The 54,347-nt window shown below is 73.7% G+C and carries 45 protein-coding genes, 1 tRNA gene and 2 pseudogenes (1 of these 48 cut by a window edge); 28 read left to right on the top strand and 20 right to left on the bottom strand.

What is annotated here, in order from left to right; all coding sequences use genetic code 11:
- Positions 1–595: 595 nt before the first annotated feature.
- Together ACFYSC_RS33980 and ACFYSC_RS33975 are read right to left on the bottom strand one after the other, a co-directional pair.
- A complete protein-coding gene (locus ACFYSC_RS33980) occupies positions 596–2,002 on the bottom strand; it encodes a hypothetical protein (protein ID WP_389969751.1) in 1,407 nt (468 codons plus the stop codon).
- Positions 2,003–2,198: 196 nt separating this feature from the next.
- Complete coding sequence (locus tag ACFYSC_RS33975) at positions 2,199–2,750, bottom strand: gamma carbonic anhydrase family protein (RefSeq protein ID WP_389969749.1); 552 nt, start codon at positions 2,748–2,750, stop codon at positions 2,199–2,201.
- A 138-nt stretch (positions 2,751–2,888) separates the two neighbouring features.
- Between ACFYSC_RS33975 and ACFYSC_RS33970 the strand changes: the two genes are divergently transcribed.
- Positions 2,889–4,322 (top strand): hypothetical protein, encoded by a 1,434-nt coding sequence (locus ACFYSC_RS33970; RefSeq protein WP_389969747.1) that lies wholly within the window; start codon positions 2,889–2,891, stop codon positions 4,320–4,322.
- 214 nt (positions 4,323–4,536) lie between these two features.
- Here ACFYSC_RS33970 and ACFYSC_RS33965 read toward each other — a convergent pair whose 3' ends face one another.
- The 4 genes from ACFYSC_RS33965 to ACFYSC_RS33950 form a co-directional block, all read right to left on the bottom strand.
- On the bottom strand, positions 4,537–4,755 hold the full coding sequence (locus ACFYSC_RS33965) for a hypothetical protein (protein ID WP_389969745.1): 219 nt from the start codon (positions 4,753–4,755) through the stop codon (positions 4,537–4,539).
- A 126-nt stretch (positions 4,756–4,881) separates the two neighbouring features.
- The gene (locus ACFYSC_RS33960; protein ID WP_389969743.1) at positions 4,882–5,634 is read right to left on the bottom strand and encodes a GntR family transcriptional regulator; all 753 of its coding nucleotides are present in this window, start codon (positions 5,632–5,634) and stop codon (positions 4,882–4,884) included.
- 150 nt (positions 5,635–5,784) lie between these two features.
- A complete protein-coding gene (locus tag ACFYSC_RS33955) occupies positions 5,785–6,279 on the bottom strand; it encodes a VanZ family protein (RefSeq protein ID WP_389969741.1) in 495 nt (164 codons plus the stop codon).
- Positions 6,280–6,545: 266 nt separating this feature from the next.
- Positions 6,546–7,244: a dienelactone hydrolase family protein gene (locus ACFYSC_RS33950; RefSeq protein ID WP_362933619.1), complete on the bottom strand. Its 699-nt coding sequence runs from the start codon at positions 7,242–7,244 to the stop codon at positions 6,546–6,548.
- Positions 7,245–7,661: 417 nt separating this feature from the next.
- Between ACFYSC_RS33950 and ACFYSC_RS33945 the strand changes: the two genes are divergently transcribed.
- Together ACFYSC_RS33945 and ACFYSC_RS33940 are read left to right on the top strand one after the other, a co-directional pair.
- Entirely contained in the window at positions 7,662–7,892 is a 231-nt protein-coding gene (locus tag ACFYSC_RS33945) for a hypothetical protein (protein WP_389969739.1), read from the top strand.
- Positions 7,880–7,939: pseudogene (locus tag ACFYSC_RS33940) on the top strand (hypothetical protein); the annotation flags it as partial. The gene ACFYSC_RS33945 and the pseudogene ACFYSC_RS33940, both read left to right, overlap by 13 nt.
- 126 nt (positions 7,940–8,065) lie before the next feature.
- Here the strand turns inward: ACFYSC_RS33940 and ACFYSC_RS33935 are convergent.
- The 3 genes from ACFYSC_RS33935 to ACFYSC_RS33925 form a co-directional block, all read right to left on the bottom strand.
- Positions 8,066–8,878 carry a hypothetical protein gene (locus ACFYSC_RS33935; RefSeq protein WP_389969737.1) on the bottom strand — a complete coding sequence of 271 codons (813 nt, stop codon included), beginning with the start codon at positions 8,876–8,878 and terminating at the stop codon, positions 8,066–8,068.
- 923 nt (positions 8,879–9,801) lie between these two features.
- Entirely contained in the window at positions 9,802–10,179 is a 378-nt protein-coding gene (locus tag ACFYSC_RS33930; protein ID WP_362933628.1) for an MmcQ/YjbR family DNA-binding protein, read from the bottom strand.
- 247 nt (positions 10,180–10,426) lie between these two features.
- Positions 10,427–12,160: a pyruvate dehydrogenase gene (locus tag ACFYSC_RS33925; protein ID WP_389969735.1), complete on the bottom strand. Its 1,734-nt coding sequence runs from the start codon at positions 12,158–12,160 to the stop codon at positions 10,427–10,429.
- Positions 12,161–12,498: 338 nt separating this feature from the next.
- Between ACFYSC_RS33925 and ACFYSC_RS33920 the strand changes: the two genes are divergently transcribed.
- Both ACFYSC_RS33920 and ACFYSC_RS33915 read left to right on the top strand, forming a co-directional pair.
- On the top strand, positions 12,499–12,846 hold the full coding sequence (locus tag ACFYSC_RS33920) for an STAS domain-containing protein (RefSeq protein WP_389969733.1): 348 nt from the start codon (positions 12,499–12,501) through the stop codon (positions 12,844–12,846).
- Positions 12,847–12,955: 109 nt separating this feature from the next.
- Positions 12,956–13,384, top strand: a pseudogene (locus ACFYSC_RS33915) (SDR family oxidoreductase); the annotation flags it as partial.
- A 61-nt stretch (positions 13,385–13,445) separates the two neighbouring features.
- Here the strand turns inward: ACFYSC_RS33915 and ACFYSC_RS33910 are convergent.
- Positions 13,446–14,387, bottom strand: coding sequence for a glycosyltransferase family 2 protein (locus ACFYSC_RS33910; RefSeq protein ID WP_389969731.1), 942 nt, complete (start codon positions 14,385–14,387; stop codon positions 13,446–13,448).
- A gap of 174 nt (positions 14,388–14,561) precedes the next feature.
- Here ACFYSC_RS33910 and ACFYSC_RS33905 point away from each other — a divergent pair.
- Positions 14,562–14,655: transfer RNA gene (locus ACFYSC_RS33905), tRNA-Sec, on the top strand.
- Positions 14,656–14,850: 195 nt separating this feature from the next.
- Positions 14,851–15,345 carry a GNAT family N-acetyltransferase gene (locus tag ACFYSC_RS33900; RefSeq protein WP_389969729.1) on the top strand — a complete coding sequence of 165 codons (495 nt, stop codon included), beginning with the start codon at positions 14,851–14,853 and terminating at the stop codon, positions 15,343–15,345.
- Between the two features lie 9 nt (positions 15,346–15,354).
- Here the strand turns inward: ACFYSC_RS33900 and ACFYSC_RS33895 are convergent, their stop codons facing one another.
- The 3 genes from ACFYSC_RS33895 to ACFYSC_RS33885 form a co-directional block, all read right to left on the bottom strand.
- Entirely contained in the window at positions 15,355–15,759 is a 405-nt protein-coding gene (locus ACFYSC_RS33895; protein ID WP_389969727.1) for a YbaB/EbfC family nucleoid-associated protein, read from the bottom strand.
- 65 nt (positions 15,760–15,824) lie between these two features.
- Positions 15,825–16,823: a hypothetical protein gene (locus tag ACFYSC_RS33890; protein ID WP_389969725.1), complete on the bottom strand. Its 999-nt coding sequence runs from the start codon at positions 16,821–16,823 to the stop codon at positions 15,825–15,827.
- A complete protein-coding gene (locus ACFYSC_RS33885; RefSeq protein ID WP_389969723.1) occupies positions 16,820–17,335 on the bottom strand; it encodes a hypothetical protein in 516 nt (171 codons plus the stop codon). Before ACFYSC_RS33885 ends, ACFYSC_RS33890 begins: the two co-directional genes overlap by 4 nt.
- A gap of 256 nt (positions 17,336–17,591) precedes the next feature.
- On the opposite strand from ACFYSC_RS33885, the gene ACFYSC_RS33880 reads away from it, so the two are divergent.
- The 9 genes from ACFYSC_RS33880 (at position 17,592) to nrfD (ending at position 36,251) form a co-directional block, all read left to right on the top strand.
- Positions 17,592–18,521 (top strand): SseB family protein, encoded by a 930-nt coding sequence (locus ACFYSC_RS33880; RefSeq protein WP_389969721.1) that lies wholly within the window; start codon positions 17,592–17,594, stop codon positions 18,519–18,521.
- Positions 18,521–18,907, top strand: a complete 387-nt coding sequence (locus ACFYSC_RS33875) for a hypothetical protein (protein WP_389969719.1) — start codon at positions 18,521–18,523, stop codon at positions 18,905–18,907. The genes ACFYSC_RS33880 and ACFYSC_RS33875 overlap by 1 nt, the downstream gene beginning before the upstream one ends.
- Before the next feature lie 443 nt (positions 18,908–19,350).
- A complete protein-coding gene (locus tag ACFYSC_RS33870) occupies positions 19,351–19,758 on the top strand; it encodes a YbaB/EbfC family nucleoid-associated protein (protein WP_389969717.1) in 408 nt (135 codons plus the stop codon).
- A 4-nt stretch (positions 19,759–19,762) separates the two neighbouring features.
- Positions 19,763–20,116: a hypothetical protein gene (locus ACFYSC_RS33865; RefSeq protein WP_389969715.1), complete on the top strand. Its 354-nt coding sequence runs from the start codon at positions 19,763–19,765 to the stop codon at positions 20,114–20,116.
- Between the two features lie 101 nt (positions 20,117–20,217).
- Complete coding sequence (locus tag ACFYSC_RS33860; protein WP_389969713.1) at positions 20,218–30,306, top strand: hypothetical protein; 10,089 nt, start codon at positions 20,218–20,220, stop codon at positions 30,304–30,306.
- Between the two features lie 101 nt (positions 30,307–30,407).
- Positions 30,408–30,932, top strand: a complete 525-nt coding sequence (locus ACFYSC_RS33855; RefSeq protein WP_389969711.1) for a hypothetical protein — start codon at positions 30,408–30,410, stop codon at positions 30,930–30,932.
- A 64-nt stretch (positions 30,933–30,996) separates the two neighbouring features.
- The gene (gene fdh / locus ACFYSC_RS33850; RefSeq protein ID WP_389969709.1) at positions 30,997–34,185 is read left to right on the top strand and encodes a formate dehydrogenase; all 3,189 of its coding nucleotides are present in this window, start codon (positions 30,997–30,999) and stop codon (positions 34,183–34,185) included.
- Complete coding sequence (locus tag ACFYSC_RS33845; protein ID WP_389969707.1) at positions 34,178–35,107, top strand: 4Fe-4S dicluster domain-containing protein; 930 nt, start codon at positions 34,178–34,180, stop codon at positions 35,105–35,107. Before fdh ends, ACFYSC_RS33845 begins: the two co-directional genes overlap by 8 nt.
- Before the next feature lie 142 nt (positions 35,108–35,249).
- A complete protein-coding gene (nrfD, locus tag ACFYSC_RS33840; protein ID WP_389969705.1) occupies positions 35,250–36,251 on the top strand; it encodes an NrfD/PsrC family molybdoenzyme membrane anchor subunit in 1,002 nt (333 codons plus the stop codon).
- Between the two features lie 17 nt (positions 36,252–36,268).
- Here nrfD and selD read toward each other — a convergent pair whose 3' ends face one another.
- On the bottom strand, positions 36,269–37,336 hold the full coding sequence (gene selD, locus ACFYSC_RS33835; RefSeq protein ID WP_389969755.1) for a selenide, water dikinase SelD: 1,068 nt from the start codon (positions 37,334–37,336) through the stop codon (positions 36,269–36,271).
- 568 nt (positions 37,337–37,904) lie between these two features.
- Between selD and ACFYSC_RS33830 the strand changes: the two genes are divergently transcribed.
- Complete coding sequence (locus ACFYSC_RS33830) at positions 37,905–38,147, top strand: hypothetical protein (protein ID WP_204046931.1); 243 nt, start codon at positions 37,905–37,907, stop codon at positions 38,145–38,147.
- Positions 38,144–38,521 carry a hypothetical protein gene (locus ACFYSC_RS33825; protein WP_389969703.1) on the top strand — a complete coding sequence of 126 codons (378 nt, stop codon included), beginning with the start codon at positions 38,144–38,146 and terminating at the stop codon, positions 38,519–38,521. The genes ACFYSC_RS33830 and ACFYSC_RS33825 overlap by 4 nt, the downstream gene beginning before the upstream one ends.
- Before the next feature lie 152 nt (positions 38,522–38,673).
- Here ACFYSC_RS33825 and ACFYSC_RS33820 read toward each other — a convergent pair whose 3' ends face one another.
- From ACFYSC_RS33820 to ACFYSC_RS33810, 3 genes are read right to left on the bottom strand one after another with little or no spacing between them, the layout of a single operon-like run.
- A complete protein-coding gene (locus ACFYSC_RS33820) occupies positions 38,674–38,886 on the bottom strand; it encodes a DUF397 domain-containing protein (RefSeq protein WP_389969701.1) in 213 nt (70 codons plus the stop codon).
- Entirely contained in the window at positions 38,874–39,656 is a 783-nt protein-coding gene (locus tag ACFYSC_RS33815; RefSeq protein WP_389969699.1) for a DUF5753 domain-containing protein, read from the bottom strand. Before ACFYSC_RS33815 ends, ACFYSC_RS33820 begins: the two co-directional genes overlap by 13 nt.
- Positions 39,616–41,700, bottom strand: a complete 2,085-nt coding sequence (locus ACFYSC_RS33810) for a prolyl oligopeptidase family serine peptidase (RefSeq protein WP_389969697.1) — start codon at positions 41,698–41,700, stop codon at positions 39,616–39,618. Before ACFYSC_RS33810 ends, ACFYSC_RS33815 begins: the two co-directional genes overlap by 41 nt.
- Positions 41,701–41,908: 208 nt before the next feature.
- Here ACFYSC_RS33810 and ACFYSC_RS33805 point away from each other — a divergent pair, with 208 nt between their 5' ends.
- The 6 genes from ACFYSC_RS33805 (at position 41,909) to ACFYSC_RS33780 (ending at position 49,078) form a co-directional block, all read left to right on the top strand.
- Complete coding sequence (locus tag ACFYSC_RS33805) at positions 41,909–42,094, top strand: hypothetical protein (protein ID WP_389969695.1); 186 nt, start codon at positions 41,909–41,911, stop codon at positions 42,092–42,094.
- A gap of 128 nt (positions 42,095–42,222) precedes the next feature.
- Entirely contained in the window at positions 42,223–43,617 is a 1,395-nt protein-coding gene (selA, locus tag ACFYSC_RS33800; protein WP_389969693.1) for an L-seryl-tRNA(Sec) selenium transferase, read from the top strand.
- Positions 43,617–45,536: a SelB C-terminal domain-containing protein gene (locus tag ACFYSC_RS33795; RefSeq protein WP_389969691.1), complete on the top strand. Its 1,920-nt coding sequence runs from the start codon at positions 43,617–43,619 to the stop codon at positions 45,534–45,536. Before selA ends, ACFYSC_RS33795 begins: the two co-directional genes overlap by 1 nt.
- A 208-nt stretch (positions 45,537–45,744) precedes the next feature.
- Positions 45,745–46,965 (top strand): formaldehyde dehydrogenase, glutathione-independent, encoded by a 1,221-nt coding sequence (gene fdhA / locus ACFYSC_RS33790; RefSeq protein WP_389969689.1) that lies wholly within the window; start codon positions 45,745–45,747, stop codon positions 46,963–46,965.
- Positions 46,966–47,421: 456 nt separating this feature from the next.
- Positions 47,422–47,592 carry a DUF3073 domain-containing protein gene (locus tag ACFYSC_RS33785; RefSeq protein ID WP_362933728.1) on the top strand — a complete coding sequence of 57 codons (171 nt, stop codon included), beginning with the start codon at positions 47,422–47,424 and terminating at the stop codon, positions 47,590–47,592.
- A 643-nt stretch (positions 47,593–48,235) separates the two neighbouring features.
- The gene (locus tag ACFYSC_RS33780) at positions 48,236–49,078 is read left to right on the top strand and encodes an SDR family oxidoreductase (RefSeq protein ID WP_389969687.1); all 843 of its coding nucleotides are present in this window, start codon (positions 48,236–48,238) and stop codon (positions 49,076–49,078) included.
- A 177-nt stretch (positions 49,079–49,255) separates the two neighbouring features.
- On the opposite strand, the gene ACFYSC_RS33775 is transcribed toward ACFYSC_RS33780, so the two are convergent.
- On the bottom strand, positions 49,256–49,702 hold the full coding sequence (locus ACFYSC_RS33775) for a DUF4383 domain-containing protein (RefSeq protein WP_389969685.1): 447 nt from the start codon (positions 49,700–49,702) through the stop codon (positions 49,256–49,258).
- 212 nt (positions 49,703–49,914) lie between these two features.
- Complete coding sequence (locus ACFYSC_RS33770; protein WP_389969683.1) at positions 49,915–51,204, bottom strand: endonuclease Q family protein; 1,290 nt, start codon at positions 51,202–51,204, stop codon at positions 49,915–49,917.
- Positions 51,205–51,504: 300 nt separating this feature from the next.
- Between ACFYSC_RS33770 and ACFYSC_RS33765 the strand changes: the two genes are divergently transcribed.
- Positions 51,505–51,876, top strand: coding sequence for a sensory rhodopsin transducer (locus ACFYSC_RS33765; RefSeq protein ID WP_362933734.1), 372 nt, complete (start codon positions 51,505–51,507; stop codon positions 51,874–51,876).
- Here ACFYSC_RS33765 and ACFYSC_RS33760 read toward each other — a convergent pair.
- Positions 51,869–52,774, bottom strand: a complete 906-nt coding sequence (locus tag ACFYSC_RS33760) for an alpha/beta fold hydrolase (protein WP_389969681.1) — start codon at positions 52,772–52,774, stop codon at positions 51,869–51,871. The two genes, ACFYSC_RS33765 and ACFYSC_RS33760, sit on opposite strands and share 8 nt — an antisense overlap.
- Before the next feature lie 290 nt (positions 52,775–53,064).
- On the opposite strand from ACFYSC_RS33760, the gene ACFYSC_RS33755 reads away from it, so the two are divergent.
- The 3 genes in view from ACFYSC_RS33755 to ACFYSC_RS33745 are tightly spaced (at most 4 nt apart) and all read left to right on the top strand, a layout consistent with a single transcriptional unit that may run on beyond the window.
- Positions 53,065–53,787, top strand: a complete 723-nt coding sequence (locus ACFYSC_RS33755) for a CPBP family intramembrane glutamic endopeptidase (RefSeq protein ID WP_389969679.1) — start codon at positions 53,065–53,067, stop codon at positions 53,785–53,787.
- A gap of 4 nt (positions 53,788–53,791) precedes the next feature.
- Entirely contained in the window at positions 53,792–54,130 is a 339-nt protein-coding gene (locus tag ACFYSC_RS33750) for a PadR family transcriptional regulator (RefSeq protein ID WP_362933743.1), read from the top strand.
- On the top strand, positions 54,127–54,347 hold the 5' end (the start) of the coding sequence (locus tag ACFYSC_RS33745; RefSeq protein ID WP_389969676.1) for a hypothetical protein. The gene runs 508 nt beyond the window's last position; only the first 221 of its 729 coding nucleotides appear in the window; the start codon lies at positions 54,127–54,129; the stop codon falls past the right edge of the window. Before ACFYSC_RS33750 ends, ACFYSC_RS33745 begins: the two co-directional genes overlap by 4 nt.

The raw sequence follows: 54,347 nt of genomic DNA, 5'->3' as shown, positions 1-54,347 counted from the left end.
GATCCGCTGCCAGGCTTTGTCGGTCAGTTCACCTCGTCGCACCACGAGGCATCATCTAACCGCACCACCGAGATCATTTATCAGACACGCCTTAGTCACCCGGCGGCCCGGACGGTCATCCGGACGAGGGCGTCCCGGACCCCTCCGAGGGAGCCCGGGACGCTTTCCGGTCTTCCAGACGGTTGGTAAACCCAACGGCTTCAGCAGATCGCCGAAGCGCTCAATCCGAGCGCGTTGTCGAGCTCCGCCAAGGTAAGCGGCCGTTCGCTGATGGCGACGGCGGTAAGCACCTCGGCATAGAGCGCGATCTCGTCCAACGCGACACGGTCGTGGACCCTAGAGTCCAGGTCGTCGTGCCCCACCGCGTCGTCCTTCCTTCCGCAGCCCACACCCACTTCGAGGTTACGGCGGAGGGTCCCCGCGTTCCCATGGCCCATCGGGACCATTCCTGGCGTCCCCACCACACCCTCGGAGGGGTCATTTCCCGGCTGCGAGATCACAATTCAGCCAATCGGCGGTACCGGTCGTCTGAGAACGCTATAAGCGGAGTAAGCGAGGAATAACTCCATTCGTGGTTTAACCGAGTGGATCTTTGTCAGAAGTGACGGAACGGGGTTCCAGGGACGTTCGGGGCTCCCGGGCTCCTCGGGGTCTCCGGTCCCGTAGAGCCCGCCGGGCCGTCCTGGTCGTTCGGTTCGGGATCGTCGCGCTCGTGGATCAGCCGGTGCACGACCGCCGAAGCCGTCACGAACCCCCGTCCGGGAACCGGGGTCCCGGTGAGGCGGCACCACGCGAGCCCGGCGGCGTAGGCGGTGCCCAGCAGCGCCGCGGCCCCCGCCCGGTCCGGCGGGTGCAGGGCCGCGGGCAGCTCCCCGGCGCGGGGCCAGCACTTCCGCAGCGGGTGCGACGGGTCGTCCAGCGCCACCCGCAGCATGTGGCGCAGCTCCGGCTCCAGCCACGGATACAGCTCACCGGCCGCCCCGGGAGCGGCCTCGGACAGGTCGGCGGCGAGCAGAGAGGCCGCGACGGCCCGGGGGTCGGCCCCCTTGGCGGCGACGAACCCGAGCGCCACGACCAGGTCGTAGAGCACGTGCTGGAGGTGCTCGCCCGGCGAGGTCTCCGGCAGCATCACGTGGGGCGGGCAGCGCTCCAGCCACGCCCGCCGTACGGCGTGGTCGCCGGTCTGGGCGGCGGAGGGATCCACGCCCGTACGGCGGAGCACCGGCTCCAGCATGGCCAGCAGGGCGTCCGCCCGGGGCCGGAAACGGGGGTCGTCGCGGATCACCTCCGCGGTGTCCGCCATGAGCGCCACCAGGCGGCGCCCGGCCTCCGGATGGCCGGCCCTGACCCGCTCGCCGTACAGGGCGGCCAGGTCCTCCAGGGAGAAGGGGGACAGCCACCGGACCCACTCGTCGCCGGGCAGCGGCCGGGCCAGGAACTCGCCGAACATCGACAGCAGCACCTCGTTGCCGTCGAAGGCGGGGGCGTAGGCGCACCACATGAGCGTGCCCCAGACGGCGGCCACCGGGCTGGCCACCTCCTCGGCGAAGACCTCGGTGAACGGGCCGGTGAGGGGGAAGTCCTCGCGGCGCCTGCCGCGCTGGGCGGCCAGCAGCTCGCGTACCCGGCCAGTGATCCGGGGAGGAACGTCGGGGCCGACGAACCCCTGGACGGAGCCGCGGCCGACGGTGACGTCCGGGCCGTGCGGGACCACGTGCCGCGGGATCACCGACGTGTCGTGGGAGACCCGCGACGCGGCGCGGAACTCCGGGTCGACCGGCGGCGCGGCCGGGTGCCAGCGGCCTCCGGCCGGGTCATGGCGGTGCCACCGGGCCTGCGCGCCGAACAGCCAGCGCCCGCCGTCCGGGGCGGTCAGGACGCGCGACGCGATGGCCTGGGCCCGCGCGGGGCCCGGGAGCGCCGCCCACCGCGGATCGGCCACCATGGTGCGCACGTCGCCCTCGATGGCGTCGAAACAGTCCCAGCGCGACACGGCGGCCATGTTACCCGCGGCCTCCCCCGCCGTCCCGGGCCCCGGGGCGGCCGTTCCCGGCCGTGAGCGCCGTGGACGCCGTGAGCGCCATGGAGGCCATGGAAGACGCCGTGGACGCCGTGGACGCCGGACGCCGGCAACGCGGTACGGCGCCGCGCCTCCCGCGGGCCGGTGTCTCCGGCGGGACGGCGGCGCGGGGTGGTGGTCAGGGGAGCCGGCCGGGCGGGACGGGGACGGCGGCGCGGTGCCGGGCCGCCTTGGCCGCGTAGTTGTCCGGGGTGCGGGCGAAGGACGCGCGGTCGTCGTCGGTGAGCTCGCGGACGATCCTGCCGGGGACGCCCGCGACGAGCACCCCCGCCGGGATCTTCTTGCCGGGACCCACCAGCGCCCCCGCCGCGACCAGGGAGCCCGCGCCGATCCTGGCCCCGCCGAGCACGATGGCCCCGATGCCGACCAGCGCCCCGGTCTCCACGTGGGCGCCGTGCACCATGGCCTTGTGGCCCAGGCTGACCCGCGGTTCGAGCACCGTGGGCTCGCCGGGATCGGCGTGCAGGCAGCACAGGTCCTGGACGTTGCACTCCTCGCCGACCTCGATCCGCTCGTCGTCGCCGCGGAGGACCGATCCGTACCAGACGCTCGCCGCGCGGCCGAGCCGTACGCGGCCGACGACCACCGCGCCCGGGGCGACGTAGGCGTCCGGATGGATGCTGGGGGCCGCGTCGCCGTCGAGGGAGGCGATGTACGGGTCGGTAGTCACGCGTCCGATGTTACGCGCCGTGAAGCTGTCCGATATTTCCGCAAGCAGGTGAGGCGTTCCGGTTGCGGACTTGGCCGGTAAGCAGGAAAGTCGTCTACCGACGTCTCCTTTCCGCCACCAACCTCCACGGGTAGCAGCATGACAAACGAGCACGACAGCTTTCCCGATCTGATGCAGGAGAACCTGTTCGAGGTCGCGATGCGCGGTTACAGCCGTCGCCAGGTTCACGAGTACATGAACCGCACCCGGGCGCAGATCCGCGACCTCGAGGAGCGACTCGCCCGGGCGGCCGAGCAGGTAGAACGGAGCCGGATCGAGCTGGCCGACGCCCGGCGCAGGATCTCCGACGCCCCCCAGGACTACGACGAACTCGGCCAGCGGCTCAGCCAGATCCTGAAGCTGGGCGAGGAGGAGGCGGCCGCCAAGCGCGATACGGCCATCGCCGAGGCGAACAAGCTGCGTGACGACGCCGCGACGGAGGCGGAGCGGCTGGTGGGCTCGGCGCGGGAACGCGCGGAGGCGATCCTGACGGCGGCGCAGCAGGAGGCCGAGCGCAGGGTCGCCGACGCCACCGCCACGGCCGAGAAGAGGCTCACCCAGGCGGGGCAGGAGGCCGACGAGACCATCGGCGCGGCCCGCGCCGAGGCCGAGGAGGCCCTGCGCGGCGCGCACGCCGAGGCCGAGCGGATGCTCACCGCGGCGCGGAACGAGGCCGAGCGGATGGTCGAGGGCGCCCGCGCCGAGGCGGAGTCCACCCTGGGGCACGCCAGGGCCCAGGCCGAGGCGGCCGTGTCCTCCGCCAACGCCGAGGCGCACTCGACGCTCACCGCGGCCCAGCAGCGGGCCGCGGTCCTGGACGAGACGACCGGCCGCCGGGTGACCTACCTCACCGACACCCACCGGGAGGTGGTGCGCCGTCTCACCGAGATGGGCACCGTCCTGGGCGACCTGCTCCACCGGGAGGGCGCGGCCGGGTCCCTGATCGACGAGGACGCCGTCCTGCCGCCCGCGCCCGTGCGGCCCGCCCCGATCCCGGTCCCGGCGGACCAGGAGACGCAGGCGCTCCCCGGGGCGCCCGTCGCGGCGCCGGGGGCCGAGCCCCACCACGGAGCCGGGCCCGGCTCCGGTCCTGACGCCGGGGCCGGCCGTGACTCCGGGCCCGGTTCCGGCCGTGGCTCCGACCGTGACTCCGGCTCCGGTCCCGGTCCCGGTCCCGAGCTCGGCTCCGGCTCCGGTGACGAGGTCGTGGACATCGCCGGTCCGGATGCGGAGACCGGTGCCGACGGGGACGCGGGCATCGAGGCGGACGTCGAAGCCGTCCGGGTGATCGTGGCCGAGGACGACGAGGAGAACGAGGCGACCGGGGACGCCCGGGACGTCGGGGGCCGGGCCGGCGCGGGTGACGGGTTCGGTTCGGGCCGCGCAGACCGCGCAGACCGTCCGGACCGTGTGGACGCTTCGGATCGTGCGGACGGTTCGGACAGCGCGGACAGCATGAACGACGCGGACGACGCGGACGGCGGCCGTGCCGACGGTCACCGCGCCCCGGCCGCGCCGATCGCCCGGCTCTGACCCGGCGCCGGGCTCCGGTACGGCCTGCCTGTTCGTGAGGATCGATCGCATGCGATCCGGCCGCACCCGGACCGCGGATCGGTCCGGGCGGATCGGTCGGCGCGGAGCCGTCAGGGCGGAAGCCCCCGCCCCCGATAGGGCCCGGGGGCTTCCGCGATTGGGGGCCCGGTACCGGGACCGCGGAAATCGCTGGCCCCGGCACCGGGCGGCTCTCTCAGTGACCCGTTCCGCCGGAACGTTCCTGTTGGTCGAGTAGTTGTCCGCGTAGTCCCTCGGGCTCGTCGGCGTCGATCGTCATCGCGCAGCCGGCCTCGCGTTGCGCGGACGTCAGCGGGTGGTGGCGGGTGGCCCACCACCGCCCCGCGTCACTCCGCCAGATCGTCCAGTCGGGAAACTCCCGGGCGATTTCCGCTAGATGCCGGTCGAATGACATCCCCGCACCTTCCCCGCGCCCGGTCCCGACTGTGTGACGCTCCACCTCCGACGGTGCGGCACCTCTCTAGAGAAATCAATGATCGTGAGGGACAGGTCAACCTATCGGTTGACAGAACGGCTTGATCTATGCGTCGAAGTCGTACTGGAGTACATAGGAGGCGGCGTCGAGGATCATCTCGTTGACCTCCACGGGTCTTCCGTCCGCCGTGTAGGCGGTCCGGAAGATCACGATGATCGGGGTGCCGGCCGGCAGGTCGAGGAGGACGGTCTCGTGGGGGTGGGGCATCCGGGCCCGTACCTCCTCGCTGAAGTGCGCCGGGGCGTGGCCGAGGTCGCGGAGGCGCGCGTACACGCCGCCCTGTCCCGTGTCCTCCCGCGTGATCGCGGTGCCGTCCACCAGATCGGCGGGGAAGTGGGAGACCGACAACTGCACCGGCCTGCCGTCCACCGAGTAGCGTCGTCGCCGGACCCACACGTCCGCGCCGCCGAGCACGCGGGCCACGGCCTCCTCCGCGGTCTCCCGTTCGATGTTCATGTCGTCCACGGTGTAGGGACGGCCTCTGGCGTCGGATTCCCAGATGGCCCGCCCCCGTCCCCATTGTTCGTGGGAGAGCCGGCGGGAACCGTGCCGTCTGATCGGCCGGAACTGCCGGACGTACACCCCCGAGCCGCGTCTGGGCACGGCGAGTCCTTCGTTGATGAGCACGGACAATGCCTGTCTGGCGGTCGCACGGGCTATGCCGTGCCGCCCCATGAGGGCGTTCTCGCCCGGAAGCCGGTCCCCGTCTCGGAGTTCGCCGGACAAGATCGCTTCGCGAAGCTCGTCGGCGATACGCCGGTAGATCGGGGGCTCGGGAGGTACCGGGGATTGCTGCACGTTTGATCACCCTCTGTCACCAACCGGGTTTGGCGTCTCCAGAGAACTTGCCCCGTCTTGTCCACGATCGCACAGATACAGAGGTTGGTCGCGTGCTTCTTTTGAGAGGAACGTGCCCGTGTGGCGATCTCCGCGCGTTTCACCGGGCCGTTACCGAGGAACGGTTCCGCCCGCTATTCGGGAGGCCTGCCACCGGCGGGTGATCGCCGCCGCCAGTACGGCACCCGCCGTGTTCACCAGCACGTCGTCGACGGAGGTCACCCGGCCGAGGCGCAGGCCGTACTGGAGGAGTTCGACGGTGAGTGAGGAGGCGGCGGCCACGGCCGCGACCGCGGCGAGGGAGGAGAACCGCGCCGACCGCGCCGGGAGCAGGGCGCCGAGCGTGGCGAAGACCAGAAGGTTCCCTCCGACCTGCACGAACGCGGTCTGCGGCGGTCCGTGGAGCACGGCCGCGAGGTCCCGGAACGGGATGAGGCTGACGCCTCCCTCGCCGCCCGTGGGGGTGAGGATCATCCACGCCCAGGGGGCGGTCCCGGCGACCATGGCGACGTCGGCCAGGGCCGTGCGGACCGGATGGGGGCGTCCGGCCCGGGCGCGGCGGAGGGCCAGGAGGCGGGCGGCGACGAGGGCCGGTGGAATCGCCAAAAGCGCCGCGACGATGATATTTCCCCATTGCTCCCATGCCTGCCGCATGGGAGCAATGATGCCGGGTGCGGCCCCGGGCGGGCGGTCCCCCGGACAGGGGCCGGATAGGGAAAGGTGACCCTCCGGCCAGGTCCCCTTCCGCGACCCGCGCCCTGATCAGGAGCCGCCGGACGGGATCCGAGGCCGTACGGATCCTCCCCGCTCCACCGCGCCCGATCCGGGTGCCGAGGTCGTCTCGCGCGCGGTGCCCGATCCGGGCGCGGCGATCATCCCAGGTGGCGCCGGAGGAACTCCACGGCCCGCTCCCAGGCGACCGGTGCGGCCGCGGGGTCGTAGAACTGCGGGGCCTCGTGGTTGTGGAAGGCGTGTCCGGCCTCCTCCGCGACGTGCATCTCCACGTTCGGCCGAGCGGCGGCGGCCTGCTCCACCCTGGCGACCTGGTCGCGCGGGATGTAGGGGTCGGAGCCGCCGAACACGAACAGCAGCGGGGCGGTGATCTTCTCCATCATGCCGGTGGCGTCCGGCACGGCCGAGCCGTAGAACGACGCCACCGCGTCCACCTCGGCGGTCGCCGCCAGGAGATAGGCGATCGAGCCGCCCAGACAGAACCCGACCACCCCCGCCCGGCCCCGCGCCTCCGGCAGCGCCCGAAGGTGCGCCAGCGCGATCGCCGAGTCGGCCACGCCCTGCGGCAGGTCGAACCCGGAGGCCAGTTCGAGCGACGCCGCCGTTCCGGCCTCGTCGTGACCGGACACCCACCCGGGCCGCAGCCGCCAGAACAGGTCCGGCGCGCCGACGACGTACCCGAGCGCCGCCAGGTCCTCGGCGACCTTCCGGATGTACGGCCCGACACCGTAGATCTCCTGGATCAGCAGGACGACCGGGCCCGAACCCCCCTCCGGCAGCCACAGGTGCATGTCGAACGAGCCGTCGGCGACGGCGACCGTCTCGGTGCGGGTCTTCATGGGTCCTCCTGCTTGTCGTCCTGGTACGGCGGCATGCCGGCACGGCGTCCCCGATGCGGCGGCCCCGCCACAGAGGCGTCCTGCCACAGAGGTTTCCTGGGACAGAGGCGTCCTGGGACAGAGGCGTCCTGACGCAGCGGCCAGAGAACCGTATGCCCGCTGGAGCGCCCGACCCACGGCGGAGATGACCGCCGCGCCGCCGGGGACACCGGGGACCCCCGGACGAGGGCGGCCGATGCGCGGCACGGCCCGCGGCCGGGGCGCCCGGCCCGCGGCCGGGGTGGCCAGGGTAGCCGGTGTACCGGCGGGCGCCGAGCCCATGCTGACCGGCCGGCACGGGCACGCGGCGCCGTTCGTCTCCGAGCCCGCCCACCGTCCCGCCGAGGGCGTCCGGCGCTTCGCGGTGAGCACCCCCACATGCTGTCGTTCGCCCCGCTCAACGCGTCGCCGGACATCCGGGAACGGGTGGACACGGCGCGGGCCCGCGCCGAGAGCGTGGCGCTGACGTCGCTCTTCAGCGACCCGGTCGAGGAGCTGTGCGTGCCGTACGGCCTGGAGCTCGCCTCGCCCCGCGACCCGGAGCGGCGCGGCGCGGCAGCCAGGTCGGCTTCGGGCGCCCGGAGGGCCGTCCCGCGATGCGGGCGCTGATCGGCCGCGGCGTCCACGGCGATTTCCGCGCCCCCGACCCGCTGCGCTTCGGCTTCGCCCCGCTCGGCATCGGCTCCGCCGACGTCCACGACGCGGCCATGGCCCTGGCCGAGGTGCTCGGCCGGGAGCCGTGGCGCGACGAGCGTCACCGACGGCGGCCGGCCGTCACCCGATCAGGGGTCGATCCCGCGCCGGCAGCCCTTCGTGTGGCAGTCCCACAGCACGTGCCCGTGGAAGACCGGTCGCGTGGTCTCCCAGTACTTCCAGCCCTCCACCCTGGCGGGCACGTTGGCGATGCCCGCGACGACCTTGTGGAAGCCGCAGGTGCTGGTGCGGTACCACGCCGAGAACCCGACCCGGTAGCCGAAGACGCGATACCACAGGTGGCCGTACATGTCGTCGGAGATCTCGTGGGTGTACTCGTGCCCGGCCTCGACGATGTACTCCTCGGCGATCAGCGGGTTGAGGTTGTTGCGCAGCAGGCGGAGGATCTCGTCCCGGTCGATCCGCGGGCCCCTGGTGAACTCCAGCTCCCTGCGCTTGTGCTCGATCTTCTCCCGCTCGAACTCGACCTCGTAGTACACCCGGTGCTGCCGGGTCACCGTCGCGGTCACCGAGCCGCCCGGTCCGTCGATGAAGTGGGTCCGGGCCAGGAAGAAGTTCCTCGGGTGGAAGTTGTCGATCCTGAAGAGGAAGCGGGGCCGGCAGATGTCGTCCCAGCCCCGGCGCAGGCGGGGCCTCGGGGTCCGCCGGGGGTTCGGGCTCACCACGGACCTCGACAGGGCGAAGGAGGTGGCGGTGGCGCTCGCGCTGGGAGTGGCCTCCGCGGTCTCGGAGACCGAGGGGACGGGCGTGGCCGTGGCCGTCGCGGTCGGCGTGGGCGTCGGCTGCCGGAGCGCGGCGGGACGGGCGAAGCCCAGCTTGATGAAGCCGCCGCGCCTGCCGGGTGCGACGAACCGCTTGGTGGGACTGACCGGCTTGTTCATCGGGCCGAGGGCGGATCCGCCGTTCCCGCCCCTGCCGCCCCCGCGGGCGTCACCCTCGCGGGCGTCGTCTCCGTGAGCACCGTTTCCGTGAGCACCGTTTCCACGGGTGTCGTTTCCGAGTGCGCCGTTTCCACGGAGGTCGCCGCGGTCGCCGTTTCCACGGTCGTTCCCGCGGGTGTCGTGCCGGCGGGCCTCGTTTCGGCGGGCGTCGCCTCCTCGGGCGTTCTCTTCCCGGGTGTCGTTCCCCCGGGCGCCGTTCCCGCGGACGCCACTTCCCCGGGCGCCGTTCTCACGGGCGCCGTTCCCGCGGGCGTCGTCTCCGCGGTCGGGGCCGCGCTCCGGCCGCCGGTCGTTCCTGAGCCCGCGTGCCGTGCCGGAGTCGTCCGCCCTGGCCCCCCGGTGCGGGGCCTGCCCGGACGCCCAGGGGCCGGGCGAAACGGCGGGCCGTGGATAGGTGGCGGAGACCGGGGACGCGCCGGAGGAGGGCTGGGCGATCGCGGCGACCGCCGCGACGAGCGACCCGGCCACCCCCAGCGCCGCCACACCCTTCACCGGGCGCTGTCCCTTCGGCCGGGCGGGCCGGCCCGTGGCGTCTTCGGAGTTGGGCGTGACCATGGAGATACCGTTCCTTCTGGAACGCGGCACTGCGGCCGCGACTGACCCGCCGGCCGGAACGGTGGTTCCTGCTCGCACAGATCGCTCAGCGTTACAGGAAAGATACTTACAGTCGCCTTATGTCGTTGTGTGGAGGCACGCCGACAGAGTGGGGATCCGGTCAGCCGGGTGGCGTATCGACCGGATTTCCGTGGTCGTCCTCCGCCGCGCACGCGACATCCCGGCCGGCTGCGACCGGCCGGGGGCGTCGGGCGAGGTCACCGGCCGGGGACGTCGGGCGAGGTCACCGGCCGGGGGGTCGGGCGCGGCTACGGGCCGGGGGCGTCGAGCGCGGCCACGAGCCTCTTGGGGGCGACGGCGCGGTAGCTCTCCTCGACCCAGTCGAGCAGCACCTCGGTCTCCGGCGGCGCGCCGCCGTCCAGCGGGATCGTCACCCAGTGCGCCCGGCCGAGGCCGTACCGCGACGGCTCGGCGCCCGCCACGCTGAGCGCGTGGCCGTGTGACTCCGGCAGCTTCAGCCAGACGGCGGGCCGCCGGCTCTCGCCCGGATCCTCCGCGCCGAGGAACGCGAAAATCTTCTTGTTGACCTTGACGACGGTGTCGCCCCATGGGTGGTCCTCGTACGCCTCGGGCAGGCCGAGGGCGAACTCACGCAGTGTCCGGCGGGTCTCGCGCCACTCATCCATGGCGGTCATCATGGCCGGGACCGCCGACAGTTCCGCACCGGCGGTTCCGCACCGACCACTGACCGCCGACCACTGACCGCCGACCACTGACCACTGACCACTGACCGCCGACCGCCGACCGCCGACCGCCGACGACCGACGCCCGACCGCCGGGCGCCCGGCCGCCACCCCACCGCCACCCCACGGCCCCGCCGAACCGCCACCCCACCGCCCCGCGGCCCGGAGCCGGCGGGGCCGACCGGTGAGGTCAGGGGCGCGGGATGTTCCGCAGGTTGGCCCTGGCCAGATTGATCATGCGGCCGACCCCGCCGTTGAGCACCACCTTGCCCGCGGCCAGCGCGAACCCCTTCACCTGTTCCTGGGTGACGCGCGGGGGGATGGACAGCGCGTCGGGGTCGGTGAGGACGTTCAGCAGGTACGGTCCCGGCGTCGCGAGCGCTGTGGCCAGCGCCTTCTGGACCTCGGCAGGCTTCTCCACCGTCGCCGAGGGGATGCCCATCGCGGCGGCGACGGCCGCGTAGTCCACCGGCGCGGAGTCGGTGCCGAAGTCGGGGAAGCCGTCCACCAGCATCTCCAGCTTGACCATCCCGAGCGAGGAGTTGTTGAAGAGCACGACCTTCACCGGCAGATCGTGCATCCGGACGGTCAGCAGCTCGCCGAGCAGCATGCTCAGGCCCCCGTCGCCCGAGAGCGAGACGACCTGCCGTCCGGGGGCGGCGAACGCCGCGCCGATGGCGTGCGGGAGGGCGTTGGCCATGCTCCCGTGCCAGAAGGAGCCGATGACGCGGCGGCGGCCGTTGGGCGTGAGGTAGCGGGCGGCCCAGACGTTGCACATGCCGGTGTCCACCGTGAAGATCGCGTCGTCGTCGGCCAGCTCGTCCAGGACGTCCGCCACGTACTCGGGGTGGATCGGCACGTGGCGCTCGATGTTGCGGGTGTAGGCGTCCACGACCTGGTCCAGCGTCTTCAGGTGCCGGTTCAGCATCCTGTCGAGGTAGCGCCGGTCGGACTTCTGCCTGACGGAGGGCAGTACCGCCCGGAGCGTCGCGCCGACGTCGCCGTGGACGCCGAGTTCGATCGGGGTCCTGCGGCCCAGGTGCGCCGGGTCATGGTCGATCTGGACCGTCTTGCGGCCGGGCAGGAAGTCCGGGTAGGGGAAGTCCGTGCCCACCAGCACCACCAGGTCCGCCTCGTGCATGGCCTCGTAGCAGGCGCCGTAGCCGAGCAGCCCGCTCATCCCCACGTCGTAGGGGTTGTCGTACTGGATCCACTCCTTGCCGCGCAGCGCGTGGCCGACCGGCGCGAGCGTGCGCCCTGCCAGCTCCATGACCTCGGCGTGGGCGCCCCGTACCCCGGCTCCGCAGAACAGCATGACCTTCTGCGCGGCGTTGAGCGCCGCGGCCAGCTCCTCCACCTGCTCCGGCGGGGGCGCGAGCGTGCCGGTCCGGGTGACGAAGCGGTGGTGCCCGGTCTCGTTCGGGGCCTGCTCGCCCGCGACGTCGCCGGGAAGGACGACGACCGACACGCCGCCGTCGCCGACGGCCTTCTGGACGGCGACGCGCAGCACCCGGGGCATCTGCGCGGCCGTACTGATCATCTCGCAGAAGCCGCTGCACTCGGTGAACAGGCGCTCGGGATGGGTCTCCTGGAAGAACCCGGTGCCGATCTCGGCGCTGGGGATGTGTGAGGCCAGGGCGAGCACGGGGGCGCCGCTGCGGTGGGCGTCGTACAGTCCCTGGATCAGGTGGGTGTTGCCCGGTCCGCAGCTTCCCGCGCAGACCGCCAGGCGGCCGGTGACCTGCGCCTCGGCCGCGGCGGCGAACGCCCCGGCCTCCTCGTTGCGCACGTGCGCCCACTCGATGCCGGGCGTCCTGCGGATCGCGTCCACCACGGGGTTGAGGCTGTCGCCCACCACCCCGTAGACCCGTTCGACGCCGGCCTGGCGCAGTACCTCGATGAACTGCTCCGCGACGGTTGCCATGATCTCGTCTCCCCCTCGCTTCTCGCCTCATCGGATACCTGACCCGATTCGACCGGGTCACTCGCGGGGGAGAGTGATTCGTGGTGGCCCCGGCCGCTCACGATCTTTCCCGTCGCGGCCGGGAGGGCACCGTACGGCCTTCAGGGCCCCCGTACGGCCGCCGTACGGCCCCGGGAACGGCCGTACGACCTCGGGAGGGAGCCCTGTGCGGCTCCGGGGACGGCCGCCGATGTGTCTGTGCCGGTGATTTGTCTTATCTTGTGCGTGATAGATGCCCGATAAGGCGACTTCGTCGTGGGGAGCTTGAGCCGATGGTGCAGCCACCTGAGGGAACGACCTTGAGTTCCGACCTCGAACCGCACGGCAGGATCGGCGTCGTCCGGGTGGGCGACGCCCTGGACTGGAGCACCGCCCCGGACGTGCGGACCGTGGTCGCCACGATGTGGGACGGCCTCGCGGGCGGGTGCCTGGTCCTGGACCTCGGCGCGACGACCTTCTGCGACTCCACGGGACTGGGGACGCTGGTGTCGATCTGCACCGACAGCGGGGACCGCGGGGTCCGCCTCATCGTGGCCGCGCCCCCTCCGGGCGTGCTCCGCATGCTGCGCATCACCGGCCTGAGCGCGTTCTTCGAGCTGTGCGACAGCGCGGAGGAGGCCCTGCGGAGCGCACGGGCGGATCTCTGACGCGGGCCGCCGGTTTTCCTTGCCGACGTTTGGGTGATCCGGTGCGTCGGGGGAACCCCGCCGGGTAGGGCGCCCCGTATGTCACAGGAACAGAGCAGCGCGCCTCCGCAGAGCCACGTTCTCCGTCAACATCGACAGCTACTTCCGGGTCACCAAGGCCGCGCTCCGCCACATGCCGGACGGCGGCGCCACCGTCAACACGTCCTCGATCAACGGGTTGCGCGGCAACAAGTCCCTGATCGACTACTCCGCGACCAAGGGAGCGATCAACGCCCTGACCTACTCGCTCGCCCAGGTCCTGGTCGAGCGGCGGATCAGGGTGAACGCGGTGGCGCCCGGACCGGTCTGGACGCCGCTGATCCCCGCGACCATGCCGGAGGAGAAGGTCGAGAAGTTCGGACAGCAGGTGCCCATGGAGCGTGCCGCGCACCCGGACGAGATCGCGCCGTCGTACGTCTTCTTCGCCGCCGACCGGCTCTCGTCGTACTACACCGGGGAGGTCCTGGCCCCGATCGGCGGCGAGACCCTTCCCGGCTGAGCCGTCCGGTCCTGTCCGGTCCCCTCCGGTTCCGCCCGGTTCCGCCCGGTCCCGCTCGCCGTCATGGCCGGGGAGCGTCCAGCGACGCGCGCGCCTCCTCCACCCGCCGCGGCGGGACACGGCGGCGCGCCAGCGCCCGGGGCAGCCGGGGTACCGCATCCCGCAGGCCCCGCCGCCCCGGCGGGCCGCCGCGGGCGGCGGTGAGCACGGCACGCGCCACCACCGGCCACGGCCGGCGCATGACGGCCGTCAGCACCGCGTTGCGGACGGCCAGCGCCCGGCGGCCCTCCGGGTCCCGGGACGGCGAGGGATGGTGGTGGGCGACCACGCCGTCGACGTAGGCGAGCCCCCAGCCGGCGGCGGCCAGGTCCAGCGCGAGACGCTCCTCCTCGCCGAAGAAGAAGACGACGTCGTCGAAACCGCCGGCGGCGAGATGGGCGGCCCGGCGCACCACGGCCCCGCACGCCAGGAACCCCAGCACGCTCGGTCCGGGAAGGTCGGGTTCGGCGGGGAGGGGGGACGCGGCCATGCCGTGGCAGATCGGATCCGGACGCTCCTCCGGTCCCACCAGCACGCGCCCGGCGAGCACCGCCAGGCGGGGATGGGCGTCCAGCACGTCCACGGCGCGGGCGAGCGCGCCCGGCGCCCACCAGGAGTCGTCGTCGGCGAAGGCGACGTAGGGGGTCCTGGCGAGCCGGACGCCGAGGTCACGGCCCGGCGCGCCGAGGTTGCGCCCCGCCTCGACCACCTCGACGTGCGGGAACCGCTCCCGGACGAAGGCCGGGGTGCCGTCGGTGGAGCCGTTGTCGACCAGGATGACCGGCGCCTCGTGACGCGGCAGCGACCGCTCCAGGTCGCGGCGGCGGTTCCGGGTGGCCACCACCACCGTCACGCGGCGGGCGGCGCCGTGGCCGCCGGGCGGGCTCACCGGGGAGCCCGTGGATCCGGCCGGCTTGTCCTCGGTCATCTTCTCGTCGGCCGGGTACGGCCTGCTCCTCCGCATACGTCGGGTCCGTCACGCGTGGGGGCCGCCGGCCGCCCGCCGCATCCGGAGGCGTCGCCGTCTTCCGGCCATCGTAATCGGCACGATCCGGAATGCTCCTTCCCGCACGCGTGTCGCCCGGGGCGGGGCGGGGCGGCGCGGCCGGTGGAGCCGGAGGCCGGTAGCATCGCCCGCGGAGGCGTCAAGGTGTCTGGTGGCCCTCCCGGTCTTCAAAACCGGTGGCGTCGAGCATCTCGGCGCGGCGGGTTCGATTCCCGTCCGCCTCCGCGGCGATGCCCCGGGGCTCCGCGCCCCGGGGCCTGCCCGGGTCCTCCGGGGCCCACGTGGTCCGCGCAGGAGACGATGCAGGATGCGCCGGGGACGGTGCGGTACGCGCACGAGCCGGTCGGCGTGGGACACGGGACAGGCGTGCCGGGGCCGAATTCGGTTGACCGCTTCGGACGGCCCTGGGAAGACTCCCGCCATGGAATCCGATGAGCGCGTGGAACTGTGGCCGCTGGACGAGGAACGGCTGGAGGCGCTGCTGGACGCCGCGGTCGCCGACGCCGACCCGTACGAGGTGATGCCCCCCGTGGAGGGACCGGAGGGCTGGACGCCCGCTCGGCGCCGGGCGTTCCTGGACTTCCACCGGTCGCGGTCCCTGGCTCCCGTCCCGGTCGAGGCCACCTACGCCATCGCGGTCGGCGGCCGGGTGGCCGGCGCGGCCCGGCTGCTCCTCCACCAGGGCGGCGACGCCGTCGAGACCGGCGTCTGGATCGGCCGCTCCCAGCGGGGGCGGGGTGTCGGCGCCGCGGTCGTCGGCCTCCTGCTCGCCGAGGCGGCGAAGACCGGGGCGCGGCGGCTGGTCGCCACCACCACCGTGGACAACGGGGCCGCCCGGCGGCTGCTGGCGGGCGCGGGGGCCGAGCTCACCGAGGACGGCGAGGGCGGGGTGGACGCCGTGGTCCGCCTCGGGTAGCCCTCCGGGTCAGAGCCGGTCCAGGTTTCCCAGCCGGCGGGCGAGCTCGGCCTCCTGTTCGGCCATCGACCGTTCGAAGTCCTGACGCATCCTCCCGAGCCCGTCCCAGAACCGCGCGTGGTCGAGGGGTTCCCCGGGGGCGTCACCGGGCTCCGCCGGGCCGAGCGTGCCGTCGACCAGTTCCCGCGCCCTGCGCTCGCCGTCCTCCTGGGCCCGCCGTACGGCGGCGCCGACCTCCCGGGCCAGCTCGTGGCTGTCCAGGCGCATGACACGCGGGTCGAAGGCGATGTCCAGCAGCCGGCCGGACGGCCCGGTGACGGCGCGGACCAGCCCGCCGGCAGCCTCGCCCTCGCCGATGATCTCGCCCAGTCCCTCTTCCATCCGGCGCAGGGCCGCGTCGTCGGGGTGTCGCACGGGTCGTCCTCTCGTGGTCGGATCCGAGCCAGGGCAGGCGGGTCCCGCCGGGTCTCCGGCGGCGCCTACCTGAACTTCCAGCCGGGCGGGAAGATGGCGGCCCGCAGGCCGTGCCCGGTCAGCTTGGCCGCCCACTGCTCGGGCGTGGGCAGGACCTCCTCGCCGTCGTCGCTCATCAGGTTGTAGGCGGGGGTGTAGCCGAGGCCGGAGCCGGACAGGCGGGCGATCAGCTCGGTGACACGGGTGGGCGCCGCCCCGCGCAGGGCCGTCGCCTTGACCCCGTCGTAGACGAGGGCGTAGGCGCCGTTCGCCGCGGCGATCCTGCCGAGCTCGGTGGTGTTCTCCCCGGCGGAGCCCGTCGGCAGGCCGTGCGACGCCTGGACGCCCCGGGTGATGCCCAGCGAGACGGAACCGTAGGCCGCGCCGTCCAGGACCATGTAGAGGAGCGTCGTCATGGCGTACTTCGGGAACGCCATCGCCATGATCCTCCCGGCGCTCAGTGCGAAGGCGGACTTCATGCCCTGGGCCACCTTGATCAGCGCGGCGATCCGGGCGGCGGCGAAGCCGTACAGGGCGGTGGTCATCGGCTGGAACATCACCAGCCACAGGATCTGCAGGAGCAGGTCCTCGATGTCGGCGAGGTTCTTCCGGGTGGTCTCGACGAGCTGGGCGTACGCCTCGCAGCCGACGGCCACGACGCGGCAGTCCCTCGCGAGCTGCGGCGCGTAGCCCCGGACGACCCCCTGGTAGAGGGTCTGGAACGCCTCGACGGCCTCGCCGCCGTTGCGGGGGTTGTTCCACACCGCCTCGGCCAGGGCGTCGGCCCGGCCGGAGACACCCCCGCCCGAGCCGTTCCGGTTCGGGTCCCCGCCGTCGATGTCGTCGGCGAGCCGGTTGAAGATCCGCGCGATCTCCCGCAGCCGTTCCGGCGGGATCTCCGGGGCGGTCACCCCGGCGTAGATCTTCAGCGCGGCCAGGGTGGCGGTGCCCGTCCCGAGGAGGAGCATCATGCCGCGGGTGGGGGACAGCGCGGACACCGGCGACAGCGACAGCGGCGGCGTCACCGGCCGTCCCGTTCGGGCACCGGGCCGGGCGCCGGGTCGGGGACGGACGCGGGAGCCCCGCCGGAGGACGGAGCCATCGGAGCCGCCGGGGGCGCGGGCGTGGGCCCGGGGACCGGGCCGGGCGCGGCCGTGCCCGGCGGAGGTCCCAGCGGCGGGCCGCCGGCCGTGTAGTCGGGAACCTTCGCCAGGTCCTCGGCGAGTCCCCAGTCGACGTTCCAGACGTTGCGTCCCGCCACGAGCAGCCCCTCCCCGATGTCGCCGTAGGCGCCGGCGAGATCGCGGGTGAGCTCGATCATCTGGTCGCGCTTCGGGGTGAACCACCGGAGGAACCGCTGGTCCGTCTCCTCGCCCTCGGGCAGGGGCCCGAGGGCCGCCAGGGCGCCCACGGCACGGGCGACCGCCTCGCCGAGGTCCTCGCCGGCCACCCGGAATCCGGGGGCCACCACGTTCTCCAGCTGGTCGTGGTCGACCTTCATGGGGGCGGCCGGACCGCCGGGAGATGGCTCCGTCAAGCAACGGCTCCTAACCGGGAACGGGACGAAGATGTCGGGCGACGAAAGTTTCGTCCGTTTATATTCCTGATCGGATACTTTGCGGTTAAGGCCCTATTAATACAGTGGTATCCAAGATCCTGTACATCGTCGGTGAGCAGGACGTACGGGGGCGGCGGTCCTTCGGCGCGGCCGGCCCCGCGGTCCGGGTCCTCCGGCGGTGATCTGCCGGGCGGGCCCCGCGCCCGGCGGCGGCGGACGTCCTAGGGTGGTCGTCGTGCAGGAGTGGCGGCCCGAGAGCCCGTTCGAGAAGCGACTCCAGGCGGCGTTCGCCGCGGGAGACCTGGCGGTCTGCCTGGGACTGATACGGCAGACCGAACTCGGCCTGCCGATCAGCCAGGCCGCCGCGGAGGGAAGGGAACCGGCCGCCTGGCCGACCTTCGAAGGCGACGGGCGCACCTGGCTGGCCGCCTACACCTCGACCGACGCCATGCGCGCCGTCCTCGGGGAGACCGCCGAACACGTCCGCGTCGTCACACTGGCCGAACTGGCCGCGGGCTGGCCCGACCCCCGATGGGGGCTGGCGGTGAACCCGGGCCTTTCGGCGCCCTTCTTCCTGGAGGCCGGTACGGTGGCCAGGCTCGCCGTGCCGTCCCTCGTTCAGGAGCGCCTCGCCGAGCCCGGCTCCGGGCCGCCGATGGTGCAGAAGCTGCTCCGTCCCGCCGACCTGTACGCCCATGTCGCCGGGGGCGAGTCGCGGGTCTCCGGATACTGCCACCGGGCCCGGGACGTCGCGCACATCGCGACCCCGGCCGTCCTGGCGGACGCGCTCGGGCAGGCGCGGGAGGAGGGGGTGGTCACCGACCAGGGGTCGGTGAACATCCTGCGGTGGCGCGCGGTCGGGCTCGACCTGTACCGCACCCCCTACGGCGGCGTCGACGAGGCGTCGCGGGCCGCGGTGGCCGGATGGGTCGTCGAGGAGCCGCCGTTCGTGGGCATGGGGCTCGTGCCGAACGCCGAGCAGGTCATCCGCGAGTACAGGGTGGACGGTCTCGGGTTGCCCCACGGCGCCGAGATCTGGGAGCTGACCGTGGACGGGGTGGAGTACCGGCGCGCGGTCTACGACGGTGACCTCGGACGCTGGATGCTGGTCGGCGTCGCGCCGGCGGGCGGGGCGGCGGTGGACGGCACGGAAGGGGCGGCGTGATGTGGCACTCCTACCGGGCACGCTGGCGGGGGAGGGAGTACGCCGCCAGCCCCGACCCGCGCCCGGACGCCGTATGGGTACGGCTGCGCGTCACGGAACCCGCCGAGGGGTTCGAGGAGGTCGAGCCGGGCTGTTTCGTGCGGCCGGTGCCGGCCGGGGAGTGCGAGTCGGTCTCCTTCGTCACGACCGTCTGCGAGTGGCGCGGCGCGCCGTTCCAGGTGCGCGACAGGCGTGGTGACACGCTGCTCCTCGAATACGTCGGGGGACTGCTGCCGGTCGCCCGCGAACTGGAGCTGGAGCGGATCGAGCGCGGTGTCCACCGGCGCTGGGTACCGGGGCACGAGGTGACCGATCTCCGGGAGAACGTCGTCTTCCTGGAACCCTGACGGCGTCCCCGGCTCGCGTCTCCACGCTCCGTCCCGCTGTTCCGTCCCGCGTCCGGTCTGCCCGTCCCGCCGTTCCGCCCGCTGTTCCGTCCCGCGTCCGGTCCGCCCGTCCCGCCGTTCCGCCCGCTGTTCCGGCCCGCGTCCGGTCCGCCCGGCCTCCGCCCGTCCCGGTCCCGCCCCTCGTCCCGTCCCCGGTCGCTCTCGGAGAGGGCCGCGGGAGTCCACGACGCCTCGGTCTTCCGCGAGATGACGTCGTTTATGGCGTTGTATGAGCGCTTTCAGTGGCATTTGGTGCTTGCCGTACCACAGGGGCGGATGTCAGGATGATCGATAATTCACGAAGATTTAACGTGCGAATCGTCCAGACGTCGGCGGGAGCACAGGAGGCGGAGCGGTCGCGGCGGCCACCGCCACCGGTCCCGCGCTTCGAGGGGGAGGTCGATGTGGAACCTTTCGCGGTCTCGGACGAGGCGAGGAGCATGCAGGCCTACGCCGAGGAACTGCGCGCCACCTTCACCCGTCTGCAGGAGCAGGGACCGGAGATCCACCGGCAGGCGAGGGCCGTCCAGGTGACAGAGAAGTCGCGGGACGGGCTGGTGTCGGCGACCGTCGGCGCGCGCGGCGACCTGGTCAGGCTCGACCTCGACCCCCGCATCTACCGGCGGCAGGACTCCCGGGAGCTCGCCGACGTCATCACGGACACCGTCCACCGGGCCACGGAGAAGGCCCGCGCCAGGGTCGTGGAGCTGTTCGAACCGCTGGTCCCCGGCGACCAGATGAAGGCGCATCTGGAAGGCGACCTCGAAGGCGTGCTGGAGCAGATGGCGGCCCAGATGCTCGGGAAGAGGTGACCCGGTGAGTGAGCAGGGCGGTTACGAGCAGGGAGTCGGGGTCCACTACCAGGACGTGTCGCTCGGCCTGGTCCGGTGGGACACCATGTCGGAGACCGTCCAGACCCTGTGGGCGGAGAAGGTGGAGCGGATCCGGGGGCTCAACGCCCTCGCGCCCTGGGGCCGGGACACCGCCGGCGCCGCGTTCTACGCGGCCTACACGAACAACGGCGGCCCGGAGAAGATGTTCGAGTACGGCGACGGCATCGTGAAGACGGTCACCGAGGCCGGGCCGAAGGTGCGGGACAACGTCGGCACCACCAGGGCGACGGACGACCACGAGCGCGTCGCCATGAACAGGCTCGTGAAAGAGGTGTGACCGGCACCGGGCCTCCCCGCCGCGCCGCGGCGCGAGGAGGGATCCGGACGCGCGGGGCGCCCGGCCGATGACCTGATGAGCATCACAATGGGGGAGATGGCGTGACCGTCAACACGGATTCCGCCGGGGGCCGCACCGGGGGCGGTTCCGGTGGAACCGGGATCAACCCCAGCGCCGCCGGGGGGGCCACCCCGCCCGACGTCATGGGCGGCGCCGCACCCGATGTCACGCCCGCGTGGGGTGAGAGCCTTCCGGCCTGGGCCGACACCCTGATCTCCTACCTCTCCTCGGGCCAGAACTGGCCGGAGGGGAGCGAGAGGCAGCTGTGGCAGCTCGCCACCCACTACCGTGAGCTGTGCGAGGGCCTGAGCTCCTGCGTCGAGCCGGGCGTCACGGCCGGCGGCATGATCCTGCAGTCGTGGACGGTGCCGGCGAGCAAGAAGTTCGCCGAGCACTTCGTCCAGGCGTACTCCCAGAACTCGGGCGTGCCCGTGATGACGCAGCAGGCGGCGGCCTACTTCCAGCAGGCCGACAACTTCGCGCGCGAGGTGCAGTACTCCAAGATCTCGATCAACGTCGCGTTCTGGATCGCCCTGATCGCGACCTTCATCGCCCTGCTCGCCGCCTTCTTCAGCGCCGGCGCCACCACCTCGGCGATCGGGCCCATCGCCGCGGCGGCCAGATCCAACATCGGCCGCATCCTCCAGCGGCTCGCCGTGGTCGCCGGACGCACCCCCGGCGGCGCGGTCGCCGGTCTGGCCGCCCGCGGGGCGGTCGGTCAGGGCGCCGTCCGGACGTTCCTCGCCGGCCACCTGGGCCGGGAGCTCGTCGAGGAGATCGGCGAAGAGGTCTTCATCGACGCCTACACCCAGCGCAAGCAGATGGAGATGGGCACCCGCACCAGCTGGGACTGGCAGCGGACCATGGCCTCGGGCGTCGGCGCGGCCGGCGGCGCGGTCATCGGCCTCAAGGCCGCCCCCCTGCTGAACAGGTTCTCCAACCGCATGCCGGTGCTGCGGCGGCTGAACGACTTCGGCGGCACGGACCCGGGGATCATGAACGCCGTCAGGCGGTTCCCCGGCCGCGCGGTGCAGACGGGCCTGAACAACATGGTCGCCTCGCCGGGCGGAAGCATCATCGCCAACACGCTCGTCTACCAGCAGAACCCGCTTGCGGCGCTACCGGACGGGGAGTCGCTCCTCGGGGCCGCGCTGGGCGGCGCCGGCCGGACGAACACGATCAGCCCGTTCAACCCCGACGTCGCCCTCGCGATCGCCCATCCCCGGGCGACCCTCGACAGCGCCTACGCGGCGGCGGCCGCCGCCGACGCCCGCCTGGCAGGCGGCGACCCGCCGGCCCCGCCGGGCGACCCGGCGGCGACGCCGGGGAACCAGCCCGGCCCCGGGAACCCTGGCACCAACCTCGCGAACGCCCCCGCACCCGATCCCGCAGCGGCCCCGGACCCCGGGAGCGGCCCGGCCGCAGGGAACGGTCCGAGCGCCGGCAACGGCCCGAGCCAGCCCGGCGCCCCGGCCGGGAGCGGCCAGACGGCGGGCGGGGCGCAGGGCCCGCAGGTCACGGGCGTCCCCCCGGTGGCCCCCGTCGCCACGGGCGGCACCCCGTCGACCGCCTCCACCCCGAGCACCGCCCCGTCCGGTCCCGCCTCGTCCGGTCCCGCCCCCGCCTCGTCCGGTCCCGCCCCCGCCTCGTCCGGTCCCGCCCCCGCCTCGTCCCCGAGCACGCCGGCCGCGCCGAACCCCTCGGGGACACCGGGTACGGCGAGCACCCCGGCGTCCTCCGCCCAGGGGACGCCGTCCCCGGGCACTCCGGCGGCGTCCACGCCGAGCGGTACGACGCCCGCTTCCGGGAACGCGCAGGGCGGAGCACCCGGAAACGCCCAGGGAACCCCCTCCGGTACGGCGCCGGCGTCCGCGCCCGACCCGGCCGCGGCTTCCGGGACGACCCCCGCTCCCGGAACGACCCCAGCTTCCGGTGCGGCTCCCGCTCCTGGGACGGCGCCCGACCCCGCCGCGGCCCCTGTCGCCGGTACGGCGCCGGCGTCCGCGCCCGACCCGGCCGCGGTTTCCGGGACGACCCCTGCCTCCGGTGCGGCTCCTGCTCCTGGGACGGCTCCGGATCCCGCCGTGGCTCCTGGGGCGGCCCCTGTCGCCGGTACGGCGCCGGCGTCCGCGCCCGACCCGGCCGCGGCTTCCGGGACGGCCCCCGCTTCCGGTGCGGCTCCCGCTCCTGGGACGGCTCCCGCCACGGCTCCGGCTCCCGCCACGGCTCCGGCTCCCGCCACGGCTCCGGCTCCCGCCACGGCTCCGGCTCCCGCCACGGCTCCGGCTCCCGCCACGGCGCCGGTCACCGCCCCCGCGGCGCAGGCCACCGCCCCCGCGGCGCAGGCCACCGCCGCGACCCCGGATCCCGCCGCCGCCCCCGACCCCGAGACCGCGTCGCGACTCGCAGGCACGGCGATCGACGAGGTCCTGAAGGTCGTGGCCCCCGACGCGATGCTGCTGCGGAGCGGTGACCTGCGGCTGACCGGGCCGAGCGGCGAGCTCGTCCACCTCTCCGCCGACTTTCTCGGCGGTGTGCGCGGGAGGCTGACGCTCCGGGCCGCGGACCGCGTCACCTCCGAACGGCTGCGTGCCGAGGCGGCGGCCTGGCTGGGCGCCGGACTCGCCGACGCCGAGGGCCGCAACCACACCGAGGGCGCGGTCGCGGCGCTCCACCGGCTGACCGAGGCGGCGCCCGAGACCGACGAAGCGGCCGTGCGGGTGACGCTGGAGTTGATGGTCGACACCGCCGGTCAGTGGGATCCCGCCCGGCTGGGCGACGGCGAGCGGCGGCTGATGCGCGACGCGGCCGGCCATCTGAGGGCGCCGGCGGACCCCCATGCCGACCTGCGGTCCGGCACGCAGGTCCGGACCGCGGAGGAGATCGCCCGGCTGGCGGAGGCCCTGGCCCCGGATCCCGCGGCGTCGGGCGCCACCGGACCGAACACCGCACCGGCCGCGGGCACCGGCACGAATCCCTCCGCGTCGCCTGAGCTCTCCGAGCTGACCGGCCGGGTGCGGGAACTGGGCGAGTCCCTGGCCGGCGCCAAGACCGGCCTGGAGGAGCGGGTGAAGTCCCACCGGGACGCCTCCCGACAGGCCGGGAAGAACATCGCGGGCAAACTCAAGGAAGCGGAGAAGGCGGAGAAGGAGCGCGACCGGGGGGCCCCGGAGCGGCGCCGCAAGGCCCTGGCCGATGTCCGGGTGGAGCGGGCGACCGGGGCGCGCCACAAGCGGGTCGCCGCCCGCTACCAGGAGGCCCGTGTACGGGCCGAGAGCGCACGCGCCGCCGTGGCGAAGGCGTCACGCGCCCTGGACGGCCTGACCGCCGAGGGACCGGCGGGCCGTACCGCCCAGCGGGTCGCCGAGGTCGCCCGGCTCGCCCGGGAGGCCGCCGAGGCCGTCGCCGCCTACGACGAGGCGGTGCGGGCGGCGCTTCCGCCGCGCGACGCCATGACCGGCAGCGTGCCCGCCGACCGGCTGCCCCACATGATCAAGCTGACCGGTGTGGTCAACCGGGTGCTGGCCGACCACGGAGTGGACCAGTCCTTCGCCCCGGACGAGCTGGAGCACGTTCTGGGGGCCCGGTTCCGGCGGGTGACGTCGGACGACGGCGTCGTCCTTCAGGTCGGCGGCGCGACGCGGGGAGAGCTGCGGATCAAACTGCGGATGGGCGACCTCGCGGAGATCGTCGATCCGAAGGTCAAGGCATCCGAGACGATGATCGGCGAGCTTCCCCAGGGCGGCCGGTCGGTGTCGACCAGTGGCGGCCGGAACAAGGGGATGTCGTTCGGCCTCAACGTCGTCGCGCTGGCCAAGACCCTGGCCGGGATGTTCCTGGCGCCGGACAACGGGGTGCGCGGGTTCATCGAGAACGTGCTGGACCCGTATGTCAAGGCCGAAGGCAGCTACGGCAGGTCCCGGTCGAGGGGAGAGGGCGGCAGCGCCTCCGAGTTCGCGCTGTTCGGCGGGGTCGAGGACAACCGGGGAGAGTCGATCCTGCTGGACGTCGCCGACGTCGCCTGGGACGTCGATTTCCGCCCCGCGGGGAAGACGGACTGGACGGCGCCCGAGACGGTCGACGCCCGATCCGGCAGCGAGGCCGAGGTCATCGCGTCGGCCGGGGACGCCAAGCGGCTGCGGGTGCTCGTCTCGCACGCCTACGCCGACCACGCCCCCGCCGAGACCGCCCAGCAGCCCGCGGCCCGCCGCGACCCGGACGGCCCGTTCCCCGAGCACGTGGTGATCTCGATGAGCGGGGCGGACGAGCGGGTCGACCACACGGTCGGTCTGCTCGGCGGACCCGAGGTGGGCGACGTGGCCCGCCGCCAGGTCCGCACCTTCATGGCGGACGACCTGCCGAGCCGGCTGTACGAGGCGATGAACCGTCCGGAGGGGCTCAGCCGGACCATCACCGACGGCGGCCGGCCGCTCGGCACGGTGCGGGTCCGCAGCCGGGTCGAGTGGGTCCCCGCCCCGGACGGGGCGCCGGCGCCGGAGATGGAACCGGTGGGCTCCGGCACCAACAAGCACCACCAGGAACGGCTGCGCGTCCAGTTCTCCGGCGCGTCGGGATCGACGTCGTCGGGCCGGTCGAGGAACACCGGCGGCACCGTGGGCGGCAAGGGCCCCCTCCCCGGGATGCTGTCCTCCGGCGGCGAGGCCACGGCCAAGGCGGCGTTCGGCTACTCCCGGGGGCGGTCCAGCACGACCGGCGCGAACACCGGGGGCACCATGATCCGCCCGGGTGTGTACCGCTACTCCGGTGACACCCAGGGGTACGTGGCCGTGGTGGTCCATGAGATCACGGTCCACCGGTTCGGCGAGGCCAAGCCCCGCCCCTCGTTCGTCCAGCGTTCCCGGGCGCTGATGCGGATCCCGCTGTCGCACGCCTACCGCTACGGCGCCAAGGTCGACGCGGACGGGATCGCGCGGGACGACTCCGGCGCGCCGCTCCGTAATCCCGACGGCTCGCCGGTGTTCCGGGACGACCCCAAGGCCGGGCCGCCGCCCGGCCGGAAGGCGGAGCTGCCCGGCTGGGAGACCGGCGACCCGGTCCGGGTCCGCGGCGCGGGACCGTCGGAGGTGCAGGACTTCACCCCGATCGACCGGACGGAGGTCGAGACGTACCTGCGTGAGCGCGGCATGCTGGCCCCGCTGGACGCCGACGGCAACGAGGTCCCGTCGACCGACCCGCGGGAATGGGCCAGCCACGAGAGGAACGCCCAGGAGCTGCAGGAGCAGCTCGACGAGCGCCGGGTGGCCGCCGCCTACGACCAGGGCGCCCAGGACGGCATCCAGATGACCTTCACTCTTGACCGCACCGGCCGGGCTCCGGAGAGGGTCACGCTGGTGCTGACGCTCGACCAGCACGAGGTGGGCTCCTGGCAGTACACCGACGCGGAGGTCCCCGTCGACCTGGACATCGACTCCGAGACGTCCGGGCTGTCGCGCGGCGAGTCGGCGAGTCACGACATGAGGGTCGAGGGCGGGCGCGACGACAAGAGCGCGGACGGGGAGAGCACGGGCTCCCGGGGCGGGGGCTACACCTACAGCAGGGGCGTCAACTCCGGGTCGTCCCAGGGCGGCACGGTCAACCAGGTGATCCTCGGGGAGAACACCGGGCTGACGGCGGTCGCCAAGCGGAACCACACGGTGAGGATCGCCGACATCGAGTCCATGGCGGACCCCATCACCACCCAGCAGGGCAGCTCCCTGCTGATGGTGCCCGCGGACCTGCTGCCCGAGGACGACCCGGGAAACGGCTCCGTGCGGACCCCGACGCCGCACCCGACCTCCCGCGCCACGCTGCGCCGCGCCACGCTACGGGCCGTGGACACCGGCGACCTGCTGCAACGGGTCCTGCCCAAGTTGCCGAGGTGGGTGCGGTCGCATCCGGTGATCGTCAACATGCTGGCGTCCTTCCTCAACGCCCGCGCCTTCATGGCGCAGCCGGACCGGATGTTCGGCGAGGCCGGCATGGAGCTCGCCGTACGGTCCCGGGGCGTGCGCCGCTTCCGCGCGCCGGTGTGGGTCCGCGGCCGCGCGGGGGAGTCGGAGTTCGTCGGCGCGGTCGACCACGTGAGCGGCGACATCAACCTCACCCTGGGCAGCCACTCCGCCTCCGCCGGCCGGACCCGAGGTCACGCGGGCGACGTCTCGGTGTCCCGCGGGTTCAGTCAGGAGTCGGCGCCCAAGGCCGGCGGCGGGCTCAGCGGATCGGCGTCGCGGAGCACCGCGGTCTCCGCGCAGGAACTCGGCATCTGGGGCCGGGAGCGGCTGGTCATCGAGACCGGCAAGCACTACGTCTTCCGGATGAGCGCCGACTTCGACGTCACCGTCGGCGTCCCCGGCTCGCCGAACGCCAAGGTGGTCAGCGCGCCGGGCCGTCCCGTCGTCTACATGATCCCCGAGCGTGACGCCCTGCGCCTGTACGCCCAGGGAGAGCTGCGGCTGCCGGTGGACCAGCTGGCCGACGTGATGGAGCGATACCTCGACGGCAACCTGGAGATCGCCCCGGACGTCGCGGCCCCGCTGGTCGGCCGCTACCTCAGCGAGCAGACGGCCGCCCGCCGCGCCGGCACGCCGCTGCCCGTGCTGACCGCCGGCCACACCGCCGAGCGGATGGTGGGGAGGCTCGACGCGCTCTCCGACGGCCGGTACGGCGTGCCGGGGCACACCCGGAACCCGGGCCGCCGGCTGGCCCGCATGATCGCCTACGAGCGCGCCAGGACCGCGGTCCTGGAGAAGCTGCTGGACGACCCCGACGTGAAGCTGAGCAGGCGCGAGCGGGCGGTGGCCCCGGAGGTGGCCACGCTCCCCGAGCATCTCAGGGACGCCATGGGCCAGACCGGCGTCGAGGAGCTCGTGCTGAAGCGGAACGGCGAGGAGACCGAGCTGTTCGACGAGGTGCTCGCCGCGGTCGAGAAGAGGGCTCCGGGGGCGACGCGCAGGAACCGGGCGCTGTGGCGCAGCCTGTTCCGCGACTTCAGCGGCAAGCGGTGGCACGGCAAGCTCGACAGCATGCTGGACCCGGACGGGGCGCCGCACACCTACACCGCGCGCGTCCGGGGCAACGACGGCCGGCCGCTGACCGTCCGGGTCAAGATGGAGTTCGTCGGCCCGCCGAGACTGCTGAACCGGACGAGAGCGGCCGGAGTGATCGTCCAGGACTACGCCTACCAGGACAACTCCTGGTCGGAGTCGTTCAACATCGCGTTCGGCGGCGGCGTGAACGGCGAGGGCACGCCCGCGGCCCTCGGCGGCGCGGTGGGCGGGGACGCCAAGGTGCAGGCCGGCGTCAGCCAATCCACCTCCGGGTCGGCCGGCGAGCAGTTCACCCGGCTCCAGCGGATCGCCTCCTTCAACGGCATGGACCGGGTCGCCCACGCGGTGAAGGTCACCGTGGAGGTCGACCGGCCGGGCCGCCGCGGGCGCGGGCGCCGGCCCGTCGTGACGGAGCTGAAGGGCCACCTGAACCGCCTCGTGCCGTCCGAGCTGGTGGAGGCGGCGAAGGCGGCGGAGTCGAACACGCCCGCGGACACCCGGCCGCTGGCTTTCCCGAGGACGTTCTTCACCGAGTCGACGCATGCCCCCGGGCTCTTCCAGGCCGTGTACGACGGGCTGTCCCGTCGCGACGTCCTCGGCCGCAGGGGCGCCCGCCGTTACCGGCACGATCTGGAGCACACGCTCACCGCCATGGCGCGGAACGCCAACCTGCGGAGGATGGCCGGGCCGAACGGCCACCGGATCGCGAGGTTCCCCGTGCCGGGCCGTCCCGGCCAGGTGGTGGACGTACGGGTCCGGGCCGTCCCCTCGCAGGTGCGCGTCCTCGCCGCGGGGCGCGCGGACGTCGAGCTGGGTGACGTGGAGCGCAGCCAGGCGACCTCCGGAGAAGCCGTCGAGTCGGGCCGGTCGCACGGCGTCTCCGGAGGGGGCGGCCACGGCCCGTCCGGGGTGAACGTGCACGGCTCCACCGGGCGGCAGACCTCCGAGCGGATCTCCGGGACCACCGGCAGCCGCGCCGAGACCAGCGGTTTCCGCAGGGGCGACGTCACCACGGTCCGGACGCGGATCGACTACCACGTCACGTTCGAGCGCAGGTCGGTCGTACCCGGCAAGCCGTTCTACCGGCGGGTCGAGATCCTCGGCGCCGCGGCCGGCCGCGCCGACGTGACCCTGTTCGAGGAGGGCATGGCGGAGGCCCGCCGCGAGCAGGGGGCGCCCCCGGTCCGCGGCGGAGGCTGGCGCTTCGGCGAGCCGGCGGTACGGCGTGAGCCCGGCCGCGGCTGGCGGGCCCGGTGGACGCGGGGGAGCGGCGGGCCCACGACCCGGTTCTCCCTGGACGAGCTGTCCCAGCAGTCGCAGGGCGATCCGGACTTCGACGCCGCCGAGCCGTACCGGTCGCTGGCCGAGCACGCACGGCGGAGGGCGCCGGGCATCCGGAGGTCCGGTGCGCCGCTTCTGCTCACGGTCGACATCGGCCCGGAGTGGCAGGCGGCACGGGTGAACGACGCGCGGGCGCTCGCCCGCGAGCTCGGCGTCCCCGTCCACCTGGAGGTCCGCGGTCCCGGCGGCGTCGTGCGCCCCTACCTCGCCACGCCGGACGGCGGGCTGCTGAGCGCCGCGCTGGATCCGACGGGCCGGCGGGTCGTCGGGGTGCCCGACGGCGGGTTCGCCGCCGCGTTCGCCGCGCTCCCCCCGGCGCTGGTGGCCGCCGCCGACGGCCGGATGGACCTGCGCGCCCTGTACGACCGCCTGCCGGAGGGCGGCGACTTCACCGCGATGGTCGACCGGGAGCTGAGCCCGCCCGGCGTTCCGGCGGCCCCCGCGACGAGCGCCGCGTCGCACACCGTGAACCAGGCCCAGCCGGTCGGCGGCACCTACCAGGGTTCCGTCACCTCCGCGCCGGGCGGCGCCCCCTCCGCGGGCGGCGGCTCGTTCGCGGCGACGGCGCCGCAGATCCCCGGGACGGCGTTCACGGTGGACATCCGGGCGCCCCACCTGCCGGACCTGACCCACGACGAGGTCCGGACGGCACTGGGGCAGGCCGGGCCGTCCGTCCTCGGCCGGGGCGTCCGGGACCACCGCTGGTCGGCCGACGGCTCGACGCTGGTCGTGGAGCTGCGGAACGGCGACACGCACCACTTCCGGGTCCGGATCGGCCGGCCCAGGAGGCGGCTGAGCTGGGACCGGACGGCGGGGATGCCGGTGGTGCACTTCGGCCCGTCGTCGCGGCTGATGGGGCGGACGAAGTTGCGGACGGGCAGCGCCGAGGACCCGTCCGAGATGCTGCTGACGAGCCGGCCGGACCCGAAGGCGGTGGCGCGGCTGGTGGGTCACGAGGTCGGCCACGCCCTGCAGCGGAAGGCCGCCGCCGACCATCGGGCCGGGCCGGCCCCGTTCCGCCGCCTGCTGGCCGCGGTCGGCGAGGCCGCGCGCCACGACTACTGCATGGACGTCCGCTACGACGAGTACCGGCACCTCGCGGACGGCTGGCGGGCGGCCCGCACCGAGGACGAGCGCGCCTACCACGCGCACGAGATCGAAGGGCTGAGGCGGCTCATGCTGGCCGACGGCCACGTCCCGCCCGTGCCGCCCTGGGAGGCCGGCGGGGCGCAGCGGATCGGCGCCGGAATCGGCCTGGACAGCCTGCTCAACCACTCCGAACCGAAGGTCGAGACGAGGGACGAATACTGGGGGCGGATGCGCAGGCTCACCAACTCCACCGGCTGGATCCCGCCGGAGGAGTGCGCCTGCCCGCCCGACGGCCCGTGCGTCTGCGGACTGCGTCCCCAGACGCCGCCGGACGGCACGCCTCCCTCGCCCCCAAGGGACGCGCCGGTCCCGAAGCCGCGGGATCCGGAGGATCCCTCCGGCCGGCTGGAAGGGCCCGCGGAGCCCCGGCAACCGCGGGACGACGAGGCCACGCCACCGCCCGGCCGCCGGGTGACGGTCTCCCAGAACACCTCGCTCTGGTCGCTGGCCGAGCGGTACTACGGCGAGGGCGGCCACTGGCAGGTCATCTGGGAGCGCAACCGGGGCGTGATCGGTGATAGACCCGGGATGCTCCAGGAGGGGATGGAACTCATCATTCCCGAACTGACCCAGAACTCCGGCCACGGTGGATAGAACGGGCGTGCCGGGTGAGCGGGTGGCCCGCCGTACGGCGGCCGGGCGGACCGGGGGAGCCGGTGGCCCACGGTGAGCGGTCCGATGAGAGGAGGGGTGAGATGTCGTTTCCGGTGGCGCGGAGCAGGGACGAGGCACTCCTCTACCTGGACCTGAGCCCGTGCGCCTGCGGATCGACCGGCACCGCCTGGGAGGGCGGGCTGGTGACCGTGGCGGGCGATCCGGTCTCCCGCTACGCCGGGACCTGCTCCGGCTGCGACGCCGTACGGGAGTCCCTGTTCGCCCTGCCCGAGCGGGAGGTCGCGCCCACGCGGTTCCCGGCGTTCGGCGGGCCGGAGCCGTCGCGGCTGCTGGACGCCGGGGAGTGGCTCTGGGTGGCCGACACCGTCGCGGGGAACGCCCCGGCGGGTCCGGGCGAGGCCGCGCCGGCGCTGGCGGTCGCCGTGGCGGCGGTGGAGGAGGTCGTCAAGTTCGTCCCGCCCGGCCGGGACGAGGTGCCCGGGGAGGCGTTCTGGACCGAGCGCGGCAGGCGGGTGCGGGACGCCGGACCGGGGAGGTTCCGTCTCGACCGCCTGCTGGTCGTCCGCGACGCCTACCGGACCCTGGCCGCTCAAAAGACGACATGACAGCAGATATGGAGAAAGCCGAAAAGCGGATTAGCCCGCCAGGAGCATGGGTAACAAGAGGCGCATGACACGGGAGAGAGGGATCTTCCGCTGGCCGGTCCTCCGGCAGCTGAGGGGCGAGGATCCCCGGAGCGACGCGGCGCGGTCGGCGCGGACCGACGCGCTCCGCCCCCGTGTCGAGCAGGCGGACAAGGTCGCGCGGTCGGTGTGCCCGTTCTGCGCGGTCGGCTGCGGCCAGCTGGTCTACGCCAAGGACGGCCGGGTCACCCAGATCGAGGGCGACCCCGACTCCCCCATCTCCCGGGGGCGTCTGTGCCCCAAGGGCTCGGCCAGCAAGCAGCTCGTCAACCGCCCCGACCGGCAGAGGACGGTGCTCTACCGGCGCCCGCACGGCACGGAGTGGGAGCCACTCGATCTCGGCACCGCGATGGACATGATCGCCGACCGGGTGGTCCGCACCCGGCGGGAGACCTGGCAGCAGGAGGAGGACGGCAAGGTCGTCCGGCGCACCCTGGGCATCGCCAGCCTGGGCGGAGCGACGCTGGACAACGAAGAGAACTACCTGATGAAGAAGCTCTACACCGCCCTCGGCGCCGTACAGGTGGAGAACCAGGCCCGTATTTGACACTCCTCCACCATCCCCGGTCTGGGGATCAGCTTCGGGCGTGGCGGCGCCACGGACTTCCAGCAGGATCTGGCCGAGTCCGACTGCATCGTCATCCAGGGCTCCAACATGGCCGAGTGCCACCCGGTGGGCTTCCAGTGGGTGATGGAGGCCAAGGCCCGGGGGGCGAAGGTCTTCCACATCGACCCGCGCTTCACGCGGACCAGCGCGCTCGCCGACCGGTACCTGCCGATCCGCGCGGGCACCGACATCGTGCTGCTCGGCGCGCTGATCAACCACGTGCTGACGAACGGGCTCGACTTCCGCGAGTACGTCCTGGCCTACACCAACGCCTCGACGATCGTCTCGGCGGACTTCCGGGACACCGAGGACCTCGACGGGCTGTTCTCCGGCTACGACGCCGAGGGACACAAGTACGACCCGTCGAGCTGGGCCTACGAGGGCGCGGAGGAGGAGGCCGCGGCCGGGGAGCGCCCGGAGCAGCTTGAGGGCGGGGCCCAGCACGCCGAGGCGGCCGGCCCGCACGAGTACGGCTCGGGTGGCCCCGCCATGCTGGCCACGCCGTCCACCGACCCGACGCTGAACCACCCGCGCTGCGTCTACCAGATCCTCAAGCGGCACTTCTCCCGCTACACCCCGGAGACGGTGGCCGAGGTGTGCGGCATCGAGCCGGAGGCGTTCGCCGAGCTGGCCGAGGCGATCACCGCCAACTCCGGCCGGGAGCGCACCACCGCCTGGGTGTACTCGGTCGGCTGGACCCAGCACTCGGTGGGCGCGCAGTACATCCGCGCGGGCGCCATCCTGCAACTGCTGCTCGGCAACGTGGGACGGCCCGGCGGCGGCATCCTGGCGCTGCGCGGCCACGCCAGCATCCAGGGCTCCTCCGACATCCCGACGCTGTTCAACATCCTGCCCGGCTACCTGCCGATGCCGCACGCCCACCGGCACGAGGACCTCGACGGCTACGTCGCCGCCGCGGGCGCCGACACCGGGTTCTGGGGCAGGAAGCGCTCCTACATGGTGAGCCTGCTCAAGGCGTGGTGGGGCGACGCGGCCACCCCGGACAACGACTTCCGCTTCGACCACCTGCCGCGCCTCACCGGCGACCACGGCCACTACACGACCGTGCTGGGACAGATCGACGGCACCGTCAAGGGCTACTTCGTGGTCGGCGAGAACCCCGCGGTCGGCTCCTCCGGCGGAAAGCTCCAGCGGCTCGGGCTCGCCAACCTCGACTGGCTGGTGGTGCGCGACCTGCGGCTCGTGGAGACCGCCACCTTCTGGAAGGACGGCCCGGAGCTGGAGACCGGGGAGATGCGCACCGAGGACATCGGCACCGAGGTGTTCTTCATGCCCGCCGCCAGCCACGTCGAGAAGGAAGGCACCTTCACCAACACCCAGCGGCTGCTGCAGTGGCGTGAGAAGGCGGTCGACCCGCCGGGCGACGCCCGCAGCGACCTGTGGTTCTACCACCACCTCGCCAAGCGGATCAGGCAGCGTTTGTCCGACGACGACATCGACCTGCCGCTGCGCGAGCTGACCTGGGACTACCCCGAGCACGGCGAGCACGCCGAGCCGTCGGCCGAGGCGGTGCTGCGCGAGATCAACGGCACCGGCCCCGATGGACGGGCCCTGTCGGCCTACACCGAGCTGGAGCCGGACGGCTCCACCCGGTGCGGCTGCTGGATCTACTGCGGCGTCTACGCCGACGAGGTCAACCAGGCCGCCCGCCGCAAGTCACGCCACGAGCAGGACCGGATCGCCCGGGAATGGGGCTGGGCCTGGCCGGCCAACCGGCGCATCCTGTACAATCGCGCCTCCGCCGACCCCGAGGGCCGTCCGTGGAGCGAGCGCAAGAAGCTCGTCTGGTGGGACGAGGACAAGGGCGAGTGGACCGGCCTCGACGTGCCGGACTTCGAGAAGGACAAGCCACCGCACTACCTGCCCCCGGACGAGGCCACGGCCGAGGACGCCATCTCCGGCAGCGCGCCGTTCATCATGCAGGCCGACGGCAAGGGCTGGCTGTACGCCCCGGCGGGCATGGCCGACGGGCCGATGCCCACGCACTACGAGCCGCACGAGTCGCCCGTGCCCAACGCGCTGTACGGCCGGCGGGCCAACCCCTGCCGGAAGGTCTACGACCGCCCGGAGGTGGTCTACAACCCGGCGGAGTCGTCGCGCTTCCCGTACGTGCTGACGACCTACCGGCTGACCGAGCACCACACGGCGGGCGGCATGAGCCGGACGCTTCCCTACCTCGCCGAGCTCCAGCCGGAGCTGTTCTGCGAGGTGTCGCCCCGGCTGGCCGAGGAGATCGGCCTGGTCAACGGCGGCTGGGCGACGATCGTGACGTCGCGCGCCGCGATCGAGGCCCGCGTCCTGGTGACCGGCCGGATCCGCCCGCTGCGGCTCGACGGCCGCCGGATCGAGCAGGTCGGCCTGCCGTACCACTGGGGCTGGGGCGGCGGCGTGGTGACCGGCGACGTGACCAACGACCTGATGCCCGTGGTGCTCGACCCGAACGTCTACATCCAGGAGGGCAAGGCCGCGACCTGCGACATCCGGCCCGGCCGGCGTCCCAGGGGACCTGCTCTGCTCGAACTGATGGAGGAGTACCGCCGTGGCTGAGCGGGTGGGGTTCTTCACCGACACGAGCGTCTGCATCGGATGCAAGGCGTGCGAGGTGGCGTGCAAGGAGTGGAACGACGTCCCCGACGACGGGTTCGTCTTCCGCGCGACCTCCTACGACAACACCGGCGGCCTCGGTGCGAGCACCTGGCGGCACGTGGCGTTCATCGAGCAGCGCGTCCCCGCCCCTGCGTCCGCCCCCGCGTCCGCCCCCGCGTCCGCCCCCGCCTCCGCTCCCGGGGACGGCGGGTCCGGCGGGCCGTCCGGGGCCGGGGAGCCGCCCGCCGACTCGGTGGGTCCCGGCGTCGAGACCGGCCCGGACGGCGAACGGCCCGGCGCCGTGGCCGGCGGGCCGGTGGACCGCTGGCTGATGGCCTCCGACGTATGCAAGCACTGCACGCACGCCGCCTGCCTGGACGTCTGCCCCACCGGCGCGCTGTTCCGCACCGAGTTCGAAACGGTGGTGGTGCAGGCCGACGTGTGCAACGGCTGCGGGTACTGCGTGCCGGCCTGCCCCTATGGCGTGATCGACCGCCGGGAGGACGACGGCCGGGCGTTCAAGTGCACGATGTGCTACGACCGGCTGCGCGGCGGCCTGGAACCGGCCTGCGCCAAGGCGTGCCCGACCGAGTCCATCCAGTTCGGCCCGCTGGACGAGCTGCTCGCCCGCGCCGAGGAGCGGGTGACGGAGCTCCACGGGCAGGGCAGGACCGAGGCCCGGCTGTACGGCGCCGACCCCACCGACGGCGTGGGCGGCGACGGCGCGTTCTTCCTGCTGATGGACGAGCCGGAGGTGTACGGCCTGCCGCCCGACCCGGTGGTCACCACCCGCGACCTGCCCGCGATGTGGGGCTGGGCCGCGGGCGCGGCGCTGTCCATGGCCGGCGTCATGGCCGCGGCGTTCCTGCGGGGAAAGCGGTGAGGCGGCGTCCGGAGCCGCTGGTTCCCGGGACCGTTCGGGTGGTCGCCGGGAGTGTGCCGCCGGTTCCCGGAACCGTTCCGGTGGGAACGCGCGACACGACGGACGCGACCGGTGCCCCGCGGCCCGGCGGAAGGGGAACGCGGTGGTGAGGCGCGAGGACGCGATGGTGCCCGAGGCCGAGTTCCGGTCCTACTACGGGCAGCCGGTGATCAAGGCCCCGGTCTGGCATGTGCCCCACATGCCGCTCTACCTCTACCTCGGCGGGCTGTCCGGCGGGGCGTCGCTGATGTCGGCCGCGGCCCGGCTCGCCGGGCACGACCGGCTCGGGCTCACCGCCCGCGTCACCGCCGCCGCCGGGGCCGTCCTCGGCGCGGGCTTCCTGGTCGCCGAACTCGGCAGGCCCGAGCGGTTCCTCAACATGCTGCGGATCTTCAAGCCCACCTCGCCGATGAGCGTGGGCTCCTGGGTCCTGGCCGCGCACAGCGGGCTGACCGCGCTCGCCACCGCCTCGGCGGTGACGTCCGCCGCGCCCGCCTCGGTCGTCGCGGCCCGGTTGCCCCGGAGGGTCGCCGCCCTGCTGCCCGCCGCCGGGGACGCCGCGGCCATGGTCACCGCCCTGACCGGCCCGCTGATGGCGACCTACACGGCCGTGCTCGTCGCCGACACCGCCGTGCCGGCCTGGCACGAGGCGCACCGGGAGCTGCCGTTCCTGTTCGCCGGGAGCGCCCTGGCCAGCGCGGGCGCCGTGGGCATGCTGGCCACCCCCCGCGCCCAGGCGGGCCCGGCCCGCGTCGCCGCCGCGGCCGGGGCGGCCGTCGAGCTGGCCGCGGGCGCGGTGATCGAACGCCGGCTCGGCCTGGTCGGTGAGCCGTACCGGGAGGGGAAGTCCGGCCGCCTGATGCGGGCCGCCCGCGCCCTCACCGCCGGCGGCGGCCTGCTCGCCGCGGTCGCCGGCCGCAGCCGCACGCTGACCGTGCTGTCCGGCCTCGCGCTGACCGGCGGGGCCCTGTGCACCCGGTTCGGCGTCCTGGAGGCCGGCCGGGCCTCGGCCGCCGACCCGAAGTACACCGTGGTGCCCCAGCGTCAGCGCCTGGAGTCGGGCGACCGCGCCTCCACCCCGGCCCCGTCCCGCTCCTGGCCTTAGACCCCCGCCGGGGCGGGTCAGCGCAGCCGCAGGGCCGTGCCGTCGAAGGGGAGGAGCTCACCGACGACCGGCGCGCCGGGCACCTCGCCCGCCACCAGCAGGCCGCCGGAGGTCTGGGCGTCGGCCAGCAGCAGCACGTCCTCCTCAGCCACGGTTCCGGTGTCCAGGTGCGGCTCCACCCAGGCGAGGTTGCGGCGGGTGCCGCCGCTGACGTGACCGTCGCGTACGGCCTCGCGGGCGCCCTCCAGGTACGGCACGGCCGCCGCGTCCACCACGGCCGTGAGGCCGCTCGCCCTGGCCAGCTTGTACAGGTGACCGAGCAGGCCGAAGCCGGTCACGTCGGTGGCGCATCGGGCGCCCGCGGCGAGCGCCGCCCGGGAGGCGTCCCGGTTGAGGGTGGTCATCGTGGCGACGGCCTGGGGGAAGACCTCGCCGGTGGCCTTGTGCCGGGTGTTGAGCACCCCGACGCCGAGCGGCTTGGTCAGCGACAGCGGCAGCCCGGCCCGGCCCGCGTCGATGCGCAGCAGCCGCTCCGGGTCGGCCAGGCCGGTGACGGCCATGCCGTACTTCGGCTCGGGGTCGTCCACGCTGTGGCCGCCCGCGACGTGGCAGCCCGCGGCGCGGGCCACGTCCAGGCCGCCGCGCAGCACCTCCTTCGCCAGGTCCATCGGCAGCCGCTCGCGGGGCCAGCCGAGGAGGTTGACCGCGACGAGCGGCTCGCCGCCCACCGCGTAGACGTCGGACAGGGCGTTGGCCGCGGCGATCCGTCCCCAGTCGTAGGGGTCGTCCACCACGGGCGTGAAGAAGTCGGCGGTGGCGACCACGGCCCGGCCGCCCTCGATCCTGACGACGGCGGCGTCGTCGCCGTCGTCCAGGCCCACGACCAGCTCACCCAGCGGCGCGGGCCCACCGTCGGCGGACCCGCCCTTCCCGGCCGCGCCCTCCGCCGGCCGCCGCACGAGGCCCGCCACGACGGCCTCCAGCTCCCCGGGCGGGATCTTGCAGGCGCATCCGCCGCCGTGCGCGTACTGCGTCAGCCGGACCCGCTCCGATGGGCCCGCCCCGAAGCCGGGTTCCGCCGTCATGCCCGTCATGCCGCGTCCTCTCGGGTACCCGTGACGCGCCGGTCCGGCGCGCGGCCCTCTCCTACCCGGCTCACCGTACGCCCATACTGAGGCGCGGGTGAGCATGGATTCCAGCTCGGACATGTCGGTCTCGGCGACCTCGGTGTCGAAGCGGACGAGTTGGTCGTCGGGCAAGGACGCACGGATCTCCCGGATGGTCCGCAACGGGTGCGCGTCATCCGAGCGAACAGGGGGCGACATGCCATACGCCGGGCACATCATCCCTCCTTCCCCGCCTGAAGTTCACGCCTCCATATTCGTATCGGACCTCGAAAGAGGAACAGACCCCATGGTGACCTCCCTGGCCACCTCGGTATCGGCGGAATCCACGGCACCGGCACCACCCGCCTGGCCAACCGCATCGATACGGGACTCCATGCGACCGGCCCGGCGGTGATCCACGTCGGTAGCCTGGCCGAATGAGCCACCGAACTCGGGCAACCCAGGTTGCGAATAGGCGGTATACCCTCCTAGGAAGCTTGCTCCTATCTCGCTAGGAAGGTTCCTCCTAATGGAGTAGGATCGCGTCATGGCCGAGGTCCTTCCTCCACACATGCGACAGCTCGCCGAGGTGGCGACGATCGTGGCAGCTGCGGGCGCCACGGCTGACTGGCTGTACCACCTCAAGAGCGACATGTGCGCGTTGCGTGTGATCAAGGACGGCGTCATCTCGGTTCCCGTCATGATCCCTGCCGACCCGGACCGCGACCCGGAGCTTTTCCGCGAAGCCCTCAAGCGTCTGGAAGCGGTCGTGGAAAGGATGAGCCGATGAACGAGACGATCATGTATGTCGTCACCTTCGAGCACGGAAGGTGGGTGTCGCGCTGCCCTACCGGGGAGGTGGAAGGAGTCGGAGTGGCGGCCTCCTTGTCTCAGCTGGAGCGCGACCTGACGGAGATCCATGCCTGGGCGTGGCCCGAAAGCACTCCCGGCGTGGAGTTCACCTTCGATCTTCCAGAGGAGGTGGCAGAGGTGGTGGCGGAATACAGCCGTGAGAAGGAACTGGCCGAAGCTCATGCCAAGCGCGCCGCGGAACTGGCCGTCAGGGCCGCGAAGGTGCTGACGAGCCATTGGTCGGAGCCGGATACGGCACGCGTCATGGGCCTGTCCAAGCAGCGCGTCCACCAGTTGAAGGTAAGCGCCTGACGGTGAACCGCGCCGGGTTCTGTGGAGACTCTGGTTCGCGCCGCGGTGAGTGTGTCGCAGGCACGGCTCTCTTCTTTTCCCGTCGGTACAAGGCCGACTCAGACGAGGTGTCCGTATTGCGGGTGGAAGCTCAAAATCTCCTCGCACCGCTGTCAGCCGAGGCGGCCTTCCCTGATCGCCGTGGTGAGGGCGGACCAGGCGTCGGGGGTGAGGACGAGGGCCGGGCCGGTGCGGTCCTTGGTGTCGCGGACGGCACGGCGCCCACCCGAGAGGGTGGCGACCTCGACGCAATTGCTTCCGTCGCCGCCGGACAGGCTGGACTTGCGCCACCGGGCGGTGGAGAGCTCGCGGGTCAGGTCGTCCATCTGCGCATCATCTCCTTGATGAGGCCGAGTGACTCTCTCCGGGACAGGGCGTCCGCTCTGATCACGCCATGTCTGCATATTAAGCTTTTTACCTCTTCTGACCTATCGCTCACCCGATCCTCGGTGCTCAGGGAGTCGATGTAGGCCACCGGCGGAGCCTCGCCCGGCATCTCCGCGACGACGAAGCTGCCCAGCAGCCCGACGGTGCCGTAGGCCACGTAGGGCAGCACCTGCAGCGAGACGCGAGGGCTCTCCGCCAGTTCCAGCAGCCGCCGCATCTGCTCCACCATCACCTCGGGGCCGCCCACGGGGCGGTGCAGGACGCCTTCGTCCAGCACCACCCACATCATCTGCGGACCCGGCCGGTCGAGGAGGCGCTGCCGGTCGAGCCGGGCCGCCAGGCGCTCCTCCGCCTGGTCGGAGGTGGTGCCGGGCTCGTTGGCGATCAGTGCCCGTGCGTAGCCCTCGACCTGGAACAGACCGGGAACCATCGCCAGCTCCCAGACATGCAGCGACTCGGCCTCGGACTCGAAGTCGAGCCAGGGGCGGAACCACCGGGCATCTGGTCGGCCTCCCTGTTCAGCCGGTCGAGCAGGTCGGTCAGCTCCCTGCCCCGACCGAGGACGGAGTCCGCCTTGCGAGCGAAGTCGAGGCCGGGGGCGCGGCGGCCGTTCTCGATCATGCTGACCTGGCTGAGGGTGTGTGCCGTACCCGACGTATCTGTCGTCATCACGATCCGTCGGTCGCGTGCAGGACGAAGGCCAGTACATCGGCGAGCAATGCCTGCTCCTGGTCGCTGGTCGAGCCTGCGCCGTGCCAGCCGTGCTCCTCGACGCGCAGCAGCACCGGCCGGTCGGAAGCCGTGGCCGCCTGAAGTCGGGCGGCCAGCTTCGCCGGCTGCCACGGCGGCACCCGCGCGTCGCGCAGGCCGGCGGTCAGCAGCACCGCCGGGTACGGCACGCCGTCCCGGACCCGCAGGCAGGCATCGATGATCAGCAGGGCGCGCAGGCCCTCCTCGGTGGTGACGCTGCCGAACTCGGGCACGTTGACCGGCCCGCTGTCGGTGAACTCGTTGCGCGTGGCGTTCACCGTCGGCACGTGCATCACCATGGCCGCCCACAGATCGGGGCGGCGCACCAGCGCACCGCCGGTGGGGATGCCGCCGCTGCTGGCGCCCTCGGCGGCCAGCCGGCCCGGACGGGTGTAGCCGAGGGCGATGAGATGCCCGGCGCAGTCGATGAAGTCCGTGATGGTGGCCTCCTTGCGCTCACCGCGCCCGGCCTCGTGCCATTCGCGGCCGTAGGCGCCGCCGCCGCGCAGGTGCGCGACGGCGTAGACGCCGCCGCGCTCGTACCAGGCGAGCATCTCGGGACGGAACTCCGGCCAGTCGGTCATCCCGTGGGAGCCGTAGCCGGTGAGCACGGCCGGGTTGTCGCCGTCCAGCTCCAGGTCCTTGCGGTGGATGACCGTGAGCGGGATCGGCGTCCCGTCCCGCGCGGGCACGTGCAGGGTGCGGACGTGCACGCCGCCGAAGTCCACCGGTGAGCGGGGCGCCAGCCCGGTGTCCCGCAGGCAGTGGCCGTCGTAGCGGTAGAGCCGTGGCGCGTCGGTCCAGCCGGCCATCAGCAGCAGGGCCTCGGGCCGCGTCGGGTGGGTGGTCCACTCCACGACGGTGCCGTCCACCGGCATCACCAGGTCGGCGGGTTCGCCGCCGGACAGGGGCACATGCCGTACCCGGCTGACGCCGCCGTCGAGATCGCGCACCAGCAGCCGGTCGCCTGCCACCCGCACCGATTCCACCACCCGCTCACCCGCGGGCACGATGACCCGGGCCCGGGACAGATCGGGTGCGGCGAGCGGAACGGCCAGCACGCGCGAGCGCGGCGCGTCCCGATGGGAGACCAGGTAGAGGGTGTCGTGGCCGGTGGCGAAGGCGGTCACGCCGTCATCTGCGCCCGCGACCAGCCGCCACGGGCAGGCGGCCGGGTCGGCCAGCCCGGTCCGCGGCGCGACGTACATCGTGCAGTCGCTCAGCTGCTCACCGGTCCAGGGCCAGGGGCTGAGCGCGCCGTGGGAGACGATCGCCAGCATCCACTCGCCGTGTGGCGGCACCACCAGGAAGGGCCGGTCGGGCGGGGTCAGCTCGACATGGGGATTGAGCCCGCGGGCCAGCACCACCGTGTCCCGCGCCGGGTCGTCGCCCAGCCGATGCAGGAAGGAGCGGCTGTCCAAGCGGTGCCGCTCCGCGTAGCGGTGATAGACGAACGACCGGTTGTCCTCCAGCCAGCTCAGGAAGGCGAAACGCGTCGTGGGCGGGATCGTCTCCCGCAGGGCTCCGGAGTCGGCGTCGATCACGTGGATGGAGCCGTCCTCCGACCCGGAGGCGGAGACGGCGCAGGCGACGTGGCGGCCGTCGGGGGAGGGGACGTACCAGTCGATGGCGTGGTGCCCGTCGCCGGGCACCGTGCCGGGGTCGAACAGGACCCTGCTCGCTCCGCCGGTCTCGGTCACCGTCAGCACCGGCACGCGGGCGTCCGGCTCGCGGATCAGGGCGAAGACCCTGCCGGCCGCCATCGCGAGACCGGAGTAGCGCGTGAGCGCACCGCCCAGTTCGCGGATCCGGGCCAGCAGGCCGGCGCGGTGCGGCAGGGCGTCCAGGTGCTCACGGGCGTGCCCGGCCTGGCCGTCCAGCCAGCGGTGGAACTCCCCGTCTTCGGCTTCCATCCACCGGTAGGGGTCTTCGAGGGTGATGCCGTGGAGGGTCTCGCGCATGACGTCCACCCGGGCGATCGGGGGTTCGGTGATGTCGCTCATAGGCGCATGATCGTATGCCGGAGATCCGATGACGTGCCGGACATTGATCAAGCGTCCCTCCGCCACCTGGCCTGTGACGGCCGACACGGCTCATCTCCTCCCGGCACATCTCGGTTCCCGCCATGATCCGTGCCGACCCGGATCGCGACCCGGAGCTCTTCCGCGAAGCCCTCAAGCGTCTGGAAGCGGTCGTGGAAAGGATGAGCCGATGAACGAGACGATCACGTATGTCGTCACCTTCGAGCACGGAAGGTGGGTGTCGCGCTGCCCTGGCGGGGAGGTTGAAGGAGTCGGAGTGGCGGCCTCCTCGTCTCAGCTGGAGCGCGACCTGGCGGAGATCCACGCCTGGGCGTGGCCCGAAAGCACCCCCGGCGGGGAGTTCACCTTCGACTGAACCGCGCCGGGTTCTGTGGAGACTCTGGTCTGCCGAGCGGGGCAGCGGTTCATCAAGGAGTACGTGACCGCAGGCCGTACCGGCAGGGCGGATGAGGTTCCCTTCCGGTCCGGCTCTATTTTCGTTACGTGGACCCACGAAGGCACGTGCCGCGTACCGACACCGTTCTCGCCGACCCGCGGCTCGCCGCGGCGGAGCGCAGGCTCGGGCGGGCGGTGGTCAAGGAGGCCGTCACCGAGGCCCAGCGGCGGGTACGGCAGGGCGGCCTCGCCCCCGCCGAGGTGGCCGACGCCGCCGTGGCGGCGCTGCCCCGGTACGCCGCCGGTCTCCGGCCGGTGCTCAACCTGACCGGTGTCCTGGTCCACACGAACCTGGGCCGGGCTCCCCTGTCGCAGGCCGCAGTGGAGGCGGTCACCGCGGCGGCGGGCTGCACCGACGTGGAGTTCGACCTGGCCGCCGGGGGTCGCGCCCGCCGCGGACGGGGCGCGCTGGAGGCGCTCGCGCGGGCGGTGCCCGCGGCCGAGGCCGTCCACGTGGTCAACAACAACGCCGCCGCGCTCGTGCTGGCGGCCACCGCGCTCGCCGCCGGGCGGGAGATCGTGGTCAGCCGGGGCGAGCTGGTGGAGATCGGGGACGGCTTCCGCATCCCGGATCTGCTGGTGTCCACCGGGGTGAGGCTGCGCGAGGTGGGCACCACCAACCGCACCTCCTACGCCGACTACCGGGACGCCGTGGGGCCGGAGACGGGGTTCGTCCTGAAGATCCACCCGTCGAACTACCGGATCGAGGGGTTCACCGGGTCGGTGGAGGCGTCCGCCCTCACCGGGCTGGGCGTGCCCGTCGTGGCCGACATCGGCTCCGGCCTGCTGTCCCGGGAACCGCTGTTGCCCGGCGAGCCCGACGCGGCGGGCGCGCTGCGGGCCGGGGCCGACCTGGTCACCGCCAGCGGCGACAAGCTGCTCGGCGGGCCGCAGGCGGGCCTGCTGCTCGGCCGCCGCGACCTGGTCGAACGGTGCCGGCGTCACCCGCTGGCCCGCGCGCTGCGGGTGGACAAGCTGACGCTGGCCGCGCTGGAGGCCACGCTGCGCGGCCCCGAGACCCCCGTCCACCGGGCGCTGCACGCCGATCCGGCGGTCCTGCGGGAGCGGGCCGAGGCGCTCGCCGTACGGCTGGCCGCGGCCGGGACGGACGCGCGGGCGGTGCCGAGCGAGGCGACCGTGGGGGGCGGTGGGGCGCCCGGCGTGACGCTGCCCAGCGCCGCGGTGAGCCTGCCCGCGGGGCTCGCCGTACCGTTGCGGACCGGTGAGCCGCCGGTCGTCGGGCGGATCGAGGGCGGCAGGCTCCTGCTCGACCTGCGGGCCGCCCCGCCGGAGGCGGACGACGAGGTGGCGCGGGCGGTGCTCCGGGCCGTCGCATCCGTGGGGGCGGACGACTCCGGGGGTGGCTCCGCGGATCGGGAGGCGGGCGGTCTCCGGGACGGCGGGGCGAACGGTTCCGGGGCCGGGCGCGGGGGGAGACGCTGATGCACGTCGTGGCCACGGCCGGGCACGTCGACCACGGCAAGTCCACGCTGGTGCGGGCCCTCACCGGGATGGAGCCCGACCGGCTGGAGGAGGAGCGGCGGCGGGGCCTGACGATCGAGCTGGGCTACGCCTGGACGGCCCTGCCCTCGGGGGAGCGGCTGGCCTTCGTCGACGTGCCCGGCCACGAGCGCTTCCTGGCCACGATGCTGGCCGGGGTCGGCTCCGCGCCCGCCGTCATGTTCGTGGTCGCCGCCGACGAGGGCTGGATGCCGCAGTCGGAGGAGCACCTGACCGCGGTCGAGGCCCTCGGCGTACGGCACGGCCTGCTCGTGGTGACCCGCGCCGACCTCGCCGACCCCGCCCCGGCCATGGAGGCGGCCCGCACGCGCCTGGCGGCCGGCGGGCTCGCCGGGATCGAGGCGCTGGCGGTGAGCGGACGCACCGGACAGGGGCTCGACGAGCTGCGCGGGGCGCTGGACCGGCTGGTGGCGGGCCTGCCCGCGCCCGATCCCGGGGCGCCGGTGCGGCTGTGGATCGACCGGGCGTTCAGCGTCCACGGCAGCGGCACGGTCGTGACGGGGACGCTGCCCGACGGCCGGATCGCCGCGGGCGACGAGCTGGAGCTGCCCGGCGGGCCGGTGCGGGTCCGGGCGCTGGAGTCCCTGAAGGAGTCGCTGCCCGCGGTGATCGGCGTGGCGCGGGTGGCGCTCAACCTGCGCGGCCGGGCCGTGCCCGAGCGGGGGCAGGCCCTGGTCACGCCGGGCGCGTGGACCGCCACCGACCTGGTCGACGTGCGGCTCTCCCCGGTCGGCACGGCCGGCCGGGGCGCGGGACCGGGCGTGCCGGACGTCCGGGGAACAGAACCGGGGACGGGTTCGGGCGCGCCGGGGGCCCGGGGAGCGGCCACGAGGCCGGAGGAGCCCGGCGCGCCGGTGGAGCGCCTGCCGGGCCGGTTGACCGCGCACATCGGGTCGGCGGCCGTGGTGTGCTCGGTGCGCCCGCTCGGCGGCCGTGTCGTACGGCTGCGCCTGGCCAGGCCGCTGCCGCTGCACGTGGGCGACGTGCTGCTGCTGCGTGACCCGGGCCGCGAGCGTGGCGAGGTGCGGGTGCTGGCGGGGGCGACGGTGCTGGACGTGCGGCCGCCGTCGGTGAGCCGCCGGGGCGCGGCCCGCGAGCGCGCGGCGGAGCTGTCCGGGGCCGTGCCCGGCGCGGCGGCCCTGCTGCGGACCCACCGGATGCTGCGCGCCGGCGAGCTGCGGGCGATGGGCTGCCCGCCCGCGGACGAGCCGGTGTGCGGGGACTGGCACGTCGACCCGGAGCACTGGGCGGGGCTGGCGGCGCGGCTTCCCGAGGCGGTGCGACGATACGCGGCCGGACATCCGCTGGAGCCGGGCATGCCGGTCGAGGCCGCCAGGCACGTGCTGGGGTTGCCCGACCGGCGGCTGGTGGCGGCGCTCGTCCGGCCGCCGCTCTCCGTCGCCGACGGGCGGATCTCCGGTGGACGGCCCGCGCTGCCCGCCCCGGTGGCCCGCGCGGTCGCCCGGCTGGGCGCGGAGCTGTCCGCGCGCCCCTTCCTGGCGCCGGAGGCCGGACGGTTGGCGGAGCTGGGGCTGGGGTCCCGGGAGCTGGCGGCGGCGGTGGCGGCGGGAGCGCTGCTGCGGGTGGCCGACGGGATCGTGCTGCTGCCCGGCGCGGACGTCCGGGCGGCGCGGGCGCTGGCCCGTCTGCCGCAGCCGTTCACGGTCAGCCAGGCCCGGCAGGCCCTGGGCACCAGCCGCCGGGTCGCGGTGCCGCTGCTGGAGCACCTCGACCGCCGGGGGCTGACCGAGCGGGACGGTGACCACCGGCGATGCCGCCTCCCGGCACCCGGCGCCGTGCCCCCGGACCGGAACGGTGCCGTACCTCGAACCCGCCCGTGACCTCACTCCCGGGCCGGCCCGGCGCCGTGCCCCCGGACCGGAACGGCTTCACATCCCGGGACCCGTCCGGCGCCCCGCTCCCGAGCCGTCATGACGCAGTACCCCTCAAACCATCAGAAATGCGGTCAAACTTCTCATAGGCGTACATCTCCGCGCCGAGTCGCGGGTATGCCCGGGAAGAGAAGCGGGAACCGCCTGGGGGTGCGCCATGGCCGGAAACAGGGGCGTCGTCTACGAGGGAACGGGCAGGGTCGTGGTCGAGGACTTCGACTACCCGACGTTCGAGCTGAAGGAGGGGCCGGGGGTCAATCCGGCGAACGTCGGCCGGAAGGTCCCGCACGGCGCGATCGTCAAGACCGTCGCGACGAACATCTGCGGCAGCGACCAGCACATGGTCCGCGGCCGCACCACCGCCCCCCACGGCCTCGTCCTCGGCCATGAGATCACCGGGGAGGTCGTCGAGAACGGCCCGGACGTGGAGTTCATCAAGGTCGGCGACCTGGTCTCGGTGCCGTTCAACATCTCCTGCGGGCGCTGCCGCAACTGCAAGGAGGGCAGGACCGGCATCTGCGAGAACGTCAACCCCGACCGCCCGGGGTCGGCGTACGGCTACGTCGACATGGGCGGCTGGGTCGGCGGGCAGGCCAAGTACGTCCTCGTGCCCTACGCCGACTGGAACCTGCTGAGGTTCCCCGACAGGGACCGGGCGATGGAGAAGATCCTCGACCTGGCGATGCTGTCGGACATCTTCCCCACCGGCTACCACGGGTGCGTGACCGCCGGGGTGACCACGGGCTCCACCGTCTACGTCGCGGGCGCCGGGCCGGTGGGCCTGGCCGCCGCGGCCTCGGCGTTCCTCCTCGGGGCCGCCGTGGTGATCGTCGGCGACCTGAACGCCGACCGCCTGGCGCAGGCCCGCAGCTTCGGCTGCGAGACCGCCGACGTGTCCCAGGGCGACCCCCGCGACCACATCGAACGGATCCTCGGCGTCCCCGAGGTGGACTGCGGCGTGGACGCGGTGGGCTTCGAGGCCCGCGGCCACGGGGCCGAGGCCGCCACCGAGCACCCGGCCACCGTGCTCAACACGCTCATGGACGTCACCCGGGCGGGCGGCGCGCTCGGCATCCCCGGGCTGTACGTGACCGGGGACCCGGGGGCCGCCGACGAGGCCGCCCGGGAGGGGGCGCTGTCGATCCGGCTGGGCCTCGGATGGGCCAAGTCGCTCGCCTTCTTCACCGGTCAGTGCCCGGTCATGCGGTACAACCGGCAGCTGATGATGGCGATCCTGCACGATCGGGTGCAGATCGCCAAGGCGGTCAACGCCACGCCGATCCCGCTGGAGGAGGCGCCGCGCGGCTACCGGGAGTTCGACGAGGGCGCCGCCCGCAAGTACGTCCTGGACCCGAACGGGATGCTCGGCACGTCCTGACGCCCCCGCCGCGCCGTACCGGGGAATTTTCGTACGGTGCCGGTCCGGAAGGATGTACGCCCTGGTCAGGGCGGGATGTCCGGCGTGTTCCGGGAGCGCCGGGCCGTGTCGCCGGGCGGTCGCGGGTGGCCCGGGGAGCTCACGGTGTCGGTGTGTTCTCCCTGACCGGAAGTGATTTACATGGTGCAGGAGAAGATCACCGATTGCCATTCCCGGGAATGGCGGAGTTTTTCACATTGAAACGATCTTGGGTAGGATAATGGTAATGGCCTGTTCTCCTGTACCGCCCGGCCGGCTCCGACCCCGTTCCGGTCGGGGACGAGGCGGGGTGCCGCCGAGGACGGCCATGGCGAGCGCGTCCTGAGCGACCGCGCAGGCCGTGCCGGGCCGTGTTCGCCGCGAAACGCAACCGGTGACAAGAGGTCGAGCAGGACCTGCGTGTAGGGAGTACAGCCAATGGGCCGGGGTCGAGCCAAGGCGAAGCAGGCGAAGGTGGCGCGCGAGCTCAAGTACGGCAACCACGGGATCGATCTCGATCGGCTGCGCGAGGAACTCGTCGCGGCGGGTGGTTCGCGGACGGAGTCCCAAGCCGAGGACACCGCCGACGACTACTTCGCCGACCGTTAGACAGAGCTGGTCGGAATCCGGGACCGTTCCGCGGGCCCCCACCGCCACGGCGGGGGCCCGCGGAACGGTCCCGGCGATCGCGTCGCCCGGTCGTCCGTCCGGTCGTCCGTCCGGCGGACACACGGCCGTGATTCCCGCGATCCCCGCCATCCCCGTGATCCCCGTGATCCCGTGACCTCGCGGTCACCTGTCCGGTGGACGCCGCGGGCGTGGTCCCGTGACCGCCGCCCGGCGGACGCGCGGGCGCGGCCCGTGGTCACTCGCCCGAGCCGGGCTCCGACAGCCGACGGCTCGCGGCGGCCTTGGCGGCCTTGGCGGCCTTGGCGGGCTCGGGGGTGAAGCTCCGCGTCCTCGGCGGAGACGACCAGGTCGTAGCCGTTGCGGGTGAACTGCGCCGCGAGCTCGTAGCCGATGCCGCTGGAGGCGCCGGTCACGACGGCGAGCGGCCTGTCATGGTTTGTAACCATATTTCGCCATTTTCTCTGTTATGGGGCGGCCGCTCCTTCGTGGCGGCGTGCCCCGGCCGGTGACCCTCGCACCGCTCCGGGGCGGCCGGCCGCCCCGGGACGAGTAGGGCTCCCACCAGGGGGTACGCGCGCCTCGAAGAGGGGCGCCGGGGGGTGCGTCCGGAGAGGAGACGGCGATGGCCGGAACATCACAGGCGGGATCCCCGTCCGGCCGCCCGGGAGGCGGCGACTACGACCGGGTGGCGATCGTCACCGGAGCCGACTCCGGCATGGGCCGGGCGACGGCCGTGGCCCTCGCCGAGCAGGGCTTCGACGTGGGGATCACCTTCCACTCCGACGAGAAGGGAGCGGAGGGGACCGCCGAGGAGGTGCGCGGCCACGGCCGGAAGGCGGCCGTGCGCCGGCACGACCTGACCGACCCGGAGGCGGCCGCCGCGGTCGTGGACGAGCTGGCCGAGGAACTGGGGGGCCTCGGCGTCCTGGTCAACAACGCCGGGACCGGCAGCAGCGAGCCGCTGCTGGAGATGGGTTTCCAGCGGTGGCGGTCGGTGATCGCGGTCGATCTCGACGGGGCCTTCCTGTGCTCCCAGCGGGCGGCCCGGCGCATGGTCGCCGCCGGCCGGGGAGGCCGCATCGTCAACGTCACCAGCGTCCACGAGGAGCACCCGCGCGTCGGCGCGGGGCCGTACTGCGCGGCCAAGGGCGGACTGCGGATGCTGAGCCGCGTGCTCGCGCTGGAGCTGGCACCGTACGGGATCACGGTGAACACCGTCGCACCGGGGGAGATCGCCACCCCGATGACCGGCCAGGACGACCAGCCGCCTGAGCCGGGCAGCCGCCCCGGCTACCCGATCGACCGCCCCGGCGACGCCCGGGAGGTCGCCGCCGTCATCGCCTTCCTGGCGAGCCCCGCGGCGTCCTACGTCACGGGCTCGTCGGTCTTCGTGGACGGCGGGCTGGGGCTCATGGGCCCGCAGGCGGCCGGAGCCCTGGAGTCCGGGGACTGGCGCCAGGGCTGATCCGCCGGTCCGGGGTCCGCCGGTCCGGGGCCCGGAGGGTCGGCCTTCGCCGGCGGGTCCTCCGGGCTCCCCGGAACGTGCGGCAGGCTCCGGACACGCGTCCGGCCCCGGCCTTGGAGAGGCCGGGGCCGGACGGGACCGCCGTCCCCGCGGGACCGCCGCGGAGCGCGGGCGTGCTTACCGGGTCGCCGTGGAGGCGTGGTGGTGGCGGCGCGACAGCAGGTAGCCGAGGGCGATCATGCCGATGCCCAGGATCAGGTGCAGCCAGTTGTCGGCGCTGTTGAGCGGGACGAAGTTGGCGGCGCTGTCGTGGCCGACCAGCATGCCGTACAGCCACAGCAGCAGGTAGACGACGCCGCCGCCGATGAGGTAGTTGCGGGCGCCGGGCCGGGTGCGCGACATCAGGATGCCGGCGACGCCGAACAGCAGGTGCACGATGTTGTGCAGGATCGACACCTCGAAGATCCCGAGCAGCATGGCGTCGGAGTGGTGGCCGGCGAACTCCATGCCGTCATAGCCCGTGGTGATGCCCGGGATGAAGCCCAGGACGCCGACCAGCAGGAAGACGACGCCGACGACGAGCGCGGCGAGCTGGACCGGCGTGCGTGCGGGGGGTGTGCTCATATTTGAAGCCTCCACGGTGCTTTCGCGTTGGAATCGCCGTGCTACCCCCGGTACGCCGGTGCACTCGTCTGCTTTGATCACGATTGTCCAGCTCCAGCTCCAGCTCCGGGCCGTGACCCGAGAGCCCCGAGCGCGACCCGGAGCCCGGGACACGGCCGGGAGCCCAGGCCCCCGGCCCCCGGCCAGGAGGCGGGAGCCCGGAGCCGGTGAGGCTAGAAAAGCGTCGGGGCGGCGGCCTCGGCGGTCACCCGGTCGAGCTCGCCGGGCCGGAAGAACCGGATCGCGCCGAACACCCCGTCGTAGCCGGGATCCCGGATCACCTCGCCGCGGCGCAGCCGCCCGACCGCCTCGGCCAGCGGCGGCGAGCAGGCCGCGATGTCGTCCACCGGCACGTCCTGGAGGATCGCGAGCTCGGGACCCAGGGTGGCGGTGAGGTCGTCGATCTCCCGGGCGACCTTCTTCGACTTGGGCCCCACGCCCAGGATCTCGCCCACGATCTCCGGCAGCGGGACGAGGCTGCGGAAGCCGGGCACGCCGTCCGGGCGGGCGCCCTCGGGCCGGTCGGCCAGGTCCTCGACCCGGCTCAGCACGCCCACCGTGAGCGGCCTGCCGCACACCGGGCACCGTCCGCCGCGCTCGCGGGTCTCCCTCGGGGTCATCCGGACGCCGCACTTCCGGTGCCCGTCGACGTGGTACTTCCCCTCCTCGGGGAAGAACTCGACGGTTCCGGCGTACCCGTCGCCGGTCCTCAGCGCTTCGAGGACGGCGAAGTAGTCGAGGTCCGTCTCGAACACCGTGGTCTCGCGGGCGACCATGGGCGGTGAGTGGGCGTCGGAGTGGCTGACCAGCCGGTAGCGGTCGAGGGCGGAGACCCGCCAGTTCATGGCCGGGTCGCTGGACAGTCCGGTCTCCAGCGCGAAGATGTGACCGGAGAGCTCGCCGTAGCACTCCTCGACGGTGTCGAAGCCGGACTTCGAGCCGAACACGCCGAACCACGGCGTCCAGACGTGGGCGGGCACCAGGTAGGCGCCCTCGCCGCTGTCCAGGACGGTCTCCAGCAGGTCGCGGGAGTCCAGGCCGAGGACCGGCCGGCCGTCGGCCGCGAGGTTCCCGGCCTTCGCGAGCTCGCGGTTGAACCTCTCGGCCGCCGCGAAGTCCGGCATGTACACCAGGTGGTGGATCTTCCTGGTGCGGTCGCCCCGCCGGTAGACCGTGGAGACCTCGGTGGAGAGCATGTAGCGCACCTCGGCGGAGGCCAGGCGGGGCGGCAGCGTGCGGGAGACGTCGCGATCGATCTCCTCGCGCAGCCGGAACAGCCCGGGTTCGGCCGGGACGAGGCTCTCGCGCAGCCGCTCGAACCACAGCGGGTGCGTCAGGTCGCCGGTGCCCATCAGCGTGACGCCCTTGCGCCGGGCCCACCACGTCAGGTGTTCGAGATCGCTGTCCCCGCTGCAGGCCCTGGAGTACTTCGAGTGCATGTGCAGGTCGGAGTGGAACCGCATCCGTGACCGTCCCTTCACCGGACGCGCGGGCCCGGGTACGGCCCGGCGGACCCGGTCGGCTGGGGGGAACCGGGCCGGCGGCCGCGGCCGTGCCGGGGGGAACCGGGCCGGGAGGCGCGGCCGTACGTCGTCAAAGGGGTCATGCGGAGTCGTTTCCCTGCGTGACGGGGGGTACACACGCGCGCGAACCGGGAATGGCCGGGGGTGACGGCGGACGCAGAGGTCCGCCGGACGCACGGAGGTCCGGAGAGCGGCGAGGACGGCGACGGACGCGTGCCGGATGCGGGGGCAGGAGGCGTGATGACGGCGGTGGGCACCACCACATGGGCCATCCCGGAGGGCTACATCCCCTCCGGCGGCACCGGCCCCGAGCCGGAGATGCTCAGTCACGAGACCGCGTGCATACTCAACGCGGCGGACGAGGACGCGCACGTCGAGATCACGCTGTACTTCGCCGACCGCGAGCCGGTCGGGCCGTACCGGGTGACGGTGCCCGCGCGGCGGACGGTGCACCAGCGGTTCAACGACCTGACCGACCCCGAGCCCGTGCCGCGTGACACGCCGTACTCCTCGGTCCTCCGCAGCGACGTCCCCGTGGTGGTCCAGCACACCCGCCTGGATTCGCGCCAGGCCGAGAACGCGCTGCTCTCGACGATCGCCCACCCTACGTGAGGTCCTCGGGGTCCTCGGGGGCGAAGAACTCCAGCAGCAGGCGGTTCAGCGCCTCGGGCCGCTCGGTCGGGATCCCGTGGTGCGACACGTCCGGCAGCACGGCCGTCCCGGCGTGCGGCATCAGCCGCCGCGCACCGGCGACGACCGCGCGGGCTTCGTGCGCCCGGCTGCGCTCCGCCGCCACGACGAGCGTCGGCACGGCCGAGGCCGACAGCAGGGCGGCGTCCGGACGGCGGATGGGGATGATCTTCGGGCGCGGGAGGTCCGTCGCACCCGAGACGTAGAGCTCCAGCCAGTCCTCGTCCACGGGCGTTCCCCCCGACTCCCAGGCGGTGAGGGCGCGCACCCGCCGGGGCGTCGGGCGCAGCAGCGTCGGCAGGGCGCGCAGCAGGTAGCGCGGGCTGAACCCGGTGAAGCACCGGGTGGGGTCGAGGAGCGCGAGACGGCGCACCAGGTGCGGCGCGCGCAGCGCGAACGCGAGGGCGATCTCGGCCCCGTACGAGTGCCCGCACAGGTCCGCGCGGTCGAGCCCGAGACCCGCGAACGTCGCCTCCAGCCAGTCGAGCAGGTCGTCCTCGTCGCGGATCGGCCTGTCGCCCCGCGCGCCGTGTCCCGGCTCGCCGATCCGGTCGATCGCGTAGACGCGATGCGCGGAGGCCAGGGCGGCGGCGTTGGCGAACCACACCGCCGAGGTGGCCCCGCCGCCGTGTGACAGCACCAGCGGGGGCGCGTCGGCGGGCCCACAGGCCAGCACCCGGGCGGTGCCGTACTCCGAGCGGACGTCGATCTCCTCGGTGGCGGCGGGCCATCGCGCGAGGACGCGCGCGTAGGCGGCGGCGAAGCGCCTCCCGGCCTCGGGCGTCCGGAAGGCGGGGGCGGGGGGCGTGGTCTCGGGCATGCGGTCCCTTCCTGTTCGGCGCGGATCCCCGTCCGGCGCAGGTCCCCTCCGGCGCGGGTCCCCTCCGGTGTGGGGCCGGTCCGGCGCGGGCCCCGTCCGGTGCGGGGCCGGTCCGGTGCGGAGAAGCGGTCCGGGACGGGGCGGAGCCCGGCCGACGAAGATCCATGCCGAGTCTTCCCCACGGACCGGGCGGGTCCCCATCCGGCCTGAAAAGTCGTCCATCTACCTAGGTAGTATTTCTAACTAGGTTGTTCTATCTTCTAGGTGGCACACGCAACGAAAGGATCCCCATGCCCTCCCTGGTGCTCGCCGCCGCCCTCGTCGTCCACCTCGCCCTCGTGAGCCCCTGGCTCGGCAGGCGCTCCTACGCGCGTCTGGAGCGCGAGCGCGACCGGGACGGGCGGATCCTGGTCCGGATGTTCACCGCGTGGACGGCGGAGTTGTGGGCGCTGGCCGCGACGGCGCTCCTGGTCGTCGGCCTGTCCCCGGAGCTGGACCTCGCCGGGGTGGGCTTCGTCCTCCCGGCCGACGCGGAGACCACCGCCGGGATGCTGGTCGGCCTCACGATCGCCTCGGCGGTGGTCGTGCTGGTGACCGTCCGGATGACCAGGGCGGGCAGGCCGGTGCCCGGGCAGGCCGCCTTCCGGGCGATGCTGCCGCGCACCCCGGCCGAGCGGCGGGGCGCCGTGGCGCTCTCCGTCAGCGCCGGGATCTGCGAGGAGATCGTCTACCGGGGGCTGCTCATCGCGCTCGGCACGAGCGTGCTCGGCCTGCCCCTTCCCGTCGCCGCCGGCCTGGCGCTCGCGGTGTTCGTCGCCGGCCACCTCTACCAGGGGTGGCGGGGCATGGCCATGGTGGCGGTGGCCGGGCTCGGCCTCACCCTGCTGTACCTCAATACAGGCAGCCTGCTGCTCCCGATCGTCCTGCACGCCGTCGCCGACATCCGCTCGCTGCTCCTCACCCCGGCCGGTAGGCGTGACACGCTAGATGGCATCGCTACCGTGCGAGGATGAGGCCATGGCGACCGACCGACGTGCGAGCTGGCTCAAAGGCGTCCTCGACCTGCTGGTGCTGGCCAGCCTGACCGAGGGCGAGAGCTACGGCTACGAGATCTCCAAGACGCTCGCCGAGGCCGGGCTGGGCCAGATCAAGGGCGGAACCCTCTACCCGGTGCTCAACCGGCTGGAGGAGGCGGGCCTGCTCGCCGCCGAGTTCCGGGTCACCGAGCGCGGTCCGGGCCGCCGCTACTACCGGCTCACCGAACGGGGCCGCGAGACGCTGACCGAGCAGAGCGGGCTGTGGCTCGCCTTCGACGAATCCGTACGGGCCATGCTGACCAAGGGAGCAGCCGGATGAGCGACTACTTCGACGCGCTGGCGGCGCTGCTGCGCGACAGGGGCGTCCCGGCGGAGCGGGTGGCCTCCACGATCGAGGAGCTGGCCGGGCACGTCGCGGAGAGCGGCGCCGCCCCGGAGGAGGAGTTCGGCCCCGTCGCCGCCTTCGCCGACAGCCTCGGCGGGGTGACCGGGGACGACGCGGCCGGCGGGGACGACCGGACGGCCTCCGCCGGGGA

The sequence above is a fragment of the Streptosporangium sp. NPDC004379 genome, from assembly GCF_042873875.1.
Taxonomy (GTDB): Bacteria; Actinomycetota; Actinomycetes; order Streptosporangiales; family Streptosporangiaceae; genus Streptosporangium.
Note: the sequence above shows the minus strand (reverse complement) of the source record. Positions and strands in the feature narration are given on the sequence as shown.

Coding starts and splice junctions, on each gene's coding strand:
- ACFYSC_RS33980 (WP_389969751.1), bottom strand. CDS start 2,002: ATGGCCGCCGTGTCGCGCTGGGACTGTTTCGACGCCATCGAGGGCGAC.
- ACFYSC_RS33970 (WP_389969747.1), top strand. CDS start 2,889: ATGACAAACGAGCACGACAGCTTTCCCGATCTGATGCAGGAGAACCTG.
- ACFYSC_RS33965 (WP_389969745.1), bottom strand. CDS start 4,755: ATGTCATTCGACCGGCATCTAGCGGAAATCGCCCGGGAGTTTCCCGAC.
- ACFYSC_RS33950 (WP_362933619.1), bottom strand. CDS start 7,244: ATGAAGACCCGCACCGAGACGGTCGCCGTCGCCGACGGCTCGTTCGAC.
- ACFYSC_RS33945 (WP_389969739.1), top strand. CDS start 7,662: ATGCTGTCGTTCGCCCCGCTCAACGCGTCGCCGGACATCCGGGAACGG.
- ACFYSC_RS33935 (WP_389969737.1), bottom strand. CDS start 8,878: ATGAACAAGCCGGTCAGTCCCACCAAGCGGTTCGTCGCACCCGGCAGG.
- ACFYSC_RS33930 (WP_362933628.1), bottom strand. CDS start 10,179: ATGGATGAGTGGCGCGAGACCCGCCGGACACTGCGTGAGTTCGCCCTC.
- ACFYSC_RS33925 (WP_389969735.1), bottom strand. CDS start 12,160: ATGGCAACCGTCGCGGAGCAGTTCATCGAGGTACTGCGCCAGGCCGGC.
- ACFYSC_RS33910 (WP_389969731.1), bottom strand. CDS start 14,387: ATGCGGAGGAGCAGGCCGTACCCGGCCGACGAGAAGATGACCGAGGAC.
- ACFYSC_RS33900 (WP_389969729.1), top strand. CDS start 14,851: ATGGAATCCGATGAGCGCGTGGAACTGTGGCCGCTGGACGAGGAACGG.
- ACFYSC_RS33875 (WP_389969719.1), top strand. CDS start 18,521: ATGTGGCACTCCTACCGGGCACGCTGGCGGGGGAGGGAGTACGCCGCC.
- ACFYSC_RS33855 (WP_389969711.1), top strand. CDS start 30,408: ATGTCGTTTCCGGTGGCGCGGAGCAGGGACGAGGCACTCCTCTACCTG.
- selD (WP_389969755.1), bottom strand. CDS start 37,336: ATGACGGCGGAACCCGGCTTCGGGGCGGGCCCATCGGAGCGGGTCCGG.
- ACFYSC_RS33830 (WP_204046931.1), top strand. CDS start 37,905: ATGGCCGAGGTCCTTCCTCCACACATGCGACAGCTCGCCGAGGTGGCG.
- ACFYSC_RS33825 (WP_389969703.1), top strand. CDS start 38,144: ATGAACGAGACGATCATGTATGTCGTCACCTTCGAGCACGGAAGGTGG.
- ACFYSC_RS33820 (WP_389969701.1), bottom strand. CDS start 38,886: ATGGACGACCTGACCCGCGAGCTCTCCACCGCCCGGTGGCGCAAGTCC.
- ACFYSC_RS33815 (WP_389969699.1), bottom strand. CDS start 39,656: ATGTACTGGCCTTCGTCCTGCACGCGACCGACGGATCGTGATGACGAC.
- ACFYSC_RS33810 (WP_389969697.1), bottom strand. CDS start 41,700: ATGAGCGACATCACCGAACCCCCGATCGCCCGGGTGGACGTCATGCGC.
- ACFYSC_RS33805 (WP_389969695.1), top strand. CDS start 41,909: ATGAACGAGACGATCACGTATGTCGTCACCTTCGAGCACGGAAGGTGG.
- ACFYSC_RS33795 (WP_389969691.1), top strand. CDS start 43,617: ATGCACGTCGTGGCCACGGCCGGGCACGTCGACCACGGCAAGTCCACG.
- fdhA (WP_389969689.1), top strand. CDS start 45,745: ATGGCCGGAAACAGGGGCGTCGTCTACGAGGGAACGGGCAGGGTCGTG.
- ACFYSC_RS33785 (WP_362933728.1), top strand. CDS start 47,422: ATGGGCCGGGGTCGAGCCAAGGCGAAGCAGGCGAAGGTGGCGCGCGAG.
- ACFYSC_RS33780 (WP_389969687.1), top strand. CDS start 48,236: ATGGCCGGAACATCACAGGCGGGATCCCCGTCCGGCCGCCCGGGAGGC.
- ACFYSC_RS33775 (WP_389969685.1), bottom strand. CDS start 49,702: ATGAGCACACCCCCCGCACGCACGCCGGTCCAGCTCGCCGCGCTCGTC.
- ACFYSC_RS33770 (WP_389969683.1), bottom strand. CDS start 51,204: ATGCGGTTCCACTCCGACCTGCACATGCACTCGAAGTACTCCAGGGCC.
- ACFYSC_RS33765 (WP_362933734.1), top strand. CDS start 51,505: ATGACGGCGGTGGGCACCACCACATGGGCCATCCCGGAGGGCTACATC.
- ACFYSC_RS33760 (WP_389969681.1), bottom strand. CDS start 52,774: ATGCCCGAGACCACGCCCCCCGCCCCCGCCTTCCGGACGCCCGAGGCC.
- ACFYSC_RS33755 (WP_389969679.1), top strand. CDS start 53,065: ATGCCCTCCCTGGTGCTCGCCGCCGCCCTCGTCGTCCACCTCGCCCTC.
- ACFYSC_RS33750 (WP_362933743.1), top strand. CDS start 53,792: ATGGCGACCGACCGACGTGCGAGCTGGCTCAAAGGCGTCCTCGACCTG.